The following is a 57016-nucleotide window of genomic DNA, read 5'->3' as shown; positions in this document are numbered from 1 at the left end:
GTTCACCTTGATCTCCTCACCCTTGCCCGGACGCCGGCCGTCTGCGGTCGGCAGCGGCTTGGCGAACACCGTGATCACGTACTGCTCCACACCGGTACGCCGGTCCACCACCGGCGCCAACTCACCGTTGTCCAGCTCACGGACCTTGACCGTGGGTGCCTCGGTCACCAGCAGCCGGAAACCAGCCAGGGCCACCGGGATGTTCTGCAGCGCCATGTCTCCTCCTATATTTGGCCTTGCCTGACCTACTTTGCCATAGAGCGCCCTAGGGCGCAATAGGGCATACGGTAAGAGGTGTCAGCGACCCCTGCCGCGTGCCCTAGTGCGTGCTAGCGCGGGGTCGATACAGTGGACATATGCAGCTCAGTGGGCCGGGATGGCCGTACCAGCAGCTTGCCCGCGACGTGATCCGACGCATCCGCAGCGGCGAGTTCCCGCCAGGTACGCGCCTGCCGAGCTTGCGTGCCCTGGCGCACGAGTACGACACGACACAGACCACCGCGGGCAAGGCGATCAGCGAACTGAGCAGTCTCGGGTACCTGTTGCCCTCCCGTGCGGGGGGCGCATTTGTCGCTGATGCACTCCCCTCGGACGAGCCGACTGCGCCCGGTGACGTACACGCGCTGGCCGCTCGTGTGGGTCAATTGGAGGCACATGTGACCGCACTCACGGAACGTGTGGCGGAGTTGGAAGATCATAAAAGTCGTTAGCCCGTATGGGTTTTTCTCGTTCGCTGTCATGCTTCAACGGAACCATCACGAGCGCACGTGCCGTCAGATGTGCCGAGCAGTCACCAACAAACAGTCACAGTGTGACCACCTGTGACTCTTTCTTGGTCACACCTTGTGTCACATCCGAGGGGGAGAGAGACGAGGAGCAGTGCCCGACGATGACGACTTCCCCACCGAGTTCAAGGTTTTTCGGGATCTGCGAGGACATTCCCAAGAAGCGCTAGGAAAAAGACTCGGTTACGACCGTAGCTACATCAACAAGATCGAAAACGGAAAGAAGCGGCCCCCTGCTGACTTTGTCCGCAAAGCAGATGCCATCCTGGCCGCTGGTGGTCTGCTGTATCGAGCATGGGAATCCGATCGACGGCTAGAGGATCAGGAACAGTCCACATCGGACAGTGCTGGCATCGGCCATGGACTCATCAACGAGCATGAAGATACAACGCTGGCCTACAACGACGGCGAATTCGTCATCACAGTTCAGCGCACGCTGGTGAACAATTCCCTGGAGCCTGTTGAGCGGTATCCGATTCGTATCTCGGTTAACCGGTACCCGGATCAGCCTGACCGCTACAAAACCTTGTACCGCAACGACCCGTTGCTGTGGGAAGAAATTCAACTCGAAGCCCACTGTAACGGTGAGCCGATGTCATGGCAGGTCAAAGCCGACCACGACGCCATCAAAGAACTGTACCTGCTGTTCAAGAATCAGAAGATGCAGTTTCCCTTGTATCCCGGTGAAACTGCCCAAATCGTTTATTGTTTCCGTGTGCCTGCGCGGAAGTGGGGGCCGTGGTTCCAGCGGGCTATCCGGTTGCCCACCAAAAAGCTGACGGTGACGCTGGATTTCCCGATGGATCTCTCGCCTGCGGTATGGGGCAAAGAAACGACCGCGGCGGTCTATCAGATGCCGTTTCGCACGCCCATTCACCGGATCGTCAACGGTGATCGAGCGTTGTATGTCTGGACGACAGATGATCCGCCCCTGGATGCGCGGTATAGGCTGGAGTGGCATTTCAAAGCCGATCCAGAAAAAGAGAACGATATCGTGCAAATTAGCCCGGCTCAAAGTATGGCCGACCTGGGTATTGTCCAGGTGGGTGCGGACATTTTGGCGCACACAGCCCTGCCGTTTGACTTGCCCGCCGAGGCAGCCGAAGCCCGCCGGGTGATCACCGAACTACACACCTGCATGGCGCGCGTGCAGAACGTTCACGTGTTTTCCAAGGGCATGGGTGTTGCAGCCCCTCAGATCAACATCCCCCGCGCTGCTGCTGTGGTCCGCACCGCCGCGGGCGAACTGATTACCCTGCTGAACCCTCGGATCATCGACGCTACCAGCGAATTCGACAAACAATACGAAGGCTGCCTGTCGTTTTTCGATGTACGCGGGATGGTTCCTCGGCCGCTTGCCATACAGGTCGAACACACCGACCTCAACGGCACACCGCACATCACCACATTCCAGCGCGGTCTAGCACGTCTGGTCGCGCACGAGATTGACCACCTCGAAGGGCGTCTGTACACCGACCTCATGGAGCCCGGCGTTGAACCCATTCCCGTCGAGCAGTACCGAGGAACCGGCCACGACTGGAAATACCACTAAAACACGATGGGCTGTACTAGAAATTGTCACCGCAGGCGGTCATGCGGTGACAATTTTTAGACCCTCATGATCGGCAAAGTGTTGAAAGTCCTTGACGTTCTGCGTCAGCAGCGGCAGACCGTGCGTGAGGCAGACCGCGGCCACCCACGTATCGTTGTGAGGCGTCGGCCGACCCACAATCCGGGCACGCCCAGAAATATCGCCCCACGTGGTAGAGATACGCAGTGTCGAGTCAAATACTGGCAACATTCGCAGCCAGTGGGCCAATGCACCCGTGCGCGCTTGTCCCCATTTGCGTACTACCGCCCATTGGCGCATCTCTGCCGCAGTGATAAATGTAATGGTCGGCTCGTACTGCTTGAGCTTGTCCTCTAGATCAGCGGGAAGATTCCGCTTATACAAATTCGACGTCACGTCGGTATCGAGGACAATAAAAGGCACGCACCGAATTATGCCGGATTAGCGTGACGCTCCTGAGTCAGCCATGCCAAGAACTCTTCATGCTCGCCCGGCTCATAGGCATTTTCTGGAGCCAGCAACGCCATTTCCCGTAAAGATCGGGCGCGGAATGGTCCCATGCGTCGCACGATTGCCTCTGGGCTATCGGGATCTTCATAGGGGTGAGTTTCCGATACTGTCATGGTTGCCACCTCCTTTACGTTCACCATTATGCCACGTGTGTCGATACAAGGACATCCCCAGCGACAATGATCAGCCCGCGCGGCCAGGTCACCAGCTCAAGACCGAGGCCACCACGTCCGAGGGTGTGCCCTCCGCACGACGCACGACCCGACCGCCAACCGACCGCCCGGCTTCGGCGTGCTCTGGCCCGTACACCACCACGACGTCGTGAGCGTGGCCTGACTCGCGCAGGTACGCGATCGCTTCCGGGTTGGCGGGGTTGCCGATCAGCGATCCGGTCCAGCCGGTGAGCACCAGGCGCCGCAGCGGCCCCACGCCGTCATCCACGGCCGCCACCATCGGGCAGGAACGCCGCGGGAACCTCGATGCCGGGCCGGATCAAGCGGGCGCGGCGGAACAACTTGACCACCGTCTTATCCAGGACTACCGCGGCTCTGCCGTAGTGCATCCGGTCGGTGATCACCGAGCCGACCGTGACCGAGTCCGAGGTTGACCACTCGCCGACAACCAGGCGCAGGATCACCCCGTAACTGCCGGCCGAAATTTCCAAGGCCCATCCAGGGGAATCCCCGGCTACTGGTTCGCGTTGGGCTTGCTTGGCCCATCGGTGCATGTCTGAGAGCAGCCACGACGTTGTTGATGGTGGGGGCGGTGGAGCCGATGCAGGATCGGGCGCGGCTAGCTCATTGGTGTGCACGCCGAGATCGGACCGACGTCGGTGCGCACCAGCGATGCCCGGTTGACGAACGCTGAACCCGCGCCTCTTGATCATGGGGGAGCCCTCCGGCAGCGTGCGGAGCGGCAGAGCCCGGACAAGCGAGCCCGGCGACCTGTCGGGGTCCGCCCGTCAACCACTTCGGGGGCAATGGCTGGGCGCCCAGGTCCGGGCTCTGCCGCATGAGCGCCACGACCCGCATTCCGGGTGCCGGCCGCGACGTGATCACGCTAAAAGCCCAGGAGGTGTATTTGTTGCCTCGCGGGCAACAGCAGAGATCAACACCCGGATGGATTAAGCGCTCATCCCCATGCGGTACGCCAGCCCGCGCAGCTCACGTCCGACCGCTTCCCGATGCGCACGAGCAAGCAGGTTCGTCACCGTCTCGCGCACGAACGGGTTGTTCCGCACGCGCTGCGGCGCGATCTCCTCGGCCTTGCGCAGCGCCAACACCCCCTGATCACGGGTCTTGCGGTCACTGGCCAGAGTCCGGCCCAGGTCGGTGTAGAACATCGCTTGGCGCGCGGCCGAGGGGATCAGCTCTGGTCGTACGGTGCGGGCGTGTTCGATCACCTTGCCGCCCTGGCCGAGTTCGGTGCCCAGCGATACCCGCCAGATGCCGACGTTGGTGCGCCCGAAGTACAGATGCCCGAACCCACCGACGTCCTGCAGCAGGCGTTGGGCGATGTCATCGGCCTCGGCCAGGTGGTCCATGGCGTCGGCTTCCCGCCGCTGGGCAGCACAGGCCAACGCCGCGTTGAGGTGCAGCATCCCGTAGACCTGCGCGACCTCGGGTGAATCCAGATCGCCCGCCAGTGCGTTGGCCGAGTTCACCGACAGGTTGTACTGACGAGCCCGCCCCGTGGCCCCGGCAGCATGCCCACGCAACCACGCCGCCAAACCCAGCCACTCCGGAGTACCGAGTTCTTCGGCGACCTGTTGGGCGTGGAAGGCTGCCAGCGGCGGAAGTCCTTTCACACCAAGGTTTTTCGTCAACACCGCCGCGGTGTGGTAGACGTGCATGAGTCCCCGCAGCACCTCGAACCGCCGTGCCGGATCGGCCACGTAGGTGGCGTGCAGATCAGCCAGCAGCCGAGGCACCAACAACCCCTGCCCGGCGTAATCGGTGGCCGGGCGCAGTTCGTGGTTGAGCCGGTGCAGGTCGGCCGCCACCTGCGGCCACGGGCGAGGGGCAAGGTCCGGCGGTTGGCCAAGCGCGTAATCCGACAGCGCTGCTTCCACCTCGGCCAGGGCGGCTTGAGCTTCCGCGGTGACCGGATCGGACGACGGGTACGGCTGCTCAGTCAGATCGGTCGGGGACACCCGCAACGTCGCGGCCAAGGCTTCGAGCACCGCGCGTTTGGTCACCGCACGTTCCCCGCGCTCCAGACGGCTCAGGTAGCCCGCAGAGATACCGGACAGCTCAGCGACCGCCCGCAGCGAAAGCTTGCGCCAGGTCCGCAGCTCACGGACACGCTTACCGATCATGGCGTGGTCATCGAAGTACACGAAGTGCCTCCCAGCAGGCACGGGGGCAGGTGCTCCTCCTACGGTACCCCCGCCGCTAGGCCACCCGGCACGGTCAAGACCAGCACCACGACGGCCACCACCGGCATGATGATCAAGCAGCGTGCGTCTCATTGTGCTTACAGGACAGCAATTTCTCGGTTGAGTGTCCAGGTGAATGTGACACCCGAGCCGGGAAGAACCCAGTCATCGCAGCCCACAGTAATGGTCGGCACCACCGCACCGACAGGGCTCGTATAGACGCGAGGAGGGTGTGCGCTAGTAAAAAATTCGTGTGCACTGACGCTATTGATGTTGCACTGGTGGTGGGTGAACGTGATCGACAGGCTGTTGCTGGGCTTGGTCAGACTGAACGATAAAGCGTGACCGTGCTGAGGAATCAGGACGCGATAGTGATAGGCGACGTGATAGCCACGTGCGGTGGCTTCCTGTTGTTGATCCAGTGTCACAGTGTGGCACTGCCCGCTCGCGTCACGCTCGGCACCAATGTCCTGGGGGACACCGTTGATGGCGTACCGCACTAGCTCAAAAGCATCGGGTGAGCCAGCAGAAATGTCCTTAGTGGTAGGGAAAAACCAAACGACAGGGCTAGTCGGGTCGGCGGTAGCGTCACGGTAGCGAGAACGATCACTCACGCAATAAAACCGCTCCATTCGCGGAAGCGTGGCCAAGTGGTGTTCCCACACGAAGTCAGCGACGAACATCGCGTGCGGACCAGTCGCCGGTCCATCCGCCCACGGTGTCAGAGTGATCGAGACGCGAGTATCGGAGCTAGTGACCGCGGAGCGATCGACTTGCCGACGTAAGTTCTGGACCACAGCCCGAGCTAGCTCGGGCTGCTTTAGCCCTACGGCTAAAGCCTTTTCCGCTACCTGCATGGTCTTATCGACCGATGCTATCCGCTCGAAGTCCTCAGCGGTGGCGGAAAACCCGTCCAGCACGCTCGCTCGAATAACCGGAGCCATCTCCTCAATGACCGACCGAAGTTGACTTCGCGTGCGCGCCTCGGAATCACGCCCTTCCATGTAATCCAAGGCAATCGCGATTACGCCCGCGCTCACCAAAGCGCCGCCCAGATCCTTCAGCGGTAGTAGCTCGATCTGCTTGATGCCATCGACCTGAGCCAACACCAACAAGGCAAGACCCGCCACAGTGAGAATGACCGCGAGCAGCGTTAATTTGGTTCGGTAGAGCCGGTGTAATAAGCCACCCTGACCATCATCCACAACGCCGGATCGTACGACACGGCGACAATGCATTCAGGGGTATCGGTAGAATTGCAGGTCGGACCCCGGAGCTACCATCTTCGGGGTCCGACCTTATTACTGTGTTGGGTGGTTACTTTTTCTTCGGTGGGCTACTACACCCGCCGCCGACCGTTCCGCTCGTTCCGGTGTGGCTATCACGCACAATGCGGCGTCGCGCCATATGTCCTCCTATCCCGCTGCACGAGCTGTCGACGCCCGCCGAGCTGGGTCGTATGTCCCATCCCCGATGGCCAGGGTCGGCGAGCCGCCGCACGATATCCGATTTTGGGATATCCGCAGGTGGAGTAGTGCGGTCATCGGGTGGAGAAGTCGATCTACTCAGCCGAGTATCAACAGCTCTGCGCCCTACTCCAGACGCTGAGGTTGGAGGCCGGACTTACCCAGGTACAAGTAGCCGAACGCCTCGATGAGCCACAGTCGTTCGTCAGCAAGTACGAGGCCGGTCAGCGCCGCCTGGACGTGATCGAGCTGCACCACGTCGCCCAAGCCCTCGGCATCACCCTGCGGCACATCCTGGACCGCCTCGGCCTCTGAACCGCCCGACAGCCGTCCAACCGCGTCCGTGCGAGTGTGATCTACCTCCAGGCGCCAGCAGGGGCACCGTGGTATCCACATCTGTGTGAGAGCCGAGCGTGCTGCAGCCGACCAGGCGGGTGGTTCTACCGAGCCGCCGCGCCGCACGGCGCTGGGCCGTGACGCCCTGTGGACGCTGTTCGAGCAGTTCACGCGCACCGCGTGGCGGCTGGAAACTCACCTGGTGTACCGCATCCCTGGCGAACGCAGCTATTTGGGAGATTTCCTGCGTGGGGAACCGCGGCCTGCCGAGCACAACGCCGAGTGGCACGAACACTTGCGGACGTGGTCAGGCCAGGGCAAGACGGTCACGCGCGTCAAGTGCCTCCGCCGGCCGCTGACCGACTACCAACGCTACGAACTCGCCTGGGGACTGCCACCCAATGCCGAAGCAGGCGAAGACGTGCGAATCCTGGACCTCGGAGCCCATCCCGATGTTGTGCCACCCCAGGATTATTGGGTTTTCGACGACAGAACCGTGGTCCTGGTGAATTACAATGCCGAAGGAGCCTGGACAAGTCATGAACTAGTCCAGGGCGTTGAGGTTGATCACTATCTTGCCTGGCGACTTACGGTGAATAAGTACGCGGTTCCGTGGCTGGAATTTAGAAGCTGAAGTTCGCTACGCGTGACTACCTTCCGGCTGACCTCGGGAACCACTCGAAAATCCGCCAACTCTTGACGCATTCTCGTACTAATTTTCCGTGCCGCCGAGGCGCGGGTAATGTGATCGACACATGCTTTGTGGTGTCCGGGCGCCACCTTTCATGGTACTTCATGTTGTCCTATAAGGGGCGGTGTTCCAGTCGGGATGACCATGACCGCCGCGATGTAGCCGTCTGTTTCGCTGCCAGAATGTGGCCCTAGCTGACGTTTGGGTTCTTCTCTGCCGTCTCTTCTTCGAGAATCTTTTCGTAGTGTTGGTAAATAGCTTGATAGAACTCGAAGAAGTTGTCGTACAAGTCGCCATCGACCAGGGGGATCCAAACGACTTGGTGTCCACCGTCAACAATGGGTCCACCCCACCAGATGGCAAAAATCTGAGCGCTTTCTGGGTTGAACGTAATGGGATATATTTCGTCACGTGGCGGGAAGTTGACGTCGTCAGGGAGCGAGTCGTAAAAGTCATCAAGATACTCGTTTAAAAGTTCCCACGTGGGACCTTGTCCAAGGTCATTTGCTCCTAGTAGGTAGTAATAGAGAAAGAACTCGTCCCATCCGTTGCCGTAGCTCAAAAAAGCCCGGTGTTGCGGGTCTAGGGGATGTCCTAGCCGGTGTTCTGCTGCGGCTAGCTCTTCGGGTGTTGCGGCGACATGGGGGATAGTGAAGCGGAACAAGTTGTTGCTCGCCTGAGCCGTTTTCCGTCGTAGTTCGCCCATGGCGACGATCAGGTCCGGCCACGGCGGCACGTCATGACCTGGGTTAGGCATCGTGCGGGTCTCCTTCGGCACGTCGTCGTCGGTACTCTGCTGCTTGGTCTGCTTGCTCTTGTGAGACGTACTGGAGGGCGAACACGGTGGGCTTGTAGCCGATACGATAGCGGCTGTTCTGCCCTCCCAGGGAGCCGTTCACTCTGGAGTCCATGTCGATCCACTTGTAAGCTTCGCCTCGGCCTGTCCAGCTAGCGTCAGGCCCATGACCGGCCACCCCCTTGTACGGGGTTTTCGCAGCCTTCGCGCGTTCCTTTTCGCGGTAAATTGCCGTTTCTATCTCAAGGGATAGCGCATTCTTGGTGGTTGAAACTCGCCCTGTTCGTGATAGTGCCCCTGCGGCTAGTGCTTCATTGGCCACTGCAACGTAGTCTTCATACTGAACAATTTGTTCAGGTGTCGCCCACGGTGCGACTTTAAAGACTACTGGGCCGCCTGACTTTTTTTCGTGTCCGTCTTTTGCTCTGACGGTGACTCCATGCGACACAACCACGGTGTCGTCGAGGGCGCTGGTGTCGAAAGTATGTGTTTCTGGGCGCGGACCTTTGGGAATGATCGCGGCTTGCATGCCAGGGATCGCTGCCCCGCCTGCTAAGGCCAGTGGGTGAGGAAAAGGCAGTCGGAGCCGTTCCCAGAATCCGCCACGGACAGCCGGTAGTGAGGTGCTTGCTATCTCGGCTGTCAGGTCTGCGAGTTGGCGGATTCGGAAAAGTGGTTTGCCTGCAAGGATAAGTACCGCGGCTACCGCGGTGGCCAGAAACATTTCAAACGCTGCGGACAGGCCGTTGCTGGTTTCCAGAATCCAGTTCAGTGCCAGGGTGTGTACCCCTGCTAGTACTGCGAACAGGATTGCGGTGAACACGGCAGCGGCGACCGCGCGCCCTACGGCACGTAGTACGCCGTGGTGCACGATCGCCACCAAACCGAGCACCGGCCCAGCAAGAACAACTACCCGCAAGATGACCTGCGCGAGCAGAATGCCCAGCTTGACTAGAAGCTGGAACATGCCGTACACGACGGATTGCAGGAAGGCCAGGAGCCCGTAGCCGGTGCGGGCGCCGCTACCGCCGTCGGCATAGGCGGTGGAGTCACCGATTTTGCCGCGTAGGGCAAGATAGTCCTGCTTTTTCTGCGCTACGGTCACCTGGCCGGCGGCGGCTTCGGTTTTGGTGAATCCTTGGCTGCGGGCGAGGTCGCGGGCGTACTGCTGGGCTTGCTCGGAGTCGGGAGAGCCGAACTGGCCGCTGACCCAGTTGCGGTACACCACCGACTCGTGCAGCAACGTCGGTAGCGTGTGCTGTTGCTCGATCCTGACCGCGGACAGCAGATCGGCTTGTACCTGCGACGTGCCGGTAATCAACACTCTGTCAAGAACATGGGTGTACAGCAGCGGGGTAAAGAATGTGGCCGAGGCGAGCCACAAGCCGCCTAGTGCCATCAACGCTTTTCTGCTGATTCGGGCTAGATTGCCGCGCCAGATCAACGGAAACAGGATCAGCGAGGAAACAATCAGCACGAGCCCCAGCAGCGGAACGGTGACCCGGTTGTACAGCGCCGCGGTGCCGGTGGTGATCAGGTCATCAAACGGCTTGGCTAATTCCTGATTGCTCAGGGTGTAGTGCAGTCCGTTGGTGGTGCCGATGACGACTTTTGCCGTGTTGAAAAGCTGATTTCCGGCCCAGGTGTCCATACCGGCGATGGAGGTGGGGGCTTTGCATTGCGGATTGTGCAGGTGCCAGATCAGCCCGGCGTAGCCGCTTTCGTGGTAGACGCTGCCAGGGGTTCCGGCAGTGGCCGGGGTGGGGTCCAGGGCGCCGACCACACCGGAACCAGGCCGATCCGGATTAGGCGCACACTCGGTGGACTGCGCGCCAGCAGGAACACCCAGAAATACCTGGAGAGCCAGCAGGGCAAACGTTGCCAGCAGTGGCCAGCGTCGAGCACGGGAACGGGTGCGTGCGGCAAGGCAAGGTCTTTGGCGTGGCATGCTCGCTCAGGTGGCCTCGGCAAACGTAGGGCGGTGAGGCTGGCACATGCCAAGCGTGTCACGCAATAGGTTCGGCACCACCGCACCCGTTACTGGCTAATGATCAATAACTGGTACGGCTTGCTGATCTTGCCTCGACTCTCCCAGGACGCGATGAACCCATGGCAAAGAGAAAACCGACCCACAAGTGATCCATGCTGACGGCACCGACCCGTGCGCCTGTCAGCTCGTGTATCGCGAGTTTGGCAACAACCTCCCGCATGCCGCCTGGTGCGTTCTACGACGATCACGAGTACGGCCGTCCCGGACATCCATCTGAGGCTAGGGCGCTACGCGTGGCCTTCCCTAGGCTGATCTAGTGGGACTACTCGGAACTCGGACATTTCTCGGCGCCTGTGCTTTTCTATCTGCCTTACCACCGAGGCGGGAATCTTGAGGGTCACGTGCTTTGTGGCGTCCAGTAGATAGTAAGTGAAGGCGCCTCGGTCATCATGGGTGATAGATCGTTCTACGAGCACCCTGCATTTATGACTGATTTCGAAATCATGACCGTCAACCATGGGTCTCCACATCGCTGTCCCCGATAAGCACAAAGCCGATGCACTAACCTGATCGTGTGAGGAATCGAGTTAGTGCATACGGCCCTGGCCGTGCAGTTTTAGCTGCACAGTGTCGGTTATATCCCATAACCCCCTCTAACCGACACTGTGCAGGCTAAAAGTCATTCGAATGGATTAAGCAAATTCCGTTCGACGGCAGCGCAACTACTTTCAGTAATTGCGCTTGCGTGTGGTTGAGAGGCAGGGGGTTGTGGACAGCAAAGTCGCGCGCCAAACGTCAGCGCGTCTGGGGTTGGGTGGGGAACTCCAACGGTTACGCAAGCGCAAAGGCGTCACACAAGGAGCCGTAGCGCAAGCAGCGGGACTCACGCGTGATCGAATCAGCAAACTAGAATCTGGCAAAACCAGTCTGTCTGCCGACGAAATTGCCGCAATTCTGACCTTTCTGGACGCCTCTGCGGAAGAAGCGACAGCACTGCATGAGTTGGCCGATAGGGCGCGAAAGCGGCGCAGGCTGACCCGCGCCGAATCAGCGCGCAAGCATACGGCTCTCATTCCGCCTGAGCATCGACGCCGGATCGACATGGAATCTGAAGCCACCGCTATTTGGTCTTACAACGCCGGTCTCTTGCCCCTGGAAATACAGTCACCGGACTACATGCGGATGCTGCTCACGGCAGGTGATGGGGTCTTTTGGCCACCATCCGAGGACGGCATCGCTAACAGAGTTAAGGCCAGGCTTGATCGTCAAAACAGCATTCTTCGGTCAGTGCCACCAAAGAGCTTGAGATTGATCTTTAGCGAGGAAGCTTTACTGACTCACCGATCCACGAGCGAGATCATGAAGGGTCAATTAGCGTATATCGTCGGCCTCGCCGAGGAACTTCCCAACCTCAGCATGCACATGATTGAAACGGCTGACCCGCGCAATCCTGCCCGCGACGGCGCACTCTCTGTGCTGGAATTTTCCGGGGCAGCGCGGATCGCGTTCACCCAAGTTGTGTACGGCGCGTCTCAATGTCTCAGGAAGAAAACTGATACCGACGCAATCATGCGGGTCATGGACAGGTTGCGGGAAATTGCCTACAGCCCAACAGAAACACTCGAACTCATCCGTAAAAAGTTGCAGGAACTATGAAAACCTTCAAGCAGCACTATTGGAGGAAAAGCACTAGGAGTGGAGGAAATGACGGGGGTGGTTGTGTTGAATGTTCCTTCGTCCTGGCTGGGATAGTTGGTGTGCGAGACAGCAAAAACCGAACCGGGCCACAGCTAGTCTTCAGTGTAGAGGCATGGAACTATTTCCTTGTGCAACTGAAATCCCCTAGTGCTGCCAAGTAACGCCCCAGCCGTGTCCACCGACCACACTGCACACAGCGAACGTGCAGAAGTGAGGGCGGTGGGTCATGGGTCCGTGGTGGGCGGATGTGCTCAAGATCGGCGGTGGGGCCATCCTCGGATTCTTCTTCGCTCGGATCAACAAGAGGTTGGACAAGCGCCAGGAGACCAGGGAGAAGGACGCCGCCCGAACGCCGAAGTTCATCATCGAGCGGTCACGGACGAACTGGTATCGACTGGTGAACGCCGGAGATGCCACCGCTACCGAGGTCACGCTGATCTTGGGCAAGTTCCCGGAGGGCTTCACCCGTCACATCCCCAAGGTGGTCACACTCGCGCCCGCAGCAGCGCATGACTTCTTCGCACAGAGCATGTCCGGGCACCGTCTTCCAGGCCACTTCATGGTGTCCTGTAAGGAAATCCCCGATCCGATCGCGGTAACTATGCCCGTCGCCAGGTAGATGTGGCCGGTGTGTTCAGAGTTTCTTTTCTTGTTCAAGGCGGCCCCCTGCGGGGGCCGCTCGGCCTGGTGCTCATCCTGCCGCGGAAGACGGAGCCCCCGATGTTGTGCGGAGCGCCCAAGCGGACCTAACGGTCCGCGGGCGCTCCGCCGAGGCATGGGGCACCGTCCCGCGGCAGGGAGGAGGCCGAGCGTCCCCCACAGGGAACCGCGGTGGTGAAGTCGGTACGAGCGCGAGGGCGGCCGGCATATCTCGGGGCTGGGGCGCTCGGCTGCCGCGCCCATGGACAACCCAATGCTTCGCACACGGGTTGACCACAGGCTTGCCAACGGGAAGCCGGGTTCCGTAGCCGAGTGGTTGAGGGCACCGGTCTTGGGGGACGTCAAGGGCGTGCATCCTGCGAGGCCGCCCCTCCAGAGTCAAGGGCGCTGACGCGTCGGCTCTGCCGATGGGTCGGAGATCCACCCTGGACTCGGGAGCCTCTGCGACCTCTAAACGGGCATGCGCGGTCAGGCCAGGGCCTGCCCCGTGGAGCGCACGCCCTTGACGTCCTTGGGGTCGAGCACGGAACAGGCACGGAACGGCACCTATCCAGGCGGGTCCGAAACTGCCTAATTGTGCAGGTCAGCGCCGGATCAGCCGAAATTCCGAAGCGCCGCACGATGGAACTCCGCGGCTGAATGACCTGTTTCCGGGGCCGCGCCGTGACGAGTACGCGGAGGAACGACGAAGGCCCCCGGCAAGATCACTCGCCGGGGGCCTGACCGCTCACCTGCTCGGCACGACGAGGTGTTCGCTGGGTCTGCCGGTCATTCTGGCGCGGTGATGCTCCGGGCCAGTACGTCGGAGAGCGACGTGACTGAGTCCAGTTCGGCGTCACTGAGTTTGTTGATCGCCGCCTTGCCCGCTTGCGCCTCGGCGGTCGTGGGCAGGTCCCCATCGAGCAGACCGGGGAGGGCCAGTTCATAGCCGCAGCGCGCCCGAGGGCTGTATCGGTGTCTGGTTCGCGCTACCGCGGATGCGACGCGGATCGCGTGCTCATTGCCAGGGGGCACGTGCGGGCGGTCGATCTCCTTGGCGGCAAACCGGTACCCGTTCGCTTGGTCGCATCGATGACATCCCACCCGGCCGGCGCCCAGGGTGCTGTGACAGTCCTGGCAGGTAAGACGGTTCAGGGCGCCATCCACGACACGCCACTCGAACTCGGATGGGTCTTGCAGCACTGCCTCGGCCAGTGCTGTCTCCTCCGGGCTGCCGGCCACGACGTCAAAGCCCGCCTGGAACGCCTGCCAGGCAGACTCGATGCTGGCCTCAATCTCCACCAGGGCAACGGCTGGCCGCCCGCCGCGTGGAAGCTGTCCATGCTTCACAACACGAGCCTAATCCGGTCATAGCTCGCCACCGACGGCAGCGGGCCGGTGCGGAACCACCTCGACGAGACTCGGCACCGTCGTCATAAGTCCAGCTCAGGGTCACGGGCCCTTGTGCCACACCAGGCCGTGGAAGATGAACCGGCCGTTGGCCGAGGGCGAGGTCGGCAGCGCGATCACCCGGAGCCGGGCGTAGCGGCCCTCCCGGCTCCGGGCGCACAGGTGCGTGCCGACCCGCAGCGCGCTGAAGTTCACCCGGCCGGTCAGGCCCTTGGCGTTGCGGCAGGCGAACCAGTCCGGCTCGCCGCCTGCCATCACCGCGAGCTGCGCGCCCAGCGCGGTGGTGATCCCGGCGCCGTCCATGTTCAGGTCGCCGTCACGCTCATGCTGCTGCCGCCAGTAGTCCATCCACACCGAGTCATCGCCCGGCGTCGTGTTCAGCGTGACCTCGCGCTGATGGCTGGGCGGCGGTGCCTGCCCGGTGGCCGGCCCCGGGGTGTCCTGCCGGTCCTGGCCAGTGCTGGTGGTCGGGGGCAGCGGCCGTTCCGTCGATGCGCCGCCCGGTGACGTGGTCCCTGGCGGTGGCCGCCCGGACAGTCCGCTGGGACTGGGTGCCGGACTGGGCGAGGCGCCCGTGGACGAGCTGGGCGGGGCGTCGGTGGCCGGACCGCTCGACGGCCCGGCGCCGGTCGTGGGCAGCGCGGTGGGCGGTGGCCCGGCGGTGCCGCCGGGAACGGCCAGCCACAGCCACAACCCGGCGCCCACCGTCAGCACGCAGCTCAGCGCCAGCAATGCGCTCGCCGGCCTGCCGTGACCACCGTGCCTGCGGCCCCAGACCAGCCACACCAGCAGGAACAACCCCGCCAGCAGCAGCACGACCGCCACCAGCACCCGGACGCCCTGCCACAGCGCCAGTCTGGCCTGCAGCACCAGGCCCGCCACCGCGAGGACCACGCTGATCGTGGCCAGCAACTCCTTGCGCACGTCGGCGAGTACCGGTGCCGTCCCCCGTCCCGGCTCCCCGGGACTGTCCTTGTCCGCCACGTGTCCCCTCGGCTGCCGCGGCCCGTCTCATCGGAAAATGAGCTGAGCCTGTATTCGCGGCCGCCGTGGCCGGTGTTACCCGGCGCCGCTCAGGCCGGGAACTCGTACTCCAGCACGTAGGAACCCGCGTCCAGGGTCATCTCGGTGACCTCGATCGCCTCGCCGGTGGTGGTGAAAGCGGTGCGCACGATCACCACCAGCGGGGTGCCCGGTTCCAGCCGCAGCGCCTTGGCCTCCTCGCCGCGGGGCATCCGGGCCCTGATCTCCTCGCGGAAGGCCGCGGCCGGCTTGCCCAGCTCGCGCAGCCGGGCGTAAACGCCGCCGGGGCCGGGATTGGCCCTGGTGAGCGCGGAACCGGCGACCAGCGAGGCCGGGAAGTAGGACACCGACAGCATCACCGGGTGACCGTCCACCAGGTTGCGCCGCCGCCGGGCCCAGACCCGGGCCGGTTCGTGCTGGCCGAGCACCCGCGCCACGTAGTGCGGCGCCTGTTCCTCGGCCACCTCGACGTTGTCGATGGTCAGCGTGCGACCGGTGAGATCGGTCTCCCACCGGCTCGGCCAGGACGCGCTGCGATCCCCGCGCAGCCGCTGCGGCGAGTTGCGCCTGATCGGCCGGTCGTCCCGGACATAAACCCCCGAACCCCGGCGAGACCAGGTCAGACCCTCGTTCTTCAGTACCTCCAACGCCGCCCGAACCGTCATCCGCGCCGCACCGTGCCGCTCCATCAGCTCGTTCTCGCCGGGCAGACGCGCGCCGGGCGGGTACTTGCCGCAGGAGATGGCGGTTCGGAGTTCATCGGCTATGCCGCGGAATTTAACCCGGTACGCAGAGCCCGCCTCAGCCACTGGATCGGCCCCTCTCGAGTCGCAGTTGCCGAGCGCCAGGGTACTCTCTTTCCGTAATCAACTAGCTACGGTCCGCCTACAAAACCCATGTCAATCGCTGCTCCAAGTGGGCGGTCTTTTACTCTCGGGAGCTGTGAACACCGCTGTAGAGCTGAACTGGGGGACCACCTACCAGGTCACCGTGCTCGATCTCGGCCTCGCCTGTTGCGGGGTGGAGGTGATGGCCGCCCTGAACGGATCCGACCTGGCCGGATACGGGATCGACCCCGCTGGTGGCCCGGAGCGGGCCCAGGTGCTGGTGGTCTCCGGCACGGTCACCGACGTGATGCTGCCCGCGATCCTGGCCACCTACCGCGAGCTGCCCGAACCGAAATACGTGCTCTCCGTCGGCGCCTGCTCCAACACCGGCGGCCCGTACTGGGACTCCTACGCGGTGACCAAGGGCATCGACCAGCTGCTGCCGGTGCACGTGGCCGTGCCCGGCTGCCCGCCGCGCCCGGAGGCGCTGCTGGAAGGCATGGTCGCGCTGCACAAGCTGGTGCGGTCATGACCAGCCTCGCCCTCGCCGGGGAACTCGCCGCCCTGCTGCCCGAGGTCACCGTGAAAACGGCCTTCGGGCAGAGCACCGCGCACGTGCCGGTCACCGCCTGGGCCACCGCCGCCCGGCAGGTCAGGGACGAGCTGGGCTGTGTGCTCTTCGACTGGCTGGGCGCGGAGGACGCGGGCCGCCCCGGCGCCCTCGGCGGCACGCACGCGGTCACCCTGCACGTGCTGCGGCCGGGGCCGTGGACCGGCCTGCTGCTGCGCACCGAGGTGCCCGCGGGTGAAGCGCTGCCCAGCGTGGCCGCGGTGTGGGCAGGGGCGGCCTGGCACGAGCGGGAAGCGGCCGAGATGTTCGGCCTTGACCTGGCCGAACACCCCGATCCACGCAGGCTGCTGCTGCCGGATTCGTTTTCCGGGCACCCGCTGCGCAAGGATTTCGTGCTGGCCGCCCGTGTGGTCCGGCCCTGGCCTGGCGCGCTGGAACCCGGCGAGGATGGCACCGGCGCGCCCAGCCGCAGGCGGATCGCGCCACCAGGTGTGCCCGGCCCCGAATGGGGACCGCGCCGAGACGAGGGAGCCCAGTGACCACCCAGCCCGAGGACCTGGCGCCGCGCACCCGAGGCGTGATCGCGTTGCTGGAGGCCAACTGCACGGTGTGCATGCTGTGCGCCCGGGAGTGCCCGGACTGGTGCATCCACATCACCTCGCACACCGAGACGGTGCAGACGCCGGGATCGGCGCGGGCCCGCCAGCGCAACGTGCTGGACCGCTTCGCCATCGACTACGGCCAGTGCCTCTACTGCGGCATCTGCGTGGAGGTCTGCCCGTTCGACGCGCTGCACTGGGCGCCGGACTTCGGCTACCCCGGCACCGGCTCGCCCGACGGCGCGGGCGCGGTGGCCGAACTGGTGCACGAGCGGGACCGGCTGGGGGAGTGGGTGGCCGCCGCGCCGCCGCCCCCACCGCTGGATCCGGCCGCCGAAGTGGCCCCGGAGGCGGCATCCAGGGGCGGTCGGGGCAGCCGCCCAGGAACCTGACGCCTCCTTCACACGTTGACTCCATCGGCAGGCCGATTTGTCCGACCAGGCCAGGAGGAGGTCGAGGGACCCATGCACAAGCACTTCAACGGGCTCAAGACAGCCCTGCTGCTCGGCGGACTGAGCACGCTGATCGTGCTGATCGGCTCGCTGTTCGGCGGACCGTGGCTGTGGGTGGCGCTCTTCGGCGCGCTGGCCTTCAACGCCTACGCCTACTTCAACTCCGACAAGCTCGCGCTGCGCGCCATGCACGCCCGGCCGGTCTCCCAGTGGGAACAGCCGGGGATGTACCGGATCGTGCGCGAGCTGGCCACCTCGGCCCGGCAGCCGATGCCGCGGCTCTACATCAGCCCGACCGCCGCGCCCAACGCCTTCGCCACCGGCCGCAACCCGCGCAACGCCGCGGTCTGCTGCACCACCGGCATCCTGGAGCTGCTGGACGAACGCGAGCTGCGCGCGGTGCTCGGGCACGAGCTGGCGCACGTCTACAACCGGGACATTCTCATTTCCTCGGTGGCGGGCGCGCTGGCCAGCGTGGTGACCTTCCTGGCCAACATCGCCATGTTCGCCGGGCTCTTCGGCGGCAGCGACGAGGACCGGCCCGGTCCGCTGGCCGTGCTGCTGATCGCCATCCTGGGCCCGGTGGCCGCCGGCGTGGTGCAGCTCGCGGTGAGCCGTTCCCGGGAGTACCAGGCCGACGAGTCGGGCGCGGCACTCACCGGCGACCCGCTCGCCCTGGCCTCGGCCCTGCGCAAGCTGGAACTGGGCACCCAGGCCGCGCCACTGGCGCCCGAGCCCCAGCTGATGTCCCAGTCACACCTGATGATCGCCAACCCGTTCCGGACCGGCGAGTCGCTGGCGCGCTGGTTCTCCACCCACCCGCCGATCCAGGATCGGATCCGGCGGCTGGAGGAGATGGCCAAGCGCGGCAGCTACGGCGGCTACTGACCTGCCGGACTACTGGGCGGCCGGGCTCGCCCCCGCGTTGAGCGCGACGTCCATCACGTACTGCCCGTAACCCGACTTCGCCAACCCCGCGCCCAGCGCGTAGCAGGCGTCGGCGTCGATGTAGCCCATCCGCAGCGCGATCTCCTCAAGACAGGCGATCCGCACACCCTGCCGGTGCTCCAGCACCTGCACGAACTGCCCGGCCTCCAGCAGCGAGTCGTGCGTGCCAGTGTCCAGCCAGGCGAAACCACGGCCCAGGTCCAGCAACTTCGCCCGGCCCTGCTTGAGGTAGGCCAGGTTGACGTCGGTGATCTCCAGCTCACCCCGGGGCGACGGCGAAAGCCCCTTGGCGATCTCCACCACCTCGTTGTCGTAGAAGTAGAGCCCGGTGATCGCCCGGTTGGAGCGCGGGTGCTTGGGCTTCTCCTCGATGGAGATGAGGTTGCCCTCCGCGTCCGCCTCGCCAACGCCGTAGCGCTCGGGGTCCTTCACCGGGTAGCCGAAGAGCACACAGCCGTCCAGGTTGCCGACGAGCTGCTGGAGCTGCCGGGAGAAGCCCTGGCCGTAGAAGATGTTGTCGCCCAGCACCAGCGCCACATCGTCGTCGCCGACGAAGTCCGCGCCGATCACGAATGCCTCGGCCAGGCCGTTGGGCTGCGCCTGCTCCGCGTAGGACAGGCGCAGGCCGAACTGGGACCCGTCACCGAGCAGCCGCTGGAACATCGGCAGGTCGGCGGGGGTGGAGATGAGCAGGATCTCCCGGATGCCGGCGAGCATGAGCGTCGACAGCGGGTAATAGACCATGGGCTTGTCGTAGACCGGCAACAGCTGCTTCGACACCGCCTGGGTGATCGGGTGCAGCCGAGTCCCGCTGCCCCCCGCCAGGATGATCCCCTTCATCGCCCCCGCCTTTTCCCTACCGGTAGTTCGTGAACTGGAGCGCGATGCCGAAGTCCTTGGACTTGAGCAGCGCGATGACTTCCTGCAGATGGTCCTTCTTCTTGCCGGTCACCCGCAGCTGATCGCCCTGGATCTGCGCCTGGACACCCTTGGGGGCCTCATCGCGGATCGCCTTGGCGATCTCCTTGGCCTTGTCCGAGGCAATCCCCTCGATGACCTTGCCGGTGACCTTGTAGATCTTCCCCGACAACTGCGGCTCGCCGACCTCGAACGCCTTGAGCGAGATCCCCCGCTTGATCAACTTCTCCTTGAGCACCTCGATCGCCGCCAGGCACCGCTCCTCGGTCTCCGCCTGGATCGCGATCCCGTCCTCACCGACCCAGGTGACCCTCGCGTCGACACCCCGGAAGTCGAACCGGGTGGTCAACTCCTTCCCGGCCTGGTTGACCGCGTTGTCCACCTCCTGCCGCTCGACCTTGCTCACCACGTCGAATGACGGGTCCGCCACGTTGCCGCACCTCTCCCAGCCGTGAACCCGAGCCTCCACCGAGGCTCCTCGCGGGCAAGACGCTACCCGCTGCATACCCGCTTGCATGCCCCTGCCCACGGGTATGTAAGCTTGTCCCCGCAGCCGAGAGATCGACTGCACGGCAGGTTGCCCGAGTGGCCAAAGGGAACGGACTGTAAATCCGTCGCGAAAGCTTCGAAGGTTCGAATCCTTCACCTGCCACAACAGCCAACACAGCCCCTGACTCCGCTGAGTCAGGGGCTGTGTTCGTATGCGGTCTTCCATGTTGCCTGATCGGGTACTACTCTGACGTAGTACGACGTACTACGTTCAGTCGATGCGTGAGATCTGCTGGACCGAGGACGCTGAGGAGCACATAGCTCGGCACAACGTCAGCCCCGGCGAGGTGGAGGAGGTCGTCTACACCCGTCCCCGCTGGGTTACCAGTGGCCGGGACGGCACAACGTTGATCTATGGCCGCACCGACGCCGGCCGTTATCTGCTGGTCGTGCTGGGTAAGGCCATGGCGGGTGGGCACTACGTGGTCACCACCCGGGAACTCACCGAGAAGGAACGTCGCATCTTTCGGAACAAGGCGAGGTGAACACGATGAACGACAAGGATCTGCGCGACCTGCGCGAGCACTACGACAACACCGATACGAGCACCGAACTGGCCAAGGCGCGCGCGGAGTTCGCGGTCGATCCCGATCCCATGGTGGTCACTTCGTTGCGCCTGCCCAAGCCACTGATGGACTGGGTACGTGAGCGAGCGGCGTCAGAACACACCAGGCCTACCACGTTCATCCGCCAGATCCTGGAACGACTTCGGGACGGTGAGGATGACCGCGGAGATCACGAGTCAAGGCTGCGCGCGCTGGAGGCCACTGTCGCCACGCTCAGCGGGGCACGGGAGCGAGTGCGTTCGAGGCGGTCGGTCGCAGCGTCCCGTCGAGACGGGACCACCGAAGTCACTGTCCGCGAGAAACGGGTGAAGAAGTCCAACGCCACCACGGACTGAACCATCCGCCGCCGACATCCGTACGGGGGTGTGTGGCTGGGCCGTCAGGCGGAGTTCCGCCATGCCCAAACCCGGGCACTATGGCCGCACCAAGTCTCCTGGAGGCGCCATGACGCTGACTCCCGAGGACGTGCGTGATGTCCGGTTCCACCGGCCGCCGCCGGACGTGAAGGGGTATGACGAGCCGCCGGTGGACGCGTTCCTGGAACGGATCGCCTGCACGTTGGGTGGGCGGGACACCATCACCGCGCAGGACGTGCTGAAGGCGCGGTTCCCGCCCGCGGTGGTGGACGGCAACGGGTATGACCGGGACGAGGTCGAGTTGTTCCTCGATCTGGTGGCCACCGTGCTGGAGCAGCGGGCGCTGGCCGAGCAGGGCAGGCTCACCGCCGCCGATGTGGCCGAGGTGGGGTTCCAGCGGCCCAAGCCCGGGGTCATCGGGTACGACGAGCGCGAGGTGGACGCGTTCCTGGCGCGGGTGCAGGCGAGTTTGCGCGGGGCGGATGACCTGACGCCGCAGGAGGTCCAGGCGGTGGAGTTCGCGGCCGCGCCGGTGGGGCGGGGCGGGTACGACCGGGGCGGGGTGGACGCCTTCCTGGACCAGGTGGCGCTGACCCTGCAACGGGCCGCGGCCGCGCCGCCCAGGCCCCAGCTGGTCCCCGTCCGCGGCGGGCCCTCGCCCGCGACGCTGACTGCGGCGGATGTGCACAACGTCGGGTTCCACCTGGTGGGGACCGGGGCGGGGCGGCGCGGTTACGACGAGGACGAGGTGGACGGCTTCCTCGACCGGATCGAGGGCACGCTGCTCGGCGCGGACACCCTCACCCCGCACGACGTGCGCCAGGTGCGTTTCACCGAGCACCCCGGCACCGGGTACGACCCGGACGAGGTGGACGCCTTCCTCAACCTGGTCGAGGTGCACCTGCGCCGCCGCTACGGGCAGAACACCGGCTAGAACCGGGGCAGCTTCAGCAGTTCCTGGCTCAGCTGGCCACCGGTCTCGGTGCTGAGGTACCGGCCGCCGACCGCGACCACCTCGACCTTGGACCAGCCGCTCCAGACGAACACCCGCCAGCCGCGCCGGAGGCGGCCGACCATGGTCGCGGTGCTGTCGGTGTCCCATTCACTGCTGTTGTCCGCGTTCTGCCAGCGCACGGACTGGATATGCCGGTAGGTCTCGCCACCGCTCAGGTGGATGTGCGTGATGCGAACCTCCACGAGCCGGACCTCCTGTTGATTGTTGATCTCCAGGTGGTCTGTCCATCGTGGACAGTCGCGGCTCGGTTAACCGGCGTCATCGTGCTGTGTCCGGGTTGTGGCCCACCGTGTCCGGACCGTGGCCGTTCCGCGTCAGAGCGACCCTGGCTTGGCCGGTCCGCGGCCCGCGCCGGGAAGTGCTCCGCTTGTCATGTCACCGATTCTTCTTCGAGACATTCACGCAGTCCAATAGTAGAAAGCGATGCCATTGAGCATCGGAGGTGATGAGCATGTGGGCGTCCAGAACGGCCTGGAGCTGTGGGCGAAACCACGCGGAGTGACCCTTGCGGTGGGCGAATGTTCACACTCTGGGCCGGTTGACCTTCATCTGATCGGGCTAAGTTGCAGGTCAAAGCTACCGCTGTCATTGCGCTGCTCCCCCATCTGTGACACCACTACCCGGGCGTCTTTGCCAGGTGGGTGAGAACGCTCCGTCATCGCACTGGTCAAGCGGCCGTACGTCAGTCACGATCGGCTGTTGATGCGGTTTGCAAGCTGCAAATCGAGGTGTAAGGAGGGTGGATGTCGGATCGCCGACGGCCACTGGACCCGGACTCGCCCCCTGACGCCCCGCGTCCGCTGGCGAGCCCGTTGGACCACGCCGCCCGCGGCCGGGCGTTCACCCGGTTCTCCCTTGTGGTGCTGTTCGTCGGTCTCGCCGCGGCCGCCGCGGTGTCCTGGTGGCTGCCCACCGAACTGGACCCCCAGCTGCTCTGGATTGGCCCGCTGCTGGCCGCCGCCTTCCTGCTGGCCGAACAGCTGACCATCGACGTCGACGTGCGCACCGTCGGCTGGACCATCTCCTTCACCGAGATCCCGCTCGTCATCGGCTTGCTGGTGGCCCCGTTCGAGGTGGTGCTGGCCGCGCACCTGGTCGCCGGGCTCGGCGCCCAGCTCGGCCGCCGCGGCGGCGACCACGTGCTCTACAACGCCGGTGTCATGTGCCTGGAGATCGCGGTCCCGTTCACCGTGGCCACCCTGGTCCAGCGCGCCATCACCGACGGCCCGGCCTGGCTCGGCGCGGTCTTCGGCACGGTCACCTCCCCGCTGGTCAGTGTGATCTTCGCGCTGGCCGCGGTGTACGTGCTCGGCGGTGAGATGCGGGTGGCCGGCGCCGCCCGGCTCGGCCTGCGCACCCTGGTCATCGGCCTGCTCAACACCTCCACCGGCCTGGTCGGCTACGAGATCGTGCGCAGCACCCCCTGGGGCTGGGTGCTGGTCGTCCTGGTCTCGGCCGCGCTGGTGCTGCTCTACCGCGCCTACTCCGGCCTGCTGCGCGACCAGCGCGACCTGGAGGCGCTCAGCGACGTCAGCCTCACCGTCGCGCGCTCCGGCCAGCAGGCGGTCAGCAGACCCGCGGGCGCGGACAACAACTACAGCGAACTGCACACCCCGACCAGCACGGTCGAATGGCAGCAGATCGCCGAGCGGATCCGGGAGCAGCTCAACGCCACCAGGGTGGTGCTGCACCTGCGCCCCGACCCGCCCGCCGGCGTGCGCACCCTGGTCGCCGGCGAACCGCTGCCCGAGGGCGCGCCGGCCAGCGACGCGGTCGAACTGCGCGATGACCCCATGTTGCAGCTGCCCGGCAGCCACGTCCGCTACTTCCGCACCGTGGACGCCGCCGACGACGTGCGCGAGGCCCTGCAACGGCGCGGCGCGCACGAGGCGCTGGTGGTCCCGCTGCGCGGCGCGCACCAGCTGCTCGGCGCGGTCGAGACACACGACCGGCTCAGCCGCTGGCGCGGGTTCGGCCGGGCCGACGTGCGGCTGCTGCGCACCCTGGCCAGCCACCTGGCCACCGCGCTGGACAACCGGCGGCTGCTCGCCAGGCTCCGGCACGACGCCTACCACGATCCGCTCACCGGCCTGCTCAACCGGCCCGGCCTGCGCGAGGCCGCCGCCGAACCACTGCGGCAATCCCCGCGCTCGGTGGTCATCCGGCTCGACCTCGACGTGCTCAGCCAGGTCAGCGACGCCCTCGGACACGCCTGGGGCGACCGCATGGTGGTGGCCGCGGGCCGCCGCATCCGGGAGGCCCTCGGCGCCGAGGTGCCGCTGGCCCGGCTGGAGGGCGGCACCTTCGCCGCGCTGCTGGTGGACTGCACCACCGAGGCCGCGCACGGCATCGCGGAGAAACTGCGTGCCCAGGTCGCCGCGCCCTACCCGGTGGAACGGCTCACCGTGGAGGCCACCGCGGTGGTCGGCTACGTGCCCACCATCGCCGAGGACGGCAGCCCAGTGCAGGACGTGGACACCCTGCTCCAGCACGCCGACGTGGCCGTGCGCGCGGCCCGCTCCAGCGGCGACGCGGTGCGCAGCTACCTGCCGAGCATGACCCAGGGCTTCCTGCGCCGCTTCCAGCTGGTCACCCAGTTCCGGCACGCGCTGGACAGCGGTCAGGTGCAGGTGCACTACCAGCCCAAGGTGGCCCTGCCCAGCCGCGAGGTGGTCGGGGTGGAGGCGCTGGTCCGCTGGGTGCACCCGGAGTTCGGGCGGGTCGACCCGGACGAGTTCGTGCCCGCGGTGGAGGCCACCGGCCTGGTCGACGCGCTCACCGGATTCGTCATGGAATGCGCGCTGATCCGCATCCGCAAGTGGCTGGACCGCGGGCTGCGGCTCTCCGTCGCGGTCAACCTGTCCGTGCGCAACCTGGAGGACGAGACCTTCCCGGACAAGGTCGCCGACGCGCTGCGCCGCCACGACGTGCCGCCAAGGCTGCTCACCTTCGAGCTGACCGAGTCCGGCGTGATGGCCGACCCGGAACGCTGCCTGCCGGTGCTGCGCAGGCTGCACGGGCTCGGCGTGGTGCTGGCCGTGGACGACTTCGGCACCGGCTACTCCTCGCTGGCCTACCTGCGCCAGCTGCCGGTGGACGAAGTGAAGATCGACAAGAGCTTCGTGCTCGGCATGGGCACCGACCTCGGCGACCTGGCCGTGGTCCGCTCCATCGTCGAACTGGGCCACTCCCTCGGCCTGCAGGTGGTCGCCGAGGGCGTGGAGGAGGACGCGGCCAAGGAGGCGCTGGTGCGCATGGGCTGCGACATCGCCCAGGGCTACCTGATCTCCCGGCCGCTCTCCGAGGACCGCTTCGAGGCCTGGCTGCGGGCCCGCACGGTGCGCGCCCGGGGCAGGCACGACGAGATGGTGCTCACGTTGGTCCGGTGACCCACCCCCCGATTTCGCTTCTGGGGGAGGCCTGTTGTAAAGTTCTCCACGTCCAGCCGGGAGGCAGCAACCTCCAAGCGGGACAAGCGCAACGCCCCAATAGCTCAGTCGGTAGAGCGTCTCCATGGTAAGGAGAAGGTCTACGGTTCGATTCCGTATTGGGGCTCTACGGGTGGGCCGGGGTGATCATCCAATGATCGCCACGGCCTGTCCGTGTGAGGGGACCTAGTCTCCTCGGATAGCGGTGTAGCTCAGCCTGGTAGAGCAAACGGCTCATAATCGTTGTGTCGCCGGTTCAAGTCCGGCCACCGCTACGCGAATGGTTGGACTGTGCCTGCCGCTCTTCGGGCGGCAGGCGGGTTCGCTTCCGCATCACACTGGGGGCCGAGCCCCCAGACCCCCAGCCGGGGGTGTGCCCCCGGACCCCCCGCTTCGAGCGGGGCCGGTTTTCCGAGTTGGTTTGGGAGGGCTGCCCTGTGGCTGCTACTGATGTTCGGCCGAAGATCACTCTTGCGTGCGAGGAGTGCAAGCACCGGAACTACATCACCAAGAAGAACCGGCGCAACGACCCGGATCGCTTGGAGATCAAGAAGTTCTGCCCGAACTGCGGCACGCACCGTGCGCACAAGGAAACTCGCTGAGCGTAGGCCCTGCTTGTGGGCTATAAGACATTCAAGACTGCTGGCTGAGAGGCTGCCCTGTTCGGAGCAGGGCAGCTTCTTTGTTTCCGGGTACTCTGCCCGCCGTGGCGCTTAACCAGTCTTTCGTAGGACGCTCATACCGGCTTCCCTGGGTCTACGAAGTCGGCCGTGAGGGCATCCGTGACCTCGCGTACGCGATCGGCGACCTGAACCGGGCCTACCGCGACCCCGAGGTCGCCAAGAGCTTCGGGCACGCCGACATCGTCGCGACCCCGACCTTCGCGACCGTGCTCGCCGTCCGCTCCCACCACGTGGTGACCGACGACCCCGAGCTGGGCATGGACTACAGCCGGATGATGCACAGCAGTCAGCGGTTCATCAACCACCGCCCGATCAAGCCCGGCGACCGCCTCATCTGCGAGGTGCACGTCGATGACATCTCCTCGCGCATGGGCAATGACTACATCACGCTGCGCTCCGAGTTGCTGACCGAGGACGGCGAGGCGATCTGTTCCGCCATCGCCACCCTGATCGTCCGCGGCGAGAAGCCGGTTGCCGCCCAGGAGGGGGACTCCGCATGAGCATCGCGACCACGCTGCCGCGCTACGACGACGTCGAGAAGGGCCTCCAGCTCCCGCCGTTGCAGCTGTGGATCACCCGCCGCGACCTCGTGCGCTACGCCGGGGTGTCCACCGACTGCAACACCATCCACTGGAGCGACCGGGCCGCCGAGGCCGCCGGGCTGCCCGGGGTGGTCGCACACGGTCTGCTGACCATGGCCATGGTGGCCAGGATCGTCTCGGACTGGACCGGCGACCCGGCCGCGATCATCGACTACCAGGTGCGCTTCGGCCGCCCGGTGGTCGTGCCCGACGACGACGAGGGCGCCACCGTCGAGGTCACCGCCAAGATCGGTGAGAAGCGGGACGACAACACCGTGCGGGTGGACATCACCGCCCGGTTCGGCGGGCAGTCGATCTTTGGGCGGGCCTACGCCATCGTGCGTCTGGCCTGATTCGAGTTGGAGCTGAAGCTGAAGCGCTGATGGGGGCGGCCCTGGTGCCGCCCCCATCAGCGTCTTCTGGGAGCTGGTCAGCGGGCCTCGGACAGGAGGTCGGCCAGGCGGGTTACGCCGGTGACCAGGTCCTCATCACCCAGGGCGTAGGAGAGGCGGAAGTAGCCGGGGGTGCCGAAGGCCTCGCCGGGGACCACCGCGACCTCGGCCTCTTCCAGGGCCAGTTCGGCCAGTTCCAGGCTGGTGGCAGGGCGGCGGCCGCGGATCTCCTTGCCGAGGATCTCGCGCACCGACGGGTAGGCGTAGAACGCGCCCTGCGGGGTCGGGCAGGTCACGCCGGGGATCTTGCCTAGCAAGTCGACCATCAGGCCGCGGCGGCGGTCGAATGCCTCGCGCATCCGCAGCACCGCGTCCAGCGGGCCGGACACCGCGGCCAGAGCGGCCCGCTGGGTCACGTTGGCGACGTTGGAGCACAGGTGCGACTGGAGGTTGGTCGCGGCCGTCACGACATCGCTGGGGCCCAGCAGCCAGCCGGCCCGCCAGCCGGTCATCGCGTAGGTCTTGGCCACCCCGTTGACCACCACCCAGCGATCGGCCAGCTCCGGCGCGACCACCGGCATCGAGACGTGCTCGGCGCCGCCGTAGACCAGGTGCTCGTAGATCTCGTCCGCGAGCACCCAGACGTCGTTGGCCGCCGCCCAGCGGCCGATCGCGGCCACCTGCTCCGGCGGGTAGACCGCGCCGGTGGGATTGGACGGCGAGCAGAACAGCAGCACCTTGGTGCGCGGGGTGCGCGCGGCCTCCAGCTGCTCGACGGTGGCCAGGTAGCCGGTGGACTCGTCGGTGGGCACCACCACCGGCACGCCGCCTGCCAGCGTGATCGCCTCGGGGTAGGTGGTCCAGTACGGCGCGGGCAGCAGCACCTCCTCGCCGGGGTCGAGCAGGGTGGCGAAGGCGGTGTAGACGGCCTGCTTGCCGCCGTTGGTGACCAGCACCTGACTGGGCTGGATCTCCAGGCCGGAGTCCCGGCGGGTCTTGTCCGCGATCGCCGCGCGCAGCTCGGGCAGGCCGCCCGGCGGGCTGTAGCGGTGGTTGCGGGGGTCCCGGCAGGCCGCCTCGGCCGCCGCGACGATGTGGTCGGGGGTGGGGAAGTCGGGTTCACCCGCGCCGAAGCCGATCACCGGCCGGCCCGCGGCCTGCAGGGCCTTGGCCCTGCTGTCCACGGCGAGGGTGGCGGAGGGGGCGATGCCGCCGATCCGCGCTGAGATGCGTGCGCCCATGAGGGGCATCGTGGCAGAGGACACCCGCCTCATCCGGCCCCATTTTCGCCGTCGACACCCCTTCCGACCACGCGGTTGGGGACTTCGGTGAGGTGTGCTCTACACTCATCGAACTGGGACGTCCGAACACCGAGCCCCACGCCCCACGTGGGGGTGGTGGAGGGCGGCCTAAATCGCGGTTGGGCAGTCTGTAAACTGAGTGCCGGATTGCGAAGGGGCGTAGCTCAATTGGCAGAGCAGCGGTCTCCAAAACCGCAGGTTGCAGGTTCAATTCCTGTCGCCCCTGCGTCAAAGTGGTCGGTCGAGCGGAGGGCGGCGGCGTGAGCGAAGACCGCGAGCAGGAAACGCGGCCGGAGGAAGAGAAGAAGGACTCCTCCCGCCCTGTTACCGCCGCATCGCGGCGTGAACGTCGTGCTTCCGCCCGCCCGGAGCGGACTCGTCCCGGCAAGAAGGCCGACGAGTCCGAAGCCAAGGGCACCAAGGGCCGGGCTACCCCGGCCCGGCGCACCAAGGAGCGCAAGGGCAACCCGATCAAGCGGCTCGGGCGCTTCTTCCGCGAGGTGTTCTCCGAGCTGCGCAAGGTCATCTGGCCGACGCGCAAGCAGCTGGTCACCTACACCGCGGTGGTCCTGGTGTTCGTCACCTTCATGGTGGCGCTGGTCACCGGACTTGACCTGGCCTTCGTGCAAGGCGTGACGTGGTTGTTCGACAACAAGTGACGCCCGCCCGCTGGGGTCGGCGTGAGGTCGTCGGCCACACGAGCAACGTTCGATAGGAAGCGAGACCGACTGTGACCTCACACGACGGCGGCCAGGAAGTGGCCGGCGTGACCGACGAGCAGGAGCACCCTGGCATCGAGGGTGACTCCGCGCAGGTCGAGCACGCTGGCACGGACGCCGAGGAGTCCGCTGAGGTCACAGACTCGGAAGACGAAGCCGTGGTGCCCGCCGAGGAGGCGGAGCTGACCGAGCCCGTCGCCGAGGAAGGCGACCCCGCCGACGAGCTGCGTGAGGCACTGCGGCACGCGCCCGGCGACTGGTACGTCGTGCACTCCTACGCGGGCTACGAGAACAAGGTCAAGGCGAACCTCGAGACCCGGATCCAGACCCTGGACCAGGAAGACTTCATCTTCCAGGTCGAGGTCCCGACCGAAGAGGTCACCGAGATCAAGAACGGCCAGCGCAAGCTGGTCCAGCGCAAGGTGCTGCCCGGCTACATCCTGGTCCGGATGGAGCTGACCGACACCTCGTGGAGCGCGGTGCGCAACACCCCTGGTGTCACCGGGTTCGTCGGCGCCACCTCCAAGCCGTCCCCGTTGACGCTGGACGAGGTGCTGAAGTTCCTGCTCCCGCGGGTCGAGCAGGCCAAGCCCGAGAAGGGCGGCAAGCAGACCGCCGCGAACGTCGCCAAGCCCACCATCGAGGTGGACTTCGAGGTCGGCGAATCGGTCACCGTCATGGACGGCCCGTTCGCCACCCTGCCCGCGACGATCAGCGAGGTCAACGCGGACGCGCAGAAGCTCAAGGTCCTGGTGTCGATCTTCGGCCGCGAGACTCCGGTCGAGCTGTCGTTCACCCAGGTCTCCAAGATCTGACCGCGCCGCCTCGGCAGGAGGCGCGGCGGCCGCGCCGGGGTCAGGCAAACCTCGACGTGGACATCCGGTGGGCACCGTGGCTCGGCGCCCACCTCAACACGGCAGAAGGAAAGACGAGATGCCGCCCAAGAAGAAGAAGCTGACAGCGATCATCAAGCTGCAGATCACCGCCGGTCAGGCGAACCCGGCACCGCCCGTTGGCCCCGCGCTGGGTCAGCACGGCGTCAACATCATGGAGTTCTGCAAGGCCTACAACGCCGCGACCGAGTCGCAGCGTGGCACCGTGGTGCCGGTCGAGATCTCCGTGTTCGAGGACCGTTCCTTCACCTTCGCGCTCAAGACGCCGCCGGCTGCTCGCCTGCTGCTCAAGGCCGCGGGTGTGGAGAAGGGCAGCGGCGAGCCGCACAAGACCAAGGTCGCCAAGGTGACCATGGACCAGGTGCGCGAGATCGCCCAGACCAAGATGGTCGACCTCAACGCCAACGACATCGACCAGGCCGCGAAGATCATCGCCGGTACCGCCCGCTCCATGGGCATCACCGTCGAGGGCTGAGTTCCGCCGTTCTTCGCCTCACCTGATCACCCCGTGGGAGAGCCACGCGCTGGCTCGCTACCACAACTGACCTGAAGAAAAGGACAGCACCATGAAGCGCAGCAAGGCCTACCGCCAGGCAGCCGAGCTGGTCGACCGCGAGCGGCTGTACAGCCCGCTTGAGGCCGCCGAGCTGGCCAAGCAGACCTCCAAGGTCAAGCTGGACGCGACCGTCGAGGTCGCCATCCGCCTGGGCGTCGACCCCCGTAAGGCCGACCAGATGGTCCGCGGCACCGTGAACCTGCCGCACGGCACCGGCAAGACCGCCCGCGTCATCGTCTTCGCCGTCGGCGACAAGGCCGCTGAGGCCGAAGCCGCAGGCGCGGACGCGGTCGGCGCCGAAGAGTTGATCGAGCGCATCCAGGGCGGCTGGCTCGACTTCGACGCGGCGATTGCCACCCCGGACCAGATGGCCAAAGTCGGCCGGATCGCCCGCATCCTCGGCCCGCGTGGCCTGATGCCGAACCCGAAGACCGGCACCGTCACCCCGGATGTCACCAAGGCCGTCAACGAGATCAAGGGCGGCAAGATCAACTTCCGCGTTGACAAGCAGGCCAACCTGCACCTGGTCATCGGGAAGACCTCCTTCGACAGGGACAAGCTGGTCGAGAACTACGCGGCCGCGCTGGATGAGGTCCTCCGGGCCAAGCCCTCGGCCGCCAAGGGCCGCTACGTCAAGAAGGTCACCTTCAGCACCACCATGGGCCCGGGTATCCCGGTCGACCCGGCCCGCACCCGCAACCTGCTGACCGACGAGGCCACTGCCTGATCGGTCCGCCAGCTCGAAAAAAGGGCGCTCTCCGCGAGGAGGGCGCCCTTTTTCGTGTGTGCGGAAGAAGGCTCAGCCGGTCAGGCAGTCCGCGGGCTCCTTCTCGTGCCCGGTGATCACCCAGCCGCCGTCGCCCTGCTTGGTCAGGATGAACACGCCGAGCCGGTCCCCGCCGGTGACGCCGAGATCGCAGGACCGGATCTCCGAGGTGCTGCCGCTGGTGAAGGCGGCGTTCTCGGGGAAGTCCGGGTTGGCGTAGCGGGACTTGTCGGTCACCTTCGCCGCCGCGGCCTGGGCCGCCTGCGGGCAATCCGGCACGCCGAAGCTCTTCGCGAACGCGGCCTTGCCGGTCGCGGAGAACACCGCGCACGCCTGCTTCGGATCACCGGCCACGTAGTGGTAGACGGTGCGCACCGCCTCCTTGGGTGAGGTCTGCTGCACGGTCTGGTCCTGCTGCCCCGCACTGCCGCCGGTGCCACCGCCACCGCGCAGCGGGCTGTCCTCGCAGCTGAAGAAGTAGAAGTAGGCGAAGATCAGCACCGCCGCGATCGCGCCGTACTTGATCAGCCGGTTGCGCCAGGTCCGCTGTTTGGGCAGGCGCTTCTCCAGGCGTTGCACGATGCGGTCCTCGACCTGTCGCAACTCCAGCTCCCGCTGGTTCGCGTCCCGCTTCTCCACCGCGCCCTGGTCCTCGAACTTTGGGTCCACCACTACCTCCTGTCCTGACACATGGTGCCGTCTCGGTCACCCGCCATGTGCGACCGCCGGGCTGATTTGGAGCCTTGACCGGCCGTCGCGTAGTCTGTTCGCAGTTCCACCAAAGACCGCTGGTCTTTCCCTTTCCGGTTCTCCGGTCAGGGAGACGAAGGCCCCGTGACTACGAGGGCGGCCCGCGCAGGAGGACGAGGCAAGCTTCGCGCGTTTTCGCGCGTTCTCTCACGCCCCGTGCCTGTGCGCCGGGGCGTTCGTCGTCTCCGGGCCCCATTTCATCAGAGCTTGGAGAGGAGGCGACCATGGCGAAGCCCGACAAGGTTCAGGCCGTCGCCGAGATCACGGAGAAGTTCCGTGGTAGCTCGGCCACGGTTGTCACCGAGTACCGCGGGCTCTCCATGGCGCAGCTGACGGAGCTGCGTCGTGCCCTCGGTACGGGCACCACGTACACCGTCGCGAAGAACACGCTGGTGAAGCGTGCCGCCGAGGACGCAGGCATGGCCTCGCTCACGGAGCTGCTGGTCGGCCCGACCGCGATCGCCTTCATCGAGGGTGAGCCGGTCGACGCCGCGAAGGCGCTGCGCAACTTCGCGAAGGACAACAAGGCCCTTGTCATCAAGGGTGGCTTCATGGAGGGCAAGCCGCTCTCCATTGATGAGGTCAACCGAATCGCGGACCTCGAGTCCCGCGAGGTGCTGCTCGCCAAGCTGGCGGGCGCGATGAAGGGCAACCTGGCCAAGGCCGCCGGTCTGTTCGCCGCTCCGGCGTCGCAGGTCGTGCGTCTGGCGCAGGCCCTGGCGGACAAGCGTGCTGCGGAGGGTGGCGCCGCGGCGCCGGCCGACGCCGCCGACGCGCCTGCCGAGAGCTGACCAAACCGAAATCCGCGTTCGCGCGATCACCGCGGCGCAATGTATGAGAGGAACGCCACCATGGCGAAGCTCAGCACCGAAGAGCTGCTCGACGTCTTCAAGGAAATGACCCTGCTCGAGCTCTCCGCGTTCGTGAAGGAGTTCGAGGACACCTTCGAGGTCACCGCTGCCGCGCCGGTCGCCGTCGCCGCCGCCGGTGGCGCCGCTGCGCCGGCTGAGGCCGCCGAGGAGCAGGACGAGTTCGACGTCGTCCTCGAGTCCGCCGGTGACAAGAAGATCCAGGTCATCAAGGTCGTGCGTGAGATCGTCTCCGGCCTGGGCCTGAAGGAGGCCAAGGAGCTCGTCGAGGGCGCGCCGAAGGCCGTCCTGGAGAAGGTCGCCAAGGAGGCCGCCGAGGCCGCCAAGGAGAAGCTGGAAGCCGCCGGCGCTAAGATCTCTGTCAAGTGATCTGAGCGGCCTCGGCCGCTCGCGCACAGCCGCTTAGCCGCACAGCGGGGCGGGTTCCCACTTGGGAGCCCGCCCCGCTGTCGGTTAGCCGCACCTTTGTCCGGCCGCGTTATGCACCTGTGACCGCTAACCCAACTGGGCAGTAACTTGCTGCGGCAACGCTCGTTGCACCAGTGTGACGCCGGTCGCTCCGGCGTCAGCTGTCCTGGGCCGACGCGGACGAGCCGCAGTGAAGCGGGAGGTGCGATGGGCGTCGAGGTGGTCGTCGAAGGCCTGAGCAAGTCCTTCGGCAAGCAGACCATCTGGGGCGATGTCACGCTGACACTGCCGCAGGGCGAGATCAGCGTGCTGCTGGGTCCCTCGGGTACCGGAAAATCCGTCTTCCTCAAATCACTCGTCGGTCTGCTCCGGCCCGAACACGGCCGGGTGATGATCAACGGGGTCGACATCTGCAGCTGCTCCGAGCACAAGCTGTACGAGATCCGCAAGCTCTTCGGCGTCCTCTTCCAGGACGGCGCGCTGTTCGGCTCGATGAACCTCTTCGACAACATCGCCTTCCCCTTGCGTGAGCACACCCGCAAGAGCGAGGCCGAGGTGCGCCGGATCGTGCTGGAGAAGATGGAGATGGTCGGTCTCATCGGCGCGGAGAAGAAGCTGCCAGGTGAGATCTCCGGCGGTATGCGCAAACGCGCCGGGCTGGCCCGCGCGCTGGTGCTGGACCCGGAGATCATCCTCTTCGACGAGCCGGACTCCGGTCTGGACCCGGTCCGGGTGGCCTACCTGAACCAGCTCATCGTCGACCTGAACGCGCAGATCGACGCCACCTTCCTGATCGTCACCCACGACATCGGCACTGCGCGCAGCGTGCCGGACAACATCGGCATGCTCTTCCGCCGCGAGCTGGTCATGTTCGGCCCGCGCGAGGTGCTGCTCACCTCCACCGAACCGGTGGTCGAGCAGTTCCTCAACGGCCGCCGCGAAGGTCCGATCGGCATGAGCGAGGAGAAGGACGCGGCCCAGGCCGCCGCCGAACTCGCCGCGCTGGCCGCCAACGGCGGCAGCACCCTTGGCGGACCCAAGGGCGGTGGCGGCACCGGCATCGTGCCGCAGATCGAGGTCAGCCCTGGACTGCCGATGCGGGCCGCGGTGCGCAGGCGCAAGGAACGGGTGATGCGCATCCTGCACACCCTGCCGCCGACCGCGCAGCAGGCCATCGTGGCCAGCCTGACCCCGGACGAGCAGGCCTATTTCGGCGTCTACGCCGGCGCGGGCGCGCCGCAGCGGATGACCCAGCCGATTACGCAGCCCAGTCCGCAGCCGCGGGAGCCGTGGACCCCGTCCCCGTGGACCAGGCCGGGAGGCGAGGCATGACCCGCCCCGCCCCGAACTTCCCCGGCGCGGGCGCGCTCGCCGAGACCGGCCGGTTGTTCGCCCTCGGCCTGGACACCACCAGGTCGATGTTCAAGCGGCCGTTCCAGTTCCGCGAGTTCATCCAGCAGTGCTGGTTCATCGCCAGCGTCACCATCCTGCCCACCGCGCTGGTCGCGATCCCGTTCGGCGCGGTGATCGCGTTGCAGCTGGGCTCGCTGACCAGGCAGATCGGCGCCCAGTCCTTCACCGGCGCAGCCAGCGTGCTCGCGGTGATCCAGCAGGCCAGCCCGATCGTGACCGCGTTGCTGATCGCGGGCGCCGGTGGTTCGGCGATCTGCGCCGACCTCGGCTCGCGCAAGATCAGGGAAGAGATCGACGCGATGGAGGTGCTGGGCGTCTCGCCGATCCAGCGCCTGGTGGTGCCAAGGGTGCTGGCCGCGATGCTGGTCGCGGTGCTGCTCAACGGCATGGTGAGTGTGGTCGGCGTGCTCGGCGGCTACTTCTTCAACGTGGTCATGCAGGGCGGCACGCCAGGGGCCTACCTGGCCAGCTTCTCCGCATTGGCCCAGCTACCGGACCTGTGGATCAGCGAGATCAAGGCGCTGATCTTCGGCTTCATCGCCGGCATCGTGGCGGCCTACCGCGGGCTCAACCCGGCGGGCGGGCCCAAGGGTGTCGGCGACGCGGTGAACCAGTCCGTGGTCATCACCTTCCTGCTGCTGTTCTTCGTCAACTTCGTGCTGACCACGGTGTACCTGCAGCTGGTCCCGGCGAAGGGCATGTGATGGCGACCGTCGGCGACAAGTTCCGCAGCGCGGCCAAGGCGCCGCTGCACGGCCTGGACGCACTCGGCGACCAGCTCTCCTTCTACCTGCGCGCACTGGCCTGGGTGCCGCGCGCGCTGCGCCGGTACCTGCGGGAGACGCTGCGGCTGCTGGCCGAGGTCAGCTTCGGCAGCGGCGCGCTCGCGGTCATCGGCGGCACCATCGGTGTGATGATCGGCATGACGGTCTTCACCGGCACCGTGGTCGGCCTGCAGGGCTACGCGGCGCTGAACCAGATCGGCACCTCGGCCTTCACCGGGTTCGTCTCGGCCTACTTCAACACCCGCGAGATCGCGCCCCTGGTGGCCGGGCTCGCGTTGTCCGCCACGGTCGGCTCCGGCTTCACCGCCCAGCTCGGCGCGATGCGCATCTCCGAGGAGATCGACGCGCTGGAGGTCATGGGTGTGCCCAGCCTGCCGTACCTGGTGACGACCCGGGTCATCGCCGGGTTCGTCGCGGTGATCCCGCTGTACGTGATCGGCCTGCTGACCTCCTACCTGGCCTCGCGCACGATCACGACCGAGTTCTACGGGCAGTCGGCTGGCACCTACGACCACTACTTCAACCTGTTCCTGCCACCGGAGGACGTGCTCTGGTCCTTCGGCAAGGTGCTCGTGTTCAGCGTGGTGATCATCATGACCCACTGCTACTACGGCTACCGGGCCAGCGGCGGACCGGCGGGTGTCGGCGTCGCGGTCGGCCGCGCGGTGCGCACCGCGATCGTCACCACGGCGCTGCTGGACTTCTTCCTCAGCCTGGCGATCTGGGGAACGACGACCACGGTGAGGATCGCTGGATGACCGCTCGCTCCACCCTGTCCGTGCTACGCCGCCGACTGCTCGGTGTCGTGTTCCTGGCGGTCATCGCACTGGTGCTCGGCCTGACCGTGTCGGTCTACCGCGGCGTGTTCGAGCGCACCGCGGCGGTGACCCTGCGCACCGACCACATCGGCAACCAGCTGATGACCGAGTCCGACGTGAAGGTGCGCGGACTCATCGTCGGCGAGGTCAAACGCATCTCCAGCAAGGGTGACGGGGCCGAGCTGGAGCTGGCCCTGCACCCGGACAAGCTGGCGCTGATCCCCAAGGACGTCACCGCGCGGCTGCTGCCCAAGACCCTCTTCGGCGAGCGCTACGTGGCGCTGGTGCCGGGCAAGCCGGGCGGCGGGCACCTGGCCGAGGGCGATGTGATCAGCCAGGACCGCAGCAGCTCGGCCATCGAGCTGGAGCGGGTGCTGTCCAACCTGATGCCGGTGCTGCAGGCGGTGCAGCCGCAGAAGCTGGCTGGCACGCTCGGCTCGATGGCCACCGCGCTGGACGGCCGCGGCGAGCAGCTCGGCGAGACGCTGACCCTGCTCAACCGGTACCTGCGCGAGCTGAATCCGGCGCTGCCGGAGCTGAAGGCGGACATCTCCGCGCTGGCCGATGTCAGCGGCGTCTACGACAAGGCCGCGCCGGACCTGCTGCAGGCCCTGGCGGAGCTGACCACCACCACGAAGACCGTGGCCGAACAGCGAAGCAACCTGCAGACGCTCTACACCAGCGTCGGCAATACCTCGGCCGACCTCACCGGGTTCCTGGCCGCCAACCGCAACAACCTGATCCGGGTGGCCGCCGACAGCAGACCGCTGCTGGACGTGCTGGCCAAGTACGCGCCGGAATATCCCTGCTTCCTCAAGGGGATGACCGAGCTGGCGCCGCGGCTGGACAAGGCCTTCGGCAAGGGCACCAGCACGCCGGGCCTGCGGATCACCATGGAGATCACCGCGAACCGTGGGAAGTACGTGCCGAACCAGGACGAGCCCCGCTACGCCGACAAGCGCGGACCGCGTTGTTATGACATCCACCCGCGGCCCGAGCCGTTCCCGCAGTACCCGCCGGACGGCCCGGTGAAGGACGGCAGCAAACCGCCACCGGCCGCGCGCAGTGCCAACGACGGACTGAACCCGCCGATCAACGTGCAGAACGGCGGCTATGTCGCGCCGTCGGCTGCCTCCGGTGGCGTGGCCGACCTCGGTATCGCGAACTCCCCGGCCGAACAGGACTTCCTGGCCGCGCTGATCGCCGGCCAGCTCGGGGTGGCGCCGCAGCAGGTGCCCAGCTGGGCGAGCCTGGTGCTCGGCCCGGCGCTGCGCGGGACGGAGGTGACGCTGCGATGAGGGGACTCACCGCGCCGCTGATCAAGTTCAGCGTGTTCGTGCTGGTGACCGTGCTGGCCACCACCCTGCTGGCGATCACCATCGCCAACGCCGACCTGCGCGAGTCCGACGGCTACCTGGCCCGGTTCACCGACGTCACCTCGCTCAATCCCGGCGACGACGTGCGCATCGCCGGGGTCAAGGTGGGCCAGGTCGAGGAGGTCAAGGTCGCCGACCGGCGGCTGGCCGAGGTCCGGTTCTCCGTTGAGCAGCAACGGAAACTCCCGGCCGCGGTGACCGCGACGGTCAAGTACCGCAACCTGGTCGGTCAGCGCTACATCGCGCTGGAGCAGGGCTCCGGCGGTGCGGGCACACTGCCGCCCGGCGGGGTCATCCCGCTGGAGCGCACCCGGCCGGCGCTGGACCTGACCGCGTTGTTCAACGGGTTCAAGCCGCTGTTCCAGGCGCTCAACCCGGAGGATGTGAACAAGCTGTCCTACGAGATCGTCCAGGTGCTGCAGGGCGAGGGCGGCACGATCACCAGCCTGCTCGCGCACACCGCCTCGCTGACCACCACCATCGCCGGCAAGGACAAGGTGATCGGCGAGGTGGTGGACAACCTCAACCAGGTGCTGGGCACGGTCAACGACCGCGACCAGCAGCTCACCGGGCTGATCACCCAGCTCCAGCAGCTGGTCTCCGGGCTGGCCAAGGACCGCCAGCCCATCGGGGAGGCGATCACCGCGCTGGGCTCGCTGACCAACGCCACCGCCGGACTGCTCAACGGGGCGCGCGAACCACTGCGCAAGGACATCGGCGAACTCGGCAGGCTGGCCAAGAACCTGGGCGATGGCAACGAGATCGTGGAGGGCATCCTGCAGCGGATGCCGAAGAAGCTGGAGACGATCACCCGCACCGCGACCTACGGCTCCTGGTTCAACTTCTTCCTGTGCGAGGCCAGCGGCCAGGTCACCGTGCCGATCATCAACAAGCCGGTGGAGATCCCGGTCATGCCCAACACCCAGCCGAGGTGCAAGGCATGAAACCCTTCCGCGCGCGCAATCCGATCACCATCGGCCTGGTCGGCCTCACCGTGCTGACCCTTGGGCTGCTCAGCGCGTTCTTCTTCGAGGACCTGCCGATCGTCGGCGGCGGCACCAGCTACCGGGCCCAGTTCACCGAGGCCGCCGGGCTCAAACCGGACGACGAGGTGCGGGTGGCCGGGGTCAAGGTCGGCAAGGTGGCCGATGTGGAGCTGGAGAAGGACCACGTGCTGGTCACCTTCCGGGTGGACGACGCCTGGGTCGGCGACCGCAGCACCGCGGCCATCAAGATCAAGACTTTGCTGGGGCAGAAGTTCCTCGCCCTGGACCCGCAGGGTGGCGCCCCGCTCAAGCCGAGCCAGGCCATCCCGCGCGAGCGCACCATGTCGCCCTACGACGTGACCGAGGCGTTCACCGGCCTGGCCAGCACGGTCGGGCAGATCAACACCGAGCAGCTGGCCAAGAGCTTCCAGACCATCGCCACCACCTTCCGGGACACCCCGGATGAGGTGCGCGGCGCGCTGGACGGGCTCAACGCGCTGTCCAAGACGATCTACAGCCGGGACGACCAGCTGGCCAAACTGCTGGCCAACACCAACTCGATCAGCAAGACCCTGGCCGACCGCAACGCCGAGTTCGAGAAGCTGCTCGGCGACGGCAACCGGCTGCTGGCCGAGATCCGCAAGCGCAAGGACGCGATCAGCTCGCTGCTGACCGGCACCCAGAAGCTGTCCAGGGAGTTGCAGGGACTGGTGGCCGAGAACAAGAACCAGCTGCGTCCCGCGCTGGAACAGCTGGAGCGGGTGACCACCATGTTGCAGCGCAACCAGGACAGCCTCGGCCGCAGCATCAACCTGCTGGCCCCGTTCGTGCGGGTCTTCGCCAACACCCTGGGCAACGGGCGCTGGTTCGACACCTACATCTGCGGGCTGCTGCCGCCCTCGCTCGGCCCGATCAACCCCGAGGGGTGCCGCCCATGAGCACCCCACTCAAGGCCCGTCCGGACCTGGCCCGGCTGATCGCCTTCGGCGCGGTCGTGGTGCTGCTGCTCACCGCCACCCTATGGTGGGTCTTCGCCCGGCCGGCCGGACGGCTGGTCACCGCGTACTTCTCCGCCGGGATCGGCGTGTACGAGGGCGGCGACGTCCGGGTGCTCGGCGTGCGGGTCGGCACCATCGACAAGGTCGAGGCGCAGGGCACCCAGGTCAAGGTCGAGATGCGGGTAGACCGGGACGTGGAGCTGCCCGAGCGGCCGAACGCGGCCGTGGTCAACCCGAGCGTGGTCAGCGACCGGTACGTGCAGCTCGCCCCGGTCTACACCGGCGGGCCGAAACTCGGTGAGAACACGGTGATCCCGCGCGAGCGCACGGTCACCCCGATGGAGCTGGACGAGGTCTACGGCAGCCTGGACAAGCTGACCACCGCGCTGGGACCCAAGGGCGCCAACAAGAACGGCGCGCTGTCCCAGCTGCTCGACGTCAGCGCGGACAACCTGGCAGGCAACGGCAAGAAGCTGCAGGACACCATCCGCGGCCTCGGCGACGCCGCAGGCACCCTCAACGGCGCGCGGGATGACCTGTTCGGCACCATCGACAACCTGCGCAAGTTCACCTCGATGCTGGCCGCCAACGACTCGCAGGTGCGCACCTTCAACACCCAGCTCGCCGACGTGAACCGGTTCCTGGCCGCCGAACGCGAGGACCTGGGCGCCGCGGTGCGCGAGCTGGCAGGCGCGCTGATGAGCGTGGAGGGCTTCATCCGGGACAACCGGGAGCAGCTCAAGTCCAATGTGGACAAGCTGGCCAGCATCACCAAGGTGCTGGTGGACCAGCGGGCGGCACTGGCCGAGGTGCTCGACGTGGCCCCGCTGGCCCTGGGCAACCTGCAGAACACCTATAACGCCTCCAGTGGCACCCTGGATACCCGGACGAATATCAACGAGTTGACCAGGCCGCCGATCGTCATGGTCTGCGAGCTGCTCCGCCAGACCACGCCCAAGCAGCTCCCGCAGGTGCTCGCCGACGTCTGCGGCAAGCTCGCCGGGGTGGTCGACGGCGTGGTGAAGCTGCCCAGCGTGGCCGAGGTGATCACCTCGCTGCAGCAGGGGAAACTGCCGCAGCTGCCGCCGTTGCTGGGTGTCCCTGCCGGGAAGGGGTCACGATGAGGACCGCGCTGCGCCTGGCCGGACTCGCGCTGGCCGGCAGCCTGCTCGCCGGCTGTGGCCTCGGCGAGTTCACCGGGCTGTACAACGTGCCGCTGCCCGGCGGGGCCGACCTGGGCGATCACCCGTACCGGGTCAAGGTGCGCTTCAAGGACGTGCTCGACCTGGTGCCGCAGGCCGGGGTGAAGGTCAACGACGTGGCGGTCGGCCGGGTGGAGAACGTGGCGCTGGCCCAGGACGGCTGGACCGCCGAGGTCACCGTGCTGGTCAACGGCGAGGTCAAACTGCCTGCCAACGCCGACGCCAAACTCCGCCAGTCCAGCCTGCTGGGGGAGAAGTTCGTCGAGCTGGCCGCGCCCAAGTCACCGCAGGGCAGCCTGGCCGACGGGGCGCTGATCCCGCTGGAGCGGACCAACCGCAACCCGGAGGTCGAAGAGGTCTTCGGCGCGTTGTCGTTGCTGCTCAACGGCGGTGGCGTCGCCCAGCTGCAGACCATCACCAAGGAGCTGAACAAGGCGCTGTCCGGGCGCGAGCCGGAACTGCGCGAGCTGCTGTCCAATGTGGACAAACTGGTCAGCACCCTGGACGGGCACAAGGGCGAGATCGCCCGCGCGCTGGACGGGCTCAACCGGCTCTCCGCCACCCTGGTCGGCCAGATCGGCAACATCAAAACCGCGCTGGACGGGCTGGAGCCGGGGCTGAAGGTGCTCGCCGAACAGCGGCAACAGCTGGTCGGCATGCTGCAGGCGCTGGACCGGCTCTCCGGGGTGGCCACCGATGTGGTCAACCGGAGCAAGGACGACATCATCCACGACCTCAAGGCGCTCACGCCCACCCTGCAGAAGCTCGCCGAGGCCGGGCAGAACCTGCCCAAGGGCCTGGAGATGCTGTTCACCTTCCCGTTCCCGGACTCCGCGACCGAGGCGGTCAAGGGTGACTACACCAACCTGCACGCCAAGATCGACCTGGACCTGAGCCGCATCCTGGACAACCTGGGCAGTTCCCGGCAGGGCCTGCTCGGCCCGCCGTCGCCCGGCACGGCCCAGCCCGGCGCCACCCCGCCGCTGCTGCCAGGACTGCCCGGTCTGCCCACGCCGCCGACGCCGAACCGGCCGGGCGGCGGCGGGCAGCAGGGCGGACTCGGCGGCCTGATCGGCTCGCTGCTGGGTGGTGGCCGCTGATGACGACCCGCAGGATCCGCCTCCAGATCATCGCCTTCGTGGTGATCGCGCTGGTCGGGGTGAGCTACGCCGGGGCCCGCTACGCCGGGCTGGACCGGCTCTTCGGCCCGCGTGGCTACCTGGTGACCATGAAGCTGGCCGACTCCGGCGGCATCTTCACCAACGCCGAGGTCACCTACCGCGGGGTCACCGTGGGCCGGGTCGGGCAGTTGCGGCTGACCGAGACCGGCCTGGAAGTCGAACTGGACATCGAGCAGGGCCACGACCGGATCCCGGCCGACACCTTGGCCGTGGTGACCAATCGGTCCGCGGTCGGCGAGCAGTACGTGGACCTGCGGCCCAACATCGACACCGGGCCGTACCTGGCGGGCGGTTCGGTGATCAGCGTGGACCGCACCGCGACCCCGCCGCCGGTGGAGACGCTGCTGGCCAACCTGGACGGACTGGCCACCTCGGTGCCGCTGGACTCGCTGCGCACCGTGGTGGACGAGCTGGGCACCGCCTTCGACGGCACCGGCCCGCAGCTGCAGCGGTTGCTGGACACCACCTCGGTGTTCACCAAGGACGCGGTGAAGAACCTGCCGCAGACCCTGGAGCTGCTGCGCAAGGCGCGCACCGTGCTGGGCACGCAGAACCAGCAGGCATCCTCGATCACCTCGTTCAGCCGGGACCTGAAGCTGATCGCCGAACAGCTCGGCAAGTCCGATCCGGACCTGCGCAAGCTGATCGAGCAAGCGCCGAAGGCCGCCGGGCAGGTCAGCGGGCTGCTGCGGGAGTCCGGCCAGGGCATCTCCGAGCTGACCGCGAATCTGCTCACCACGGTGGATGTCGCGCTGCCGCGCAAGGATGGGCTGGAACAGGCCATGGTGACCTATCCGATGGTCGTCGGCGGCGCGTTCACGGTGGCGCCGGGCGACGGCACCGCGCACTTCGGCCTGGCGATCAACCTGTTCGACCCGCCGCCGTGCACCAAGGGCTATGAGAAGACCAAGCGCAGGCCGGGCGATGTCACCGGGCCGATCGCGCTGAACAGCCAGGCGTACTGCGCCGAGGGGCCAGGTAGCCCGATCGAGGTGCGCGGCGCGCAGAACGCGCCCTACGGCGGCAAACCGATGACCCCGCCGCCGTCGACCAGGCTGGTCGGCCCGGCCCGGCAGCCCCAGGCCGGCGCCGCCTCCGGCCTGCTCGCGCTGTTGCAGTTGCCAGGAGGCCAGGCGCCGCGCAGTCTGGCCCAGATGCTCGGCCTGTCCGGCTGAGCGAGTTTTTGGAGCGTCATGACCGATAGATCGACCACTGACTTCAGCACGGATCCACCGCGGGGTGCGGATCCGCGTCGCGTGCTCGTGCTGGGCGCCACCGTGCTCGTGGTGCTCGCGACCCTGTTCGCCGGCTGGTACGGGGTGTCGTGGGCGGTGGCCGGGTCGGATGACGGACTGGACTACGCCAGGGAGCGGGACGAGGTGGTGCTGGTCGGTCAGCAGCACGTGGTCAACCTGCTGCACCAGGACTACCGCAAGTACGACGAGATCTTCGAGCAGCTGAAGTCGGCCACCACGAGCCCGCTCAGCGAGGCGCTGGCCGCCGACAAGGAGGCCACCAAGAAGTACCTCAACGACCGCAAGCTGGTGACCACCGCCAAGGCCAGGGAGAGCGCGCTGACCGAGTTGGACCTGCGCGCGGGCAAGGCGAAGATGCTGGCCATCGTCGAACTGACCGGCAAGTCCGGCGAGGAGCAGCCGCAGGTGTCCACCGGCCGGGTGGCCGTGGAACTGACCAGAACCCCCGACGGCTGGCGGCTGTCCGCGCTGGACGCCGTTCGCCCCGCCCCGGCCGTCTGAGGAGGAGACACACCCCGTGCCCCCCATCCGTCGTCACCGCCCCGCGGGCGGCCCGGTCCGCCACCCGAAGGTCGCGGGCACCCGGACCCGCCCGGCCACCGACCGGTTCGAGGACCCCACCGCAGCCCCCGCGGATTTCGCGGACACCGGCACTCCCGAGGACACCGCCGCCGCTGAGGACACCGCCGCCGAGCTGTCCGCGCAGGGCGTCCTGGAACCCGAAGCCCCCGCCACCCCAAAACCGGCCCCGGCGAAGGCGGCAAAGCCCGCAACCAAGCCAAAACCGGCCCCAGCGCCGGAACCGCCCGAGGACGGACCACGTCCCCGGGCCGCCGCCCGCGCGAAGGCCGCGGCCAAGCCCCAACCCGCCCCCGAGCCGGAGCCAGTCCCGGAAATCGTTGTCCCCCAACGGTCTGCCGGCTGGTTGCTGCCCGCGGCGCTGGTCCTGGTCGCCGCTGTGCTGACCGTGCTGGGCTTCTGGTTCCGCGGTGAATCGCTCCAGGTCGAAAGCGGTGGCAGCAACCAGGCCCTGGTCGACAACGCCCGCACCAGCGAGGTGGTCGGCCAGGTGACCAGCGCGATCCAGACCGTGCTGTCCTACAACTTCGCCGAGCCGCAGAAGAACGAGGACGCCGCCAAGGCCGTGCTGATGGGCAAGGCCACCCAGGACTACGACACCATCCTGACCGGCCTGCGCAAGAGCGGCACTGAGCAGAAACTGGTGTACAGCACCATCGTCCGCTCCGCCGCGGTGCGGGTGCTGGAGGGCGATCGCGCCATGGTCCTGGTCTTCGCCGACCAGCACAGCGAACGCGCCAGCGACGGCTACCGCGGCGACACCGCGCTGCAGGTCGTGGTGAACCTCCAGCAGGTCGACGGCAAGTGGAAGATCACCGAGATCCAGCCCCGCTGACCCACCCCGCGCAAGTGCCCCCCATCGTGTGAGCCGCCACCCCTGTTTGCCACCCGGTCACAGGGCACAATCACGCGACCCCAAACCCCGCACCCACGGCACCGGTTTCCCCACCACCACCCGCCAAACCCACCCCCGCCACCACATTCCCGCAGGTCACGGCGCTCCCCGCCAGTTCATTCGTTCGTGTCACCCGCCGCAGTGGCTGTGCCAACCCGGCACAGCGCACGCTCGTGATGTCGAACCACCACCCCAGGGAGACCCCGTGCACCCGCCCCGCACCACCACACCCCACGCCCCCACAACCGCCAGACCCCCGCCGCGCTACGACAACTGGGTGAGTTCCTCCCAGTCGTGCCTGGTAGTGCCAGCTCGGATTTGTGAAGTCCCAATCGGTCACGAAACGCTAACGGTGGCTGTGGCATAGTCGTCGCCCATGCGTGACTCCGAGCCCGACGGGATCACCGAGCTGACCGAGGAGCAGTTGGCGTTCCTCGCCGACCTGCCCTCGGAGCGCAGGCACGAGTTGCTCGACTGGTGGCATGCCCGGCGAGCCGCGCTGGTGGCGCTTCGCGAGGACGGCAAACGCTTCGCCGATCGGCTGGACGAACTGGTCGGCGAAATGCAGGCGGAGCTTGGCGATCAGCCGAGCGAGGAGGCCAAGGAGTCCTTCACCGACCTGCTCACCGGACTGGCGTTGATCGCCGAGTCGGGCCGGGCCTTCGCCAGGGACGACGTCGACAGCGCCGTGGAACTCAGCTCGGTTGCCGGTGACTACATGCGCAGGGCAGGGGAGGAGTGATCACGATACGGCGGGAGTAGTCAGGCGGATGAAGCTCACGGAGTACCTGCGTGGCCTCGACCGGACAGCGCTGGTGCGGTTGTTCGAGCTACGGCCCGACATCCTGGTCGAACCCGCGCCCCGGCACTGGGACGGCCTGGCCAAGGCCCTGACCACCCGCACCTCTCTCGACCAAGCCCTGCAACACCTCGACCAGGACGCCCTGACCCTCACCCAGGCCCTCCAGGTCCTGGGCCCCGGCGCCACCCCCACCGCCCTGGCCACCACCCTCGACTCCCCACAACCACTGGTCAACGCCGCCCTGTCCCGCCTCACCGAACGCGCCCTGTCCTGGCCCATCCCGCCACACCTCACCGAGCAGACCCCCACCCCCAAGAACCACCCACCCACGAGCCCCGCCGCCGCGAACCTTCCGGCTGCCAATCGCACAGCGGCGAACCACCTCACCCTGAGCCTCCCCGCCGCGAACCACCCGCCCGCGAGCCATCCCATCGCGAGCCACCCGGCCGCGAGCCGCGCCGCCGTGAACCACCTGGCCGCGAACCCCGCCGCGGCGAACCTCCCGGCCGCCGATCGCGCCGCCGCGAACCCGGCCGCGAACCACACCACCGAGCCCCACACCACCGACCCCCACCTGGCCAACCCACCCCGCCTCGCCACCTGGTGGCCCACCCCACTCGGCCTGGGCGCCCCGGCGGCCGACCTCCTGGCCCAGTACTCCCTCCCCGAGATCCGCGCCCTGGCCGCCCGGCACAAACTCCCCGCCAAGGGCACCCGAGCCGTCCTGACCCAGCAGCTCGCCACCCTCCTCGGCGACCGCCCCCACCTGACCCGCCTGCTGAACTCCCTTCCGGCCGAGGCAACCGAGCTGCTGACCACGCTGCGCGACAGCTCCCGCCACCTGGACCTCGCCGACGAGGACCTCGCCCCCGCCACGGCCCCCCTGCTCGACCTCGGCATCCTGCTGCGCCGCGGCAAGTCCACCGCCGAGATCCCCCGCGAGGTCGGCCTGGCCCTGCTCTACCACCGCCGCCACCGCCTGACCGGCCCACCCCAGGTCGCCACCAGTCCCGCCACCCCGGAACTGGCCGAGAACCAGGCCGCGGTAGCCGCCGCCGAGGCGGTCCGCAGCGCCACCACCCTGCTCGAGAACGCGGAGGCGGACCCCATCCCCGCCCTGCTCTCCGGCGGTATCGGCACCAGGGAGCTGCGCCGTCTCGCCAGATCCCTCGCCTGCCCACCGGAACAGGCCGCGCTCTGGCTGGACCTGGCGCACGCCGCGGGTCTGCTGGGCCACCACCACGCTGGCCACCACGTCGACAGCTACGCCCCCACCGCCGCCTACGACACCTGGCGCACCCAACCCGCGGCCCAGCGCTGGACCACCCTCGCCCGCACCTGGCTGACCCTCCAGGAAGCCCCCACCCACCGCCTCACCCCCGACGGCCGCCCCATCCCACCCACGGTCCCCAACCCCGGCCCCGCCCAGGCCCAGCGCCAGGCCGTCCTGGCGACCTACGCCACCCTCCCGCCAACCCGGCGAGCCACCCCCGCCGCGGTCCTGCAGGCAGTCGCCTGGCACGCCCCCCTGCTGGTCGCCTCCGACCACAACGCGGCCCTCACCCAGGCCGCCATCACCGAAGCCCACCTCCTGGGCATCCTCGCCGAAGACCAGCTGACCCCACCCGGCGCGGCACTCCTGCACACCACCCAACTCCCCACCCGTCCCGCCAGCACCGACCCAGACCCCGCCGATGCCGCCGCCCCTGCCCCCACCGCCGCCGCCCCGGCCGCAGGGGCCGCCACCGGTACTCCCAGCCCGCCCCCACAGCCCGAGGCATCCACCCCGCCCCCAACCTCCACCCCGGAGCCAGCAGTCGCCCCGGACGCTCCAGCCGTCCCCCAGGATCCCGAGGCCGCGCTCCTCGCCGCGGTGACCGCCCTGCTCCCGGCCACCTCCGAGACCGCTCGCCTCCAGTCCGACCTCACCGCCGTCGTCACCGGCGACCCGGCCCAGCACCTGGTCCGCCTGCTCGACACCGTCGCCGATCTGGAGTCCAGCAGCGCCGCCCGGGTCTGGCGGTTCTCCCCGGCCAGTGTTCGCCGGGCCCTGGACACCGGGGCCACCGCCGAGGACCTGCTCGCCGCCCTGGCCGCGGTGGCTCCGGACGGTGTCCCGCAGCCGCTGGCCTACCTGGTCCACGACGTGTCCCGGCGGCACGGCTCGATCCGGGTGGTCGACGCCGGCTGCGTGCTGCACACCGCCGACGAGATCCAGGCACTGGAGATCCTGAACTCGCGGCCGCTGGCGCGGTTGGCGCTGCGGCAGGTGGCGCCCGCGGTGCTGGTCAGCCCCCGGCCGCGGCCGGAGACGCTCGCGTTGTTGCGGCGGGCCGGGTTCACCCCGGTCGGCGAGGACTTCACCGGCAACGAGGTGCCCGAGGACCAGACACCCCGGCGCGGCAGGGCCCAGCCCGCCCCGTGGCGGCCGGAGGACCACGTCACCACCCCGGCCGCGCTGGCCGCGGTGCTGGCCGACTCCACCTGCGCCGACGAGCCGCTCGACCCGGACACCCAGCTGCGCGTCCAGGCCCCTGACCTGCCCGCGGCGGACCGGGGCTGGCTGGCCGCCGCGGCCAGGGACGGTGGGGCGGTCGAGATCGTCTACCGGAGTCCGGCGGGCGCTCCGGCCCCGCGGGTGGTCAGCGATCTGGCCCTGGAGAGCGGGATCATGCTCGCCTGGTGCCACCGGCACGAGACCGAAGCGCACTTCCTGCTCGACCGCGTCACCCGCGCCCGCCCGATCGCCGGTCCCGTGCCCGCGGGCGGAAGACCACAGTGATCCGGCCGGGCAGAGTAATCCGGCCGGGCAGGGCGATCCGGCCGGGCACCGCCGCCCTGGCCACCCGGTCGCGGCCGATCGGCCCTATCCCGGACCGCGGGTCAGCGCCGATCGGCTCATGGCCGCCGGGGCCGGAAACCGGTATCCTTGATCAAGTTCGGCGATCCGGGTTTCCGCGGTGGGGACAGCGCAGTGCCAGCCGTGTGGGAGATCGCGGGGAGTCGCCGTTCGGCGACGTGGAGTGCTCGTTCTCCGCAAGGTCGCGGAGCCGGACCCGTTCTGCCGGGGTCTGGGTCACAGGTTGATCAAGGTCTGTGGAGTTGGCCGGACTGTGGTCACCCGGTCGTGGCTGCGACGAGCGGTCGCTGATGACGGCGAAGTGTCCTCGCCGGAAAGCCGGAACGCTCGGTGACCAGGGGAATTCATGCGGTGAGTGGTCGTTCTGGTCGGCAAGCGGACCAGTGTGACGTTCCTCAACCCCTCTCGGCAAGGCCGGAATCGGGTATAGAAAACCCGCTCTTCGGGTGCTAACCACAGGATGACCTGGTCAAACGGTTACGCCAGGTGAGTTGGGCTTGCGCCATGGGAGTGATCACCGCGCGGCATCTTGACTGTGAGCGCTGGCGGGTTCACTCTGTCCGTAAGCACGAGTTCGGGTGTCCGCTCTGGACCCCGCTCGACAGCCGCCGTCTGTGTGGCTAGACTGCCACTTTGCGCTGTCCATTTTCTGTTCACCCTGCCCAGGGTCCCGAGATGATGGCCGCGCCGCACCCTTGACAACTGCCACGGCGCTCGCGCGTCGGGGCAGCTTCCAGCCAGCAACAGTCCCTGGAAGGACGCATCTTGGCAGTCTCCCGCGCGACCAAGGCCACTGCTGCGACCAACTCCACGTCGGGGATCCCTGGGGCGCCGAAGCGGGTTTCGTTCGCGAAGATTCGTGAACCCCTCACGGTGCCCGATCTGCTTGACCTGCAGATTCAGTCCTTCGAATGGCTCGTCGGCGCCGACGAGTGGTTCCAGCGCCGTATTGATGCCGGCGATGAGGATCCGATTGGCGGCCTCGCTGAGGTCCTCAACGAGATCTCGCCGATCGAGGACTTCTCGGGATCCATGTCCCTCTCCTTCTCCGATCCGCGCTTCGACGAGGTCAAGGCCTCGGTCGAGGAGTGCAAGGACAAGGACATGACGTACGCGGCCCCACTGTTCGTCACCGCGGAGTTCACCAACCACAACACCGGCGAGATCAAGAGCCAGACGGTGTTCATGGGTGACTTCCCCGTGATGACCGACAAGGGCACGTACATCATCAACGGCACCGAGCGAGTCGTGGTGTCGCAGTTGGTGCGGTCCCCGGGTGTCTACTTCGACACTAACGTCGACAAGACCACCGACAAGGACGTGTTCAGCGTCCGGATCATCCCGAGCCGGGGCGCCTGGCTGGAGTTCGACGTCGACAAGCGCGACACCGTCGGCGTCCGCATCGACCGCAAGCGCCGCCAGCCCGTCACCGTCCTGCTGAAGGCATTCGGCTGGACCGCGGAGCAGATCCGCGAGCGGTTCGGCTTCAGCGAGACCCTCATGGCCACGCTGGAGAAGGACCACACCGCCGGCCAGGACGAGGCGCTGCTCGACATCTACCGCAAGCTGCGCCCTGGCGAACCGCCCACCAAGGAGAGCGCGCAGACCCTCCTGGAGAACCTGTTCTTCAAGGAGAAGCGCTACGACCTGGCCAAGGTCGGCCGGTACAAGGTGAACAAGAAGCTGGGCCTCGACCAGCCGTTCACCACCGGCGTGCTCACCGAGGACGACATCGTCTGCGCGATCGAGTACCTGGTGCGCCTGCACGCGGGTGAGACCGCCATGACCGCCCCCGGCGGTGTGGAGGTCCCGGTCGAGGTCGACGACATCGACCACTTCGGCAACCGGCGCCTGCGCACGGTGGGTGAGCTGATCCAGAACCAGATCCGGGTCGGCCTCTCCCGCATGGAGCGCGTGGTCCGCGAGCGGATGACCACTCAGGACGTCGAGGCGATCACGCCGCAGACCCTGATCAACATCCGCCCGGTGGTCGCGGCGATCAAGGAGTTCTTCGGAACCTCCCAGCTCTCGCAGTTCATGGACCAGACCAACCCGCTGGCCGGCCTGACGCACAAGCGGCGTCTGTCCGCGCTCGGCCCCGGTGGTCTCTCCCGTGAGCGGGCCGGTCTTGAGGTCCGTGACGTGCACCCCTCGCACTACGGCCGCATGTGCCCGATCGAGACGCCGGAAGGCCCGAACATCGGCCTGATCGGCTCGCTGTCCTCCTTCGGCCGGGTCAACCCGTTCGGGTTCATCGAGACCCCGTACCGCAAGGTCATCGAGGGTCGGGTCACCGACAACATCGACTACCTGACCGCGGACGAGGAAGACCGGTACGTGAAGGCCCAGGCCAACACGCCGATCGACACCGACGGGAACTTCCTCGAGGACAAGGTCATGGTCCGCCGTAAGGGCGGCGAACTGGACCTGATCCCGCCGAACGACGTCGACTACATGGACATCTCGCCTCGGCAGATGGTGTCCGTGGCGACCGCGATGGTGCCCTTCCTCGAGCACGACGACGCCAACCGCGCGCTCATGGGCGCGAACATGCAGCGTCAGGCCGTGCCGCTGCTCCGCTCCGAGTCGCCGCTGGTCGGCACCGGGATGGAGCTGCGGGCCGCGGTGGACGCCGGCGACGTGGTCGTGGTCAGCAAGGCCGGTGTGATCGAGGAGCTGTGCTCCGACTACATCACCGTGATGGCCGATGACGGCACCCGCCAGACCTACCGGCTGCACAAGTTCCGCCGCTCCAACCAGGGCACCTGCATCAACCAGAAGCCGATCGTCAACGAGGGCGACCGGGTCGAGGTCGGACAGGTCATCGCGGACGGTCCGTGCACCCAGAACGGCGAGATGGCGCTGGGCAAGAACTTGCTCGTCGCGATCATGCCGTGGGAGGGGCACAACTACGAGGACGCGATCATCCTGTCCCAGCGCCTGGTGCAGGACGACGTGCTCACCTCGATCCACATCGAAGAGCACGAGATCGACGCCCGCGACACCAAGCTGGGCGCCGAGGAGATCACCCGGGACATCCCGAACGTCTCCGAGGAGGTCCTGGCCGACCTGGACGAGCGCGGCATCATCCGCATCGGCGCCGAGGTCCGCGACGGCGACATCCTGGTCGGCAAGGTCACGCCCAAGGGCGAGACCGAGCTGACCCCCGAGGAGCGCCTGCTCCGTGCGATCTTCGGTGAGAAGGCGCGCGAGGTGCGCGACACCTCGCTGAAGGTGCCGCACGGTGAGACCGGCAAGGTCATCGGCATCCGGGTCTTCTCCCGCGAGGACGACGACGAGCTGCCCCCGGGCGTCAACGAGCTGGTCCGCGTCTACGTGGCGCAGAAGCGCAAGATCCAGGACGGCGACAAGCTCGCAGGCCGGCACGGCAACAAGGGCGTCATCGGCAAGATCCTGCCGGTGGAGGACATGCCGTTCCTTGAGGACGGCACCCCCGTCGACATCGTGCTGAACACCCACGGTGTGCCTCGTCGAATGAACATCGGCCAGATCTTGGAGACCCACCTCGGGTGGATCGCCAAACAGGGCTGGAGCATCGACGGCAACCCGGACTGGGCACGCAAGCTGCCCGAGGAGCTGTTCCACGCCGAGCCCGGCACGAACACCGCCACCCCGGTGTTCGACGGCGCCCGCGAGGAGGAGATCACCGGTCTGCTCTCCTCGACCCAGCCCAACCGCGATGGCGAGCGGATGGTCAAGGGCGACGGCAAGGCTCAGCTCTTCGACGGCCGCAGCGGTGAGCCGTACCCGTACCCGACCTCGGTCGGCTACATGTACATCCTCAAGCTGCTGCACCTGGTCGATGACAAGATCCACGCCCGGTCCACCGGCCCGTACTCGATGATCACCCAGCAGCCGCTGGGCGGTAAGGCGCAGTTCGGTGGCCAGCGATTCGGCGAGATGGAGTGCTGGGCCATGCAGGCCTATGGCGCTGCCTACACGCTGCAGGAGCTGCTGACCATCAAGTCGGACGACGTGATCGGCCGGGTGAAGGTCTACGAGGCCATCGTCAAGGGCGAGAACATCCCCGAACCGGGTATCCCGGAGTCGTTCAAGGTGCTGCTCAAGGAGCTGCAGTCGCTGTGCCTCAACGTCGAGGTGCTCTCCAGCGACGGCGCCGCCATTGAGATGCGCGACGGCGACGATGAGGACCTGGAGCGCGCCGCCGCGAACCTGGGCATCAACTTGTCCAGGTCCGAGTCGCCTTCGGTCGACGACATCGTCAACTGACCTCGCCGTCGGCGTGGGACGGGTTGAGCATCAGCCCAGCCCGTCCTGCCCCGGCCCGACTCAGCCTCTGAACCCGAACTATCAAGGGGAAGAACCGACGTGCTAGACGTCAACTTCTTCGACGAGCTCCGCATCGGACTGGCTACCGCGGACGACATCCGGCAGTGGTCCTTCGGCGAGGTCAAGAAGCCTGAAACCATCAACTACCGCACCCTGAAGCCCGAGAAGGACGGACTCTTCTGCGAGAAGATCTTCGGTCCCACCCGGGACTGGGAGTGCTACTGCGGTAAGTACAAGCGTGTCCGCTTCAAGGGCATCATCTGCGAGCGCTGTGGCGTCGAGGTCACCCGCGCCAAGGTGCGTCGTGAGCGGATGGGCCACATCGAGCTGGCCGCGGCCGTCACGCACATCTGGTACTTCAAGGGCGTTCCGAGCCGGTTGGGCTATCTGCTCGACCTGGCTCCCAAGGACCTCGAGAAGATCATCTACTTCGCCGCCTACGTGATCACGTCGGTGAACAAGGAGATGCGGCACAACGATCAGGCGACCCTGGAGAACGAGATCCAGGTCGAGCGCAAGCGCATGGAGGACAAGCGCGACTCCGATCTGGAGACCCGCGCGCAGAAGCTGGAGACCGACCTCGCCGAGCTTGAGGCCGAGGGCGCCAAGAGCGATGTCCGCCGCAAGGTCAAGGAGGGTGGCGAACGTGAGATGCGCCAGCTCCGGGACCGGGCCGGGCGCGAGATCGACCGCCTCGACGAGATCTGGGACACCTTCGTCAAGCTGGACGTCCAGCAGCTGATCGCGGACGAGATGCTCTACCGCGAGCTGATCGACCGCTACGGCGAGTACTTCACCGGCGGCATGGGCGCGGAGGCCATCCAGCAGCTGCTGGGCACCTTCGACGTCGACGCCGAGTCCGACAAGCTGCGCGAGATCATTCGCAGCGGCAAGGGCCAGAAGAAGCTGCGCGCGCTCAAGCGGCTCAAGGTCGTGGCGGCCTTCCAGGCCACCCGCAACAACCCGCAGGGCATGGTCCTGGACTGCGTGCCGGTCATCCCGCCGGACCTGCGCCCGATGGTGCAGCTCGACGGTGGCCGCTTCGCGACCTCGGACCTGAACGACCTGTACCGCCGCGTGATCAACCGCAACAACCGCCTCAAGCGACTGATCGACCTCGGCGCGCCCGAGATCATCGTCAACAACGAGAAGCGGATGCTGCAGGAGGCCGTCGACGCGCTGTTCGACAACGGCCGCCGTGGTCGGCCGGTGACCGGGCCGGGCAACCGCCCGCTCAAGTCGCTGTCCGACCTGCTCAAGGGCAAGCAGGGCCGGTTCCGGCAGAACCTGCTCGGCAAGCGGGTGGACTACTCCGGCCGTTCGGTCATCGTGGTCGGCCCGCAGCTGAAGCTGCACCAGTGCGGTCTGCCCAAGCAGATGGCGCTGGAGCTGTTCAAGCCCTTCGTGATGAAGCGGCTGGTCGACCTCAACCACGCGCAGAACATCAAGTCCGCCAAGCGGATGGTCGAGCGCCAGCGCCCGCAGGTGTGGGATGTCCTCGAAGAGGTCATCACCGAGCACCCCGTGCTGCTGAACCGCGCGCCCACCCTGCACCGCCTCGGCATCCAGGCCTTCGAGCCCCAGCTGGTCGAGGGCAAGGCGATCCAGCTGCACCCGCTGGTGTGTGAGGCGTTCAACGCGGACTTCGACGGCGACCAGATGGCAGTCCACCTGCCGCTGTCCGCCGAGGCGCAGGCCGAGGCCCGCATCCTGATGCTGTCCAGCAACAACATCCTCTCGCCCGCCTCCGGGCGGCCGCTGGCGATGCCGCGTCTGGACATGGTCACCGGGCTGTTCCACCTCACCAAGCTGCGTGAGGGCGCCAAGGGCGAGGGCGGCGTGTACTCGTCCCCGGCCGAGGCGATCATGGCCTACGACCTGGGCGCGCTGCACCTGCAGGCCAAGATCCGGATCCGGCTGACCGACCGCCTGCCCACCCGTGGCAGCGAGCCGGAGGGCTGGGAGCCAGGTCAGATCTGGCTGGCCGAGACCACTCTGGGCCGGGTGCTGTTCAACGACCTGCTGCCCGCGGACTACGCCTTCATCAACCGGCAGCTGCCGAAGAAGAGCCAGGCCGAGATCATCAACGACCTCGCCGAGCGGTACCCGATGGTCACCGTCGCCCAGACGCTGGACAAGCTGAAGGACGCCGGTTTCTACTGGGCCACCCGTTCCGGTGTGACCGTGGCGATCTCCGACGTGGTCGTGCCCGACAACAAGCAGGACCTGTTGGACGGGTACGAGGCCAAGGCCGACCAGGTCGAGAAGCGGTACCAGCGCGGTCTGCTCTCCAAGACCGAGCGCAACAACGAGCTGGTGCAGATCTGGACCCAGGCGACGAACGAGATCGCCCAGGTCATGGAGGACAACTTCCCCGACGACAACCCGATCTCGGTGATCGTGAAGTCGGGTGCGGCCGGCAACATGACCCAGGTCCGCCAGCTGGCGGGCATGAAGGGTCTGGTCAGCAACACCAAGGGCGAGTACATCCCGCGGCCGATCAAGGCGAACTTCCGCGAGGGCTTCTCCGTGCTGGAGTACTTCATCTCCACGCACGGCGCCCGCAAGGGTCTGGCCGACACCGCGCTGCGCACCGCCGACTCGGGTTACCTGACCCGTCGTCTGGTGGACGTCTCGCAGGACGTCATCGTGCGTGAGATCGACTGTGGCACCGAGCGGGGCATCATCATGCCGCTCACCGAGCCCACGGCCGACGGCGGTTACGTCAAGCACCGCCACGTGCAGACCAGCGTGTACGCCCGCAATGCCTCGGAGGACATCTTCGACAGCGAGGGCAACCTGCTGATCGGCAAGGGTGCCGACCTCGGCGACCCGGCGATCGAGACCCTGGTCCGCTCCGGGGTGCCCAAGGCCAAGGTCCGCTCCGTGCTGACCTGCGAGTCCGCGGTCGGTGTCTGCGCGACCTGCTACGGCCGCTCGATGGCCACCGGCCAGCTGGTGGACGTCGGCGAGGCCGTCGGCATCGTGGCCGCGCAGTCCATCGGTGAGCCCGGCACCCAGCTGACGATGCGTACCTTCCACACCGGTGGTGTGGCTGGCGATGACATCACCGCTGGTCTGCCGCGTGTTCAGGAACTCTTCGAGGCCCGCGTGCCCAAGGGCAAGGCGCCTATCGCCGACGCCGACGGCCGCGTGCAGATCGAAGAGGGCGACCGGTTCCGCAAGATCACCATCGTGCCGGACGACGGTGGCGAGGAGATCGTCTACGACAAGCTGTCCAAGCGGCAGTGGCTCGCGACGATCAGCGTGGACGACTCCGAGCGGGCGCTGCAGGACGGCGACCACGTCAGCGTCGGCCAGCAGCTGCTGGAAGGTGCGGTCGACCCGCACGAGGTGCTGCGCGTCATGGGTCCCCGTGAGGCTCAGCTCCACCTGGTCCGCGAGGTGCAGAACGTGTACCGCACGCAGAGCGTGTCGATCCACGACAAGCACATCGAGACCATCGTGCGCCAGATGCTCCGCCGCGTGATCATCATCGACTCCGGTGCCACCGAGTTCCTCCCGGGCGCACCCGTCGAGCGCAGCGACTTCGAGACCCAGAACCGCCAGATGGTGGCCGAGGGCAACGAGCCGGCCTCGGGCCGTCCGGTGCTCATGGGCATCACGAAGGCGTCGCTGGCCACCGAGTCGTGGCTGTCCGCGGCCTCCTTCCAGGAGACCACGCGTGTCCTCACCGACGCCGCCATCAACGGCAAGAGCGACAAGCTGATCGGCCTGAAGGAGAACGTGATCATCGGTAAGTTGATCCCGGCTGGCACGGGCATCAACAAGTACCGCAACATCCAGGTGCAGCCGACCGAGGAGGCACGGGCCGCGGCGTACGCGATCCCGTCCTACGACGACGGCTACTACACCCCGGACGTCTTCGGCGCCGGCACGGGTGCGGCGGTGCCGCTCGACGACTACGACTTCGGCCGCGACTACCGCTGACGAAGCCAGTACCACGCGGAAAGGCCCCGCCACCGGAATGGCGGGTTCACGTGGTCGTTGCAACACCTCGATCTGAGGGGTTGCAACGACCATGTCGTTTTCGGAGGACCTTCACCAGCACCGTGACACGCTGCTGAGGATGATCGACGCTGGCGTGCCAGTGGC

General features: G+C 67.0%; 56 protein-coding genes and 4 tRNA genes (1 of these 60 cut by a window edge). 43 read left to right on the top strand and 17 right to left on the bottom strand.

Features of this window, described 5'->3' with window-relative positions:
* Positions 1–216, bottom strand: partial view of a hypothetical protein gene (locus ACTOWY_RS40850; protein WP_441314960.1) — the 5' portion only. It extends 168 nt beyond the left edge of the window; the window shows 216 of its 384 coding nt (coding positions 1–216); it begins with the start codon at positions 214–216; its stop codon lies off the left edge, out of view.
* Between the two features lie 140 nt (positions 217–356).
* Here ACTOWY_RS40850 and ACTOWY_RS40845 point away from each other — a divergent pair, with 140 nt between their 5' ends.
* A complete protein-coding gene (locus tag ACTOWY_RS40845) occupies positions 357–710 on the top strand; it encodes a winged helix-turn-helix domain-containing protein (RefSeq protein ID WP_441314959.1) in 354 nt (117 codons plus the stop codon).
* Between the two features lie 169 nt (positions 711–879).
* Positions 880–2337, top strand: a complete 1458-nt coding sequence (locus tag ACTOWY_RS40840) for a peptide deformylase (protein WP_441314958.1) — start codon at positions 880–882, stop codon at positions 2335–2337.
* Between the two features lie 39 nt (positions 2338–2376).
* Here the strand turns inward: ACTOWY_RS40840 and ACTOWY_RS40835 are convergent, their stop codons facing one another.
* From ACTOWY_RS40835 to ACTOWY_RS40810, 6 genes are all read right to left on the bottom strand, one after another.
* Positions 2377–2778, bottom strand: a complete 402-nt coding sequence (locus tag ACTOWY_RS40835) for a PIN domain-containing protein (protein WP_441314957.1) — start codon at positions 2776–2778, stop codon at positions 2377–2379.
* A gap of 8 nt (positions 2779–2786) precedes the next feature.
* Complete coding sequence (locus tag ACTOWY_RS40830) at positions 2787–2978, bottom strand: hypothetical protein (protein WP_441314956.1); 192 nt, start codon at positions 2976–2978, stop codon at positions 2787–2789.
* A gap of 88 nt (positions 2979–3066) precedes the next feature.
* On the bottom strand, positions 3067–3306 hold the full coding sequence (locus ACTOWY_RS40825; protein ID WP_441314955.1) for a hypothetical protein: 240 nt from the start codon (positions 3304–3306) through the stop codon (positions 3067–3069).
* Positions 3299–3529 (bottom strand): hypothetical protein, encoded by a 231-nt coding sequence (locus ACTOWY_RS40820; protein WP_441314954.1) that lies wholly within the window; start codon positions 3527–3529, stop codon positions 3299–3301. Before ACTOWY_RS40820 ends, ACTOWY_RS40825 begins: the two co-directional genes overlap by 8 nt.
* A 459-nt stretch (positions 3530–3988) precedes the next feature.
* Positions 3989–5203, bottom strand: a complete 1215-nt coding sequence (locus ACTOWY_RS40815; protein ID WP_441314953.1) for a helix-turn-helix domain-containing protein — start codon at positions 5201–5203, stop codon at positions 3989–3991.
* A gap of 137 nt (positions 5204–5340) precedes the next feature.
* Positions 5341–6447: a hypothetical protein gene (locus tag ACTOWY_RS40810; RefSeq protein WP_441314952.1), complete on the bottom strand. Its 1107-nt coding sequence runs from the start codon at positions 6445–6447 to the stop codon at positions 5341–5343.
* 342 nt (positions 6448–6789) lie between these two features.
* Here ACTOWY_RS40810 and ACTOWY_RS40805 point away from each other — a divergent pair, with 342 nt between their 5' ends.
* Positions 6790–7023, top strand: coding sequence for a helix-turn-helix domain-containing protein (locus ACTOWY_RS40805; RefSeq protein WP_441314951.1), 234 nt, complete (start codon positions 6790–6792; stop codon positions 7021–7023).
* Between the two features lie 85 nt (positions 7024–7108).
* Positions 7109–7678 (top strand): DUF6879 family protein, encoded by a 570-nt coding sequence (locus tag ACTOWY_RS40800; RefSeq protein WP_441314950.1) that lies wholly within the window; start codon positions 7109–7111, stop codon positions 7676–7678.
* A gap of 247 nt (positions 7679–7925) precedes the next feature.
* On the opposite strand, the gene ACTOWY_RS40795 is transcribed toward ACTOWY_RS40800, so the two are convergent.
* Positions 7926–8513, bottom strand: coding sequence for an SMI1/KNR4 family protein (locus ACTOWY_RS40795; protein ID WP_441314949.1), 588 nt, complete (start codon positions 8511–8513; stop codon positions 7926–7928).
* Positions 8485–10314, bottom strand: coding sequence for a hypothetical protein (locus ACTOWY_RS40790; RefSeq protein WP_441314948.1), 1830 nt, complete (start codon positions 10312–10314; stop codon positions 8485–8487). Before ACTOWY_RS40790 ends, ACTOWY_RS40795 begins: the two co-directional genes overlap by 29 nt.
* A 975-nt stretch (positions 10315–11289) precedes the next feature.
* On the opposite strand from ACTOWY_RS40790, the gene ACTOWY_RS40785 reads away from it, so the two are divergent.
* The 3 genes from ACTOWY_RS40785 to ACTOWY_RS40775 all read left to right on the top strand — a co-directional run bounded on the left by ACTOWY_RS40785 (position 11290) and on the right by ACTOWY_RS40775 (position 12838).
* Positions 11290–12177, top strand: coding sequence for a helix-turn-helix domain-containing protein (locus ACTOWY_RS40785; protein WP_441314947.1), 888 nt, complete (start codon positions 11290–11292; stop codon positions 12175–12177).
* Positions 12174–12380, top strand: coding sequence for a DUF397 domain-containing protein (locus ACTOWY_RS40780; RefSeq protein WP_441314946.1), 207 nt, complete (start codon positions 12174–12176; stop codon positions 12378–12380). Before ACTOWY_RS40785 ends, ACTOWY_RS40780 begins: the two co-directional genes overlap by 4 nt.
* Before the next feature lie 86 nt (positions 12381–12466).
* Positions 12467–12838 (top strand): hypothetical protein, encoded by a 372-nt coding sequence (locus ACTOWY_RS40775; RefSeq protein ID WP_441314945.1) that lies wholly within the window; start codon positions 12467–12469, stop codon positions 12836–12838.
* A gap of 809 nt (positions 12839–13647) precedes the next feature.
* On the opposite strand, the gene ACTOWY_RS40770 is transcribed toward ACTOWY_RS40775, so the two are convergent.
* The 3 genes from ACTOWY_RS40770 to ACTOWY_RS40760 form a co-directional block, all read right to left on the bottom strand.
* Positions 13648–14208 (bottom strand): hypothetical protein, encoded by a 561-nt coding sequence (locus ACTOWY_RS40770; protein WP_441314944.1) that lies wholly within the window; start codon positions 14206–14208, stop codon positions 13648–13650.
* 102 nt (positions 14209–14310) lie between these two features.
* Positions 14311–15252 carry a hypothetical protein gene (locus ACTOWY_RS40765; protein WP_441314943.1) on the bottom strand — a complete coding sequence of 314 codons (942 nt, stop codon included), beginning with the start codon at positions 15250–15252 and terminating at the stop codon, positions 14311–14313.
* 89 nt (positions 15253–15341) lie between these two features.
* Positions 15342–16100 carry a GntR family transcriptional regulator gene (locus ACTOWY_RS40760; protein WP_247755517.1) on the bottom strand — a complete coding sequence of 253 codons (759 nt, stop codon included), beginning with the start codon at positions 16098–16100 and terminating at the stop codon, positions 15342–15344.
* 133 nt (positions 16101–16233) lie between these two features.
* Here ACTOWY_RS40760 and ACTOWY_RS40755 point away from each other — a divergent pair, with 133 nt between their 5' ends.
* From ACTOWY_RS40755 to htpX, 4 genes are all read left to right on the top strand, one after another.
* On the top strand, positions 16234–16650 hold the full coding sequence (locus ACTOWY_RS40755; protein WP_441314942.1) for an NADH-quinone oxidoreductase subunit B: 417 nt from the start codon (positions 16234–16236) through the stop codon (positions 16648–16650).
* Positions 16647–17228 carry an NADH-quinone oxidoreductase subunit C gene (locus ACTOWY_RS40750; protein WP_441314941.1) on the top strand — a complete coding sequence of 194 codons (582 nt, stop codon included), beginning with the start codon at positions 16647–16649 and terminating at the stop codon, positions 17226–17228. The genes ACTOWY_RS40755 and ACTOWY_RS40750 overlap by 4 nt, the downstream gene beginning before the upstream one ends.
* Entirely contained in the window at positions 17225–17680 is a 456-nt protein-coding gene (locus ACTOWY_RS40745) for a 4Fe-4S binding protein (RefSeq protein ID WP_441314940.1), read from the top strand. The genes ACTOWY_RS40750 and ACTOWY_RS40745 overlap by 4 nt, the downstream gene beginning before the upstream one ends.
* A gap of 72 nt (positions 17681–17752) precedes the next feature.
* Positions 17753–18628 carry a zinc metalloprotease HtpX gene (gene htpX, locus ACTOWY_RS40740; protein WP_441314939.1) on the top strand — a complete coding sequence of 292 codons (876 nt, stop codon included), beginning with the start codon at positions 17753–17755 and terminating at the stop codon, positions 18626–18628.
* Between the two features lie 9 nt (positions 18629–18637).
* Here the strand turns inward: htpX and rfbA are convergent, their stop codons facing one another.
* On the bottom strand, positions 18638–19528 hold the full coding sequence (gene rfbA / locus ACTOWY_RS40735) for a glucose-1-phosphate thymidylyltransferase RfbA (protein WP_441314938.1): 891 nt from the start codon (positions 19526–19528) through the stop codon (positions 18638–18640).
* 16 nt (positions 19529–19544) lie between these two features.
* Positions 19545–20036, bottom strand: a complete 492-nt coding sequence (locus ACTOWY_RS40730; RefSeq protein WP_441314937.1) for a YajQ family cyclic di-GMP-binding protein — start codon at positions 20034–20036, stop codon at positions 19545–19547.
* A 141-nt stretch (positions 20037–20177) separates the two neighbouring features.
* On the opposite strand from ACTOWY_RS40730, the gene ACTOWY_RS40725 reads away from it, so the two are divergent.
* The 4 genes from ACTOWY_RS40725 to ACTOWY_RS40710 all read left to right on the top strand — a co-directional run bounded on the left by ACTOWY_RS40725 (position 20178) and on the right by ACTOWY_RS40710 (position 22011).
* Positions 20178–20258: transfer RNA gene (locus ACTOWY_RS40725), tRNA-Tyr, on the top strand.
* 115 nt (positions 20259–20373) lie between these two features.
* A complete protein-coding gene (locus ACTOWY_RS40720; protein WP_441314936.1) occupies positions 20374–20640 on the top strand; it encodes a hypothetical protein in 267 nt (88 codons plus the stop codon).
* A 5-nt stretch (positions 20641–20645) separates the two neighbouring features.
* Positions 20646–21056: a hypothetical protein gene (locus ACTOWY_RS40715; RefSeq protein WP_441314935.1), complete on the top strand. Its 411-nt coding sequence runs from the start codon at positions 20646–20648 to the stop codon at positions 21054–21056.
* 109 nt (positions 21057–21165) lie between these two features.
* Positions 21166–22011: a DivIVA domain-containing protein gene (locus ACTOWY_RS40710; protein WP_441314934.1), complete on the top strand. Its 846-nt coding sequence runs from the start codon at positions 21166–21168 to the stop codon at positions 22009–22011.
* On the opposite strand, the gene ACTOWY_RS40705 is transcribed toward ACTOWY_RS40710, so the two are convergent.
* The gene (locus ACTOWY_RS40705; protein WP_185000515.1) at positions 22008–22274 is read right to left on the bottom strand and encodes a DUF3892 domain-containing protein; all 267 of its coding nucleotides are present in this window, start codon (positions 22272–22274) and stop codon (positions 22008–22010) included. The two genes, ACTOWY_RS40710 and ACTOWY_RS40705, sit on opposite strands and share 4 nt — an antisense overlap.
* A 561-nt stretch (positions 22275–22835) precedes the next feature.
* Here ACTOWY_RS40705 and ACTOWY_RS40700 point away from each other — a divergent pair.
* The 6 genes from ACTOWY_RS40700 to ACTOWY_RS40675 all read left to right on the top strand — a co-directional run bounded on the left by ACTOWY_RS40700 (position 22836) and on the right by ACTOWY_RS40675 (position 27137).
* Positions 22836–25481, top strand: a complete 2646-nt coding sequence (locus ACTOWY_RS40700; RefSeq protein WP_441314933.1) for a putative bifunctional diguanylate cyclase/phosphodiesterase — start codon at positions 22836–22838, stop codon at positions 25479–25481.
* Positions 25482–25574: 93 nt separating this feature from the next.
* Positions 25575–25647 (top strand) — tRNA-Thr (locus tag ACTOWY_RS40695).
* Positions 25648–25721: 74 nt separating this feature from the next.
* Positions 25722–25795, top strand: a tRNA-Met gene (locus ACTOWY_RS40690).
* A gap of 162 nt (positions 25796–25957) precedes the next feature.
* Entirely contained in the window at positions 25958–26122 is a 165-nt protein-coding gene (gene rpmG / locus ACTOWY_RS40685) for a 50S ribosomal protein L33 (RefSeq protein WP_185000510.1), read from the top strand.
* 104 nt (positions 26123–26226) lie between these two features.
* A complete protein-coding gene (locus ACTOWY_RS40680; RefSeq protein WP_441314932.1) occupies positions 26227–26703 on the top strand; it encodes an FAS1-like dehydratase domain-containing protein in 477 nt (158 codons plus the stop codon).
* Entirely contained in the window at positions 26700–27137 is a 438-nt protein-coding gene (locus tag ACTOWY_RS40675; protein WP_441314931.1) for a MaoC/PaaZ C-terminal domain-containing protein, read from the top strand. The genes ACTOWY_RS40680 and ACTOWY_RS40675 overlap by 4 nt, the downstream gene beginning before the upstream one ends.
* Before the next feature lie 77 nt (positions 27138–27214).
* On the opposite strand, the gene ACTOWY_RS40670 is transcribed toward ACTOWY_RS40675, so the two are convergent.
* The gene (locus ACTOWY_RS40670) at positions 27215–28417 is read right to left on the bottom strand and encodes a pyridoxal phosphate-dependent aminotransferase (protein WP_441314930.1); all 1203 of its coding nucleotides are present in this window, start codon (positions 28415–28417) and stop codon (positions 27215–27217) included.
* A 213-nt stretch (positions 28418–28630) separates the two neighbouring features.
* Here ACTOWY_RS40670 and ACTOWY_RS40665 point away from each other — a divergent pair.
* From ACTOWY_RS40665 to rplA, 5 genes are all read left to right on the top strand, one after another.
* Positions 28631–28703: transfer RNA gene (locus ACTOWY_RS40665), tRNA-Trp, on the top strand.
* Positions 28704–28737: 34 nt separating this feature from the next.
* A complete protein-coding gene (gene secE, locus ACTOWY_RS40660; protein ID WP_247755529.1) occupies positions 28738–29136 on the top strand; it encodes a preprotein translocase subunit SecE in 399 nt (132 codons plus the stop codon).
* Positions 29137–29207: 71 nt separating this feature from the next.
* Positions 29208–30011, top strand: coding sequence for a transcription termination/antitermination protein NusG (gene nusG, locus ACTOWY_RS40655; RefSeq protein WP_441314929.1), 804 nt, complete (start codon positions 29208–29210; stop codon positions 30009–30011).
* Between the two features lie 118 nt (positions 30012–30129).
* The gene (rplK, locus tag ACTOWY_RS40650) at positions 30130–30564 is read left to right on the top strand and encodes a 50S ribosomal protein L11 (RefSeq protein WP_185000499.1); all 435 of its coding nucleotides are present in this window, start codon (positions 30130–30132) and stop codon (positions 30562–30564) included.
* 91 nt (positions 30565–30655) lie between these two features.
* Positions 30656–31372: a 50S ribosomal protein L1 gene (gene rplA, locus ACTOWY_RS40645; protein WP_441314928.1), complete on the top strand. Its 717-nt coding sequence runs from the start codon at positions 30656–30658 to the stop codon at positions 31370–31372.
* A 72-nt stretch (positions 31373–31444) separates the two neighbouring features.
* Here rplA and ACTOWY_RS40640 read toward each other — a convergent pair whose 3' ends face one another.
* Positions 31445–32080, bottom strand: a complete 636-nt coding sequence (locus tag ACTOWY_RS40640) for a hypothetical protein (protein WP_441314927.1) — start codon at positions 32078–32080, stop codon at positions 31445–31447.
* Positions 32081–32385: 305 nt separating this feature from the next.
* Between ACTOWY_RS40640 and rplJ the strand changes: the two genes are divergently transcribed.
* The 17 genes from rplJ (at position 32386) to ACTOWY_RS40555 (ending at position 56851) form a co-directional block, all read left to right on the top strand.
* Positions 32386–32952, top strand: a complete 567-nt coding sequence (gene rplJ, locus ACTOWY_RS40635) for a 50S ribosomal protein L10 (RefSeq protein ID WP_441314926.1) — start codon at positions 32386–32388, stop codon at positions 32950–32952.
* A 60-nt stretch (positions 32953–33012) separates the two neighbouring features.
* Complete coding sequence (gene rplL / locus ACTOWY_RS40630) at positions 33013–33399, top strand: 50S ribosomal protein L7/L12 (RefSeq protein WP_441314925.1); 387 nt, start codon at positions 33013–33015, stop codon at positions 33397–33399.
* A gap of 246 nt (positions 33400–33645) precedes the next feature.
* Positions 33646–34770, top strand: coding sequence for an ABC transporter ATP-binding protein (locus tag ACTOWY_RS40625; protein ID WP_441314924.1), 1125 nt, complete (start codon positions 33646–33648; stop codon positions 34768–34770).
* Positions 34767–35555, top strand: a complete 789-nt coding sequence (locus ACTOWY_RS40620; RefSeq protein ID WP_247755534.1) for an MlaE family ABC transporter permease — start codon at positions 34767–34769, stop codon at positions 35553–35555. Before ACTOWY_RS40625 ends, ACTOWY_RS40620 begins: the two co-directional genes overlap by 4 nt.
* A complete protein-coding gene (locus ACTOWY_RS40615) occupies positions 35555–36394 on the top strand; it encodes an MlaE family ABC transporter permease (RefSeq protein WP_441314923.1) in 840 nt (279 codons plus the stop codon). Before ACTOWY_RS40620 ends, ACTOWY_RS40615 begins: the two co-directional genes overlap by 1 nt.
* Entirely contained in the window at positions 36391–37752 is a 1362-nt protein-coding gene (locus ACTOWY_RS40610) for an MCE family protein (protein WP_441314922.1), read from the top strand. Before ACTOWY_RS40615 ends, ACTOWY_RS40610 begins: the two co-directional genes overlap by 4 nt.
* Positions 37749–38774, top strand: coding sequence for an MCE family protein (locus ACTOWY_RS40605; protein ID WP_441314921.1), 1026 nt, complete (start codon positions 37749–37751; stop codon positions 38772–38774). Before ACTOWY_RS40610 ends, ACTOWY_RS40605 begins: the two co-directional genes overlap by 4 nt.
* Entirely contained in the window at positions 38771–39754 is a 984-nt protein-coding gene (locus ACTOWY_RS40600; protein WP_441314920.1) for an MCE family protein, read from the top strand. Before ACTOWY_RS40605 ends, ACTOWY_RS40600 begins: the two co-directional genes overlap by 4 nt.
* Positions 39751–40938 carry an MCE family protein gene (locus ACTOWY_RS40595; protein ID WP_441314919.1) on the top strand — a complete coding sequence of 396 codons (1188 nt, stop codon included), beginning with the start codon at positions 39751–39753 and terminating at the stop codon, positions 40936–40938. The genes ACTOWY_RS40600 and ACTOWY_RS40595 overlap by 4 nt, the downstream gene beginning before the upstream one ends.
* Positions 40935–42116, top strand: a complete 1182-nt coding sequence (locus ACTOWY_RS40590; protein ID WP_441314918.1) for an MCE family protein — start codon at positions 40935–40937, stop codon at positions 42114–42116. The genes ACTOWY_RS40595 and ACTOWY_RS40590 overlap by 4 nt, the downstream gene beginning before the upstream one ends.
* Positions 42116–43372, top strand: a complete 1257-nt coding sequence (locus tag ACTOWY_RS40585; protein ID WP_441314917.1) for an MCE family protein — start codon at positions 42116–42118, stop codon at positions 43370–43372. Before ACTOWY_RS40590 ends, ACTOWY_RS40585 begins: the two co-directional genes overlap by 1 nt.
* A gap of 18 nt (positions 43373–43390) precedes the next feature.
* Complete coding sequence (locus ACTOWY_RS40580) at positions 43391–43954, top strand: hypothetical protein (protein ID WP_441314916.1); 564 nt, start codon at positions 43391–43393, stop codon at positions 43952–43954.
* A gap of 16 nt (positions 43955–43970) precedes the next feature.
* Complete coding sequence (locus ACTOWY_RS40575; protein WP_441314915.1) at positions 43971–44867, top strand: hypothetical protein; 897 nt, start codon at positions 43971–43973, stop codon at positions 44865–44867.
* Positions 44868–45303: 436 nt separating this feature from the next.
* Positions 45304–45669, top strand: coding sequence for a hypothetical protein (locus ACTOWY_RS40570; RefSeq protein ID WP_441314914.1), 366 nt, complete (start codon positions 45304–45306; stop codon positions 45667–45669).
* Between the two features lie 28 nt (positions 45670–45697).
* Positions 45698–48511: a helicase-associated domain-containing protein gene (locus tag ACTOWY_RS40565; RefSeq protein WP_441314913.1), complete on the top strand. Its 2814-nt coding sequence runs from the start codon at positions 45698–45700 to the stop codon at positions 48509–48511.
* Between the two features lie 843 nt (positions 48512–49354).
* Complete coding sequence (gene rpoB, locus ACTOWY_RS40560) at positions 49355–52840, top strand: DNA-directed RNA polymerase subunit beta (protein ID WP_247755545.1); 3486 nt, start codon at positions 49355–49357, stop codon at positions 52838–52840.
* Between the two features lie 99 nt (positions 52841–52939).
* Positions 52940–56851 (top strand): DNA-directed RNA polymerase subunit beta', encoded by a 3912-nt coding sequence (locus tag ACTOWY_RS40555; protein WP_441314912.1) that lies wholly within the window; start codon positions 52940–52942, stop codon positions 56849–56851.
* The last annotated feature ends 165 nt before the right edge of the window (positions 56852–57016 follow it).

The organism is Crossiella sp. CA198, from assembly GCF_052078295.1.
GTDB lineage: Bacteria > Actinomycetota > Actinomycetes > Mycobacteriales > Pseudonocardiaceae > Crossiella.
The sequence above is the reverse complement of the archived record's forward strand: the minus strand, read 5'-3'. Positions and strand labels throughout refer to the sequence as shown.

Bases quoted from the DNA above. Each gene is read 5' to 3' on its own strand.
- ACTOWY_RS40845 (WP_441314959.1), top strand. From the start codon at position 357: ATGCAGCTCAGTGGGCCGGGATGGCCGTACCAGCAGCTTGCCCGCGAC.
- ACTOWY_RS40830 (WP_441314956.1), bottom strand. From the start codon at position 2,978: ATGACAGTATCGGAAACTCACCCCTATGAAGATCCCGATAGCCCAGAG.
- ACTOWY_RS40780 (WP_441314946.1), top strand. From the start codon at position 12,174: ATGAAAACCTTCAAGCAGCACTATTGGAGGAAAAGCACTAGGAGTGGA.
- ACTOWY_RS40750 (WP_441314941.1), top strand. From the start codon at position 16,647: ATGACCAGCCTCGCCCTCGCCGGGGAACTCGCCGCCCTGCTGCCCGAG.
- htpX (WP_441314939.1), top strand. From the start codon at position 17,753: ATGCACAAGCACTTCAACGGGCTCAAGACAGCCCTGCTGCTCGGCGGA.
- rfbA (WP_441314938.1), bottom strand. From the start codon at position 19,528: ATGAAGGGGATCATCCTGGCGGGGGGCAGCGGGACTCGGCTGCACCCG.
- ACTOWY_RS40720 (WP_441314936.1), top strand. From the start codon at position 20,374: ATGCGTGAGATCTGCTGGACCGAGGACGCTGAGGAGCACATAGCTCGG.
- ACTOWY_RS40715 (WP_441314935.1), top strand. From the start codon at position 20,646: ATGAACGACAAGGATCTGCGCGACCTGCGCGAGCACTACGACAACACC.
- ACTOWY_RS40710 (WP_441314934.1), top strand. From the start codon at position 21,166: ATGACGCTGACTCCCGAGGACGTGCGTGATGTCCGGTTCCACCGGCCG.
- ACTOWY_RS40700 (WP_441314933.1), top strand. From the start codon at position 22,836: ATGTCGGATCGCCGACGGCCACTGGACCCGGACTCGCCCCCTGACGCC.
- ACTOWY_RS40675 (WP_441314931.1), top strand. From the start codon at position 26,700: ATGAGCATCGCGACCACGCTGCCGCGCTACGACGACGTCGAGAAGGGC.
- ACTOWY_RS40670 (WP_441314930.1), bottom strand. From the start codon at position 28,417: ATGGGCGCACGCATCTCAGCGCGGATCGGCGGCATCGCCCCCTCCGCC.
- rplK (WP_185000499.1), top strand. From the start codon at position 30,130: ATGCCGCCCAAGAAGAAGAAGCTGACAGCGATCATCAAGCTGCAGATC.
- rplA (WP_441314928.1), top strand. From the start codon at position 30,656: ATGAAGCGCAGCAAGGCCTACCGCCAGGCAGCCGAGCTGGTCGACCGC.
- rplJ (WP_441314926.1), top strand. From the start codon at position 32,386: ATGGCGAAGCCCGACAAGGTTCAGGCCGTCGCCGAGATCACGGAGAAG.
- rplL (WP_441314925.1), top strand. From the start codon at position 33,013: ATGGCGAAGCTCAGCACCGAAGAGCTGCTCGACGTCTTCAAGGAAATG.
- ACTOWY_RS40625 (WP_441314924.1), top strand. From the start codon at position 33,646: ATGGGCGTCGAGGTGGTCGTCGAAGGCCTGAGCAAGTCCTTCGGCAAG.
- ACTOWY_RS40620 (WP_247755534.1), top strand. From the start codon at position 34,767: ATGACCCGCCCCGCCCCGAACTTCCCCGGCGCGGGCGCGCTCGCCGAG.
- ACTOWY_RS40615 (WP_441314923.1), top strand. From the start codon at position 35,555: ATGGCGACCGTCGGCGACAAGTTCCGCAGCGCGGCCAAGGCGCCGCTG.
- ACTOWY_RS40610 (WP_441314922.1), top strand. From the start codon at position 36,391: ATGACCGCTCGCTCCACCCTGTCCGTGCTACGCCGCCGACTGCTCGGT.
- ACTOWY_RS40605 (WP_441314921.1), top strand. From the start codon at position 37,749: ATGAGGGGACTCACCGCGCCGCTGATCAAGTTCAGCGTGTTCGTGCTG.
- ACTOWY_RS40600 (WP_441314920.1), top strand. From the start codon at position 38,771: ATGAAACCCTTCCGCGCGCGCAATCCGATCACCATCGGCCTGGTCGGC.
- ACTOWY_RS40595 (WP_441314919.1), top strand. From the start codon at position 39,751: ATGAGCACCCCACTCAAGGCCCGTCCGGACCTGGCCCGGCTGATCGCC.
- ACTOWY_RS40590 (WP_441314918.1), top strand. From the start codon at position 40,935: ATGAGGACCGCGCTGCGCCTGGCCGGACTCGCGCTGGCCGGCAGCCTG.
- ACTOWY_RS40585 (WP_441314917.1), top strand. From the start codon at position 42,116: ATGACGACCCGCAGGATCCGCCTCCAGATCATCGCCTTCGTGGTGATC.
- ACTOWY_RS40580 (WP_441314916.1), top strand. From the start codon at position 43,391: ATGACCGATAGATCGACCACTGACTTCAGCACGGATCCACCGCGGGGT.
- ACTOWY_RS40570 (WP_441314914.1), top strand. From the start codon at position 45,304: ATGCGTGACTCCGAGCCCGACGGGATCACCGAGCTGACCGAGGAGCAG.
- ACTOWY_RS40565 (WP_441314913.1), top strand. From the start codon at position 45,698: ATGAAGCTCACGGAGTACCTGCGTGGCCTCGACCGGACAGCGCTGGTG.